Below are 56,615 nucleotides of genomic sequence, written 5' to 3' on the forward strand. Positions count from 1 at the left end.
GCACCGACGGTCACCGCCTCACCCACGAGGATCGCCTGGACCGGGCACGCTGCAGCGGCCTGGCGCACACGCTCCAGCTGCTCGTCCGGGACTTCCTGGCGGTACAGCAGCGCTTCCTCGCCATGCAGCTCGAACATCTCCGGTGCGAGAAACACACACTGCGCATACGCCTGGCAGCGGGTGAGGTCCACGACGGTCCGCATCCCAAGCCTCTCCCTCCGTCGCCTCGAGCCCTCTGTCTCTTTTTAGGCTCCGGAACGCGCCAGGTGCTCGCCCGGCTACTCCGTCGGGGCCAGATCCAGCGGGCAAGGGTGTTCGAGAACGCGCAGGTGGGCCGGAATGGGGCTGCGGTCATCGTCTCGCCTGCTGCTGCCGTAACTACACCGCGTCAACTGCGCACGCCAGGATCAGAAACAACTTCTTTGCGGGTCGAGGCAGACATCGTGGGCATGGGCGTCGGGTTTGGCATATCCGTCGCGGCCCAGCCCAAAGTCATCCGATCGCGAGCTGTCCGCCGCGTGCCTCGAGAACCGCGCCGGTGATGTAGCTGGCGCGGGACGAAACAAGGAACAGAACCGCTTCCGCGATTTCTTCAGGGTCGGCGACCCGCCCCAGTACGGTGGTTCGCCCGATCGCCTGGAGGGTTTCACCTCCCATCTCCTCCGTCCCGCGGGTATGGACAGGGCCCGGAGCCACGGCGTTCACGCGGACGCCCTGGGCGCCGAACTCGTCAGCCCATACTCGTGTGAGAAGTTCGAGTGCAGCTTTGGAGGCCCCGTAAGCACCCGATTCCCGCACCGGCGTGGTAGCCGCCGCTGTACTCACATTCACGATGACGCCACGCCCCCGCGCAGCCATTCCCGGGGCGAGGGCACCGACCAGGAGCATCGGCGCGCGTGAGTTGACGGCCATCTGAGTGTCGAACATCTCGGCGGTGGTGTCCGGCGTACTGGCGAACCGGTAGATACCGGCGTTGTTGATCAGAACGTCCACCTCGCCTGCTTCAGTGGCAAGACGCAGGACATCTTCAGCGCTACTCAGATCCGCAGCAACGAACCGAGCCTTCCCGCCTGCGGCAGCGATCTCTTTGACGGTCTCAGCACCCCGCTGCTCGTCCCGCCCGTGGACGATGACCGAGGCCCCCGACGCTGCCAGGCGCAGGGCCACGGCCCGGCCGATGCCGGCGGTAGCGCCGGTGACAAGAGCGGTGGATCCGTCCAGTTCTGCAGCCATGAAAAGCTCCTCCAAGCCGGGAGGAACGACATGCTGTCGGTTGTTCCTCGTGTAACTGATGATCCTGATGGTTCATGCCATGGCGACGACGGACCCACGCCGGACCGATCGTTGATCATGGTCCGGCCCGGGGCCGTGGCCCACGCGGTCTTGGGAGGCCGGCGAGCTCGCCTTCGCTGATCACGTCCGCGGGCGACTGGAACGCGCCGTACTGCTGCCGGGGGGAAAGGCGCCACCCCCGCTGTCCGGCGTGCCAATGCCCCGGCCCTGACGGTGGCGCAGAGTTCCGGGTACCCCCGGCCGGCGAGCGTGACGGCCCCGCTCGGGCGCCTGGCGCGGCTGCTCGACATCCCGCCGGAACTCGCCCATAGCAGTACCGGCATACGGCTGTCGCGCGACGGCCATGGGGCCGGGCGGCGTGTGTGCGCACCAGGCACTCGGCGCGGCTGCGAGCCTCGCTTCACGTCCGGCAGACGTCGGCGGTGCATCGGGCACGTGTCCCGTGACCGTGGGGCTTCAGCTAGCCAGTGGTAAGTGGAGGAGGAGTGCGCTGTGTGCAGCGGCCAGGGGGTGTCGGTGGTGGGGGTGCCGGTCCGGATGAAGCCGAGCCAGGCGGTGCACACACGGCGGCCGAGGGACTCGATGTCCGACGGGCGGGCGCCGGCGAGCATGGGGGCGTCGGCCCAGTCGACGTCGGTGCCGAAGAGGAAGCGCAGTTCGATGCAGTGGGCGGCGCCGAAGACGGAGTCGGGGGCGGCGTCGAACCGGGAGGCCCATACGCGGCCGCCCTCACTGAGCTGGACGGCCGGCTTACGGGAGGGACGGGCGAACTCCCTTGCGGCGAGTTCCACGCCGTCAGCAGCGAGCGCGGAGCCCGGGACGGGGACCTCGCGCACCCGGCGCGGCACCGGGTTCATGGCGTGGAAGGCGACCGTCTCCCGTTCGGTGATGCCGATGGTGACGTCCGGGCCGGGTGCCCGGCGGGTGACGACGTCGGTCCAGGCTGCGCGGTCCGGGAGCGGGCCTACGCCCGCGACCGGCACGAACGGTGGACGGAGTTGAGCCCGAGCCTGCCGGCGGCCTCCCGGGCGACGGCGCTCTGGGCGCCCAGGATGTCCGACACCGGGGCGTCGCGCGGATTCGTGCCGAGCCGGGAGAGGAAACGCTCGGCGGCGCGCTTGGCGTGGTCGGCCTCGCCGAGGCTCAGCCCTGCCGGGGTGCTGTTCACGATGGCACCGTGGAACGGGCCCTCGGCCTCTGGGATGCCCAGCAGGCACCACACGCTGTGGGCGCTCGCGGGCCGGCCGACCAGGGTGACATGGCCGGTGTGCCCCGCCGAACGAGGCGGTGCCGTCCCGCACCCACCGCAGCGCCGCCAGCTGGTCGGAGACGCCGAGGTTGGCTTCGGGGATCCCCGGGGAGCGCAGACAGCCGAAGCTCGGAGCCGGTAGTCGATCGAGACGACGATCATGTGACATGGGCGGGCCCGCGCTCAGCGCCCTGGGGCGACCGGGTGGGTCCGACCGCGACAGTCATTCAGTCAGTGCGTCGCGGTGACTGGAAGCCAGGACTTCCTGCGGGCAGACGTCCGGCCTGCCGGCCAGCAGCTGCGGGCCCTCGGCGCGGAGGACGGCCGCCCTCTGAGCGTGGCCCGAGCCAGTGGTACCCGATGTACCGGGACCACTGGCTTCTCGGCCCTACCATGTCCATGGTTGTAGCGTGGCGGTGCGGTCAGAGCCGACCTGCCACGAAGTCGGCCACCTGGGTGCCGAGTTGCTGGCCCGCGCGGTTGTCGAGGGAGGTGTGCTGGCCGGACCAGATCCGGCTGAGCCACGCTTCGGTGGCGGCGTCCTGGAAGCCGGTGAAGGTTCGAGTGACGCCCTTCGAGGTCACCGCGAGATGATGCCGCGCCCCGTAGAGTCCGGCGAGCGTCGTTGCCGCAGCCTGGCTGAGAGCGCCGTGAGCGCCGGGATAGGACGGATCCGGTGCGGTCGGCAGCAGAGGGGTCCAGCTGGGATCGCCGACGATGCTCGGGTTGTAGTGCGTACCGCCGAGCCGGATGGCGGTCACGGGCCGCCAGAGGTGGTAGACATACTTGGCGTCGTACATCGCGATCGCGGTGTCGGCGAGGGACAGGTCGAGCCGGGCGAAGACCTTCACCGCCTTCTCCAGGCTCGCGTTCTGGGAGGTGACAAGGTTCTGCGCGATCTGGTTCCAGACGTTCCAGACGGGTGCCGCCGCCCAGAACTTCGCCGCTGCCGTCTGATCGGGGGTGCGGGTGGTGCTGGTCTTGCTTCCCAGGCTCTTTACCTCGTTCAAGGCGGTGGCGTACGCGGCGCCGCTCACAGCGGGCGGCGGTGCCGGGCGGAACTGGCGTCCGCTCGTCAGCACGAACGGCTTGAGCGAGCCCCAGTCGGTGAACACCGGTGTCGGGAAGTTGGGCGGGGTGGGCCGGTAGTCACCGGCCTTGTCGCCGGGGCGGAACCGCGGTGGCCTGGCTGAGGACCCGTCGTCGGACCGCAGGCTGATCAGTCGGCGGGCGACCTCGGCTCCCACACCAATGCCCGCCCGTTTGCCCGGGCCGCTCGGAATCGCGGACAGCTGGCTGCTCAGCCGCTGGTCCACGCCTGCGCGCTTGGCCGGGTACAAAGCGACCAGCACATCATGGGCTGCCTGGTCCGCTGCGGCATCCGCACGAGCGCCTCCTGGCGCCGTCACCGAGAACACGTAGGCGGGCCCGGCCCGCGTGATCGATACCACGGCGTCGTACTCGGCGGCCTGGAGGAGCGCGAAGCTGCGCGTGGGCTGGACGGTGGACGGCTGCGCCTTCGGATCGCTCAGGATGGTGATGAGCTCACGGTTCCACTCCACGACCGACATCCCCGACCCCGTCGCGGCCGTGCGCAGGGCCGGCGAGTGAGCGGTGGTGGACCCGAAGGCCGGGCCGGCGAATCCGGCTGCCAGCGCGGCTCCGGCGAGTATGGCGAGTGTCTTCTGCTTTCCACCCATGTTCTTTGACTCCTTGTCGCTGGTGGCGGGCTGTGACAACTGGCGGTCATGCGCGTGGCTCATCTGTGTCGGCCACGCGAGCGTGATGGTGTCGGGGTGGTGCGGGCCGGCGGCCAGGTCGAGATGGCGGCGGTCGTGGAGGACGAGTTGCTCGGCGGGTTCCGCGGCAGCTGCGACGGGGCCGGGGTCGTCCAGGGCCCTCCGGCCCATGAGGGCCTTCCGGCGTAGCAGCCAGGCGCGTTCGGCTCCGGGGGCCAGCACTTGGTGCATCTCGCGGCGCAGATCTGGCGCATGCGTATATGCCTCGTGCGGGGGCGGGGCGTCGATGCCCTTGCCGCTGTTCGGGGTGACGTCCACGCTCACACCTCCGCCGGTACGCAGGGGCCGGCGCCGCAGCGTTGACACAGCACCGTGTCGTGGTGGGGGCCGCAGCGATCGAGTGCCGATGGGTGGGCCGCGGACCGCAGGGGCACCTGGGCCGGGCCCGGGCAGCCGTCGATGGGACACGGCTTGTGGGTCGCGAAGGACCACTCGGCGGGGGTGTCGGGTGGCCCTTCGCCGCGGTCGCCCCCGGGGGCCCGTCGCTGTGCTGCAGTGCCGGCCCCGGCAGGGGGTCGCAGCTCGTGCGGAGCGTCCGGCCCGGTCATGGCGAGCACCTCAGGCAGGCGCGGACTTCGCGGCCGCTGCGTGTCTGGCGAATCTCGGTCGACTGGGCAAGGGACTGGACGATGCCGGTGCCACGGCCGTGTTCGTCGGAGGCGATGCCGGCGCGATGACGCTCCACGGCCGCGCCGGAGTCGGTGACCACGATGTGCAGAGTTTCGTGGTCGAGGGCGAGCAGCAGGGTCATGCGCTCATGGCCGTACTGGGCAGCGTTGGCAGCGAGTTCGTCGACGATGAGAATGGCGGAGTCCCGCTCACCCACGGGAACACTCCAGGTCTCCAGCAAATCGGCTGCGAAGTGACGAGCGGCGGAGACGTGCGCCTCCTGCGCGGGCAGGGTGAGCAGTGCCTGGCGGCGGCAGGGCCGGCCGAGCGGTGAAGTCGGGCTGGGGGAATCGGTCACGAACATGGTCTTCTGACTCTTCTGTCGATGTGCGGAGACCGGAACGGGTGGCCGCAAACAAATCGGGGGTGGTCGTTAGGCCGGATCCTGATCCTGCGTGGGCGCGCTCAATCAGTTCCACGGACGACATATGTCGGACGGTTCGAGCTATTTGCCTCTTTCGTTCTGATTCTTGCCAGTCATGTCAATGTCGGCGCCTCTCCGGGCTCAGCTGCCTCTGTCCAGAGCACGCTGTCGCGCGGCCGGACTGGGCACCGGCAGCTCGGCCCCCTCGCCCGTTGTCTTCCGGACGACCCCGTGGAAGCGTCACGCCGTAGACCGGGACGGACGTCCGTGCCTGCGTTTCGGCTGGATCGCGGTCCTCCGCGTGCAGGCGTGACGGATCCTCTTCTCCGGGTTGTACGGACTTCGGCACAAGAAGAGTCGTGCGCGTCCCGTCGGCCCGCTCATGCATGAAGTCAGCTGCGGACTGGGCCGGTTCGACGGAGCGGGGGCGAGAGTGACCAGGGCCCGGAAACCGTCGGCGCGTCGCGAGAGGGGCCAGGGTGTCGGTTTTCGCCTCCTCCGGCGGAAGCGAAGATGTATGCCGCCGCCTCCCTTTCGCACGGCCGTGCCCGACCGTGTGCGCGGCCGGCACCCAAGGGGCCCGGCGCGGGATGGCCGTCCTGCCCCTGCGGAGGTCGCGTGACGGAAGCAGGCCAGAGCCCCACGACACCTCTTCCATGACCATCAGCTGGACGTCCTGTGCGCGCCCCTTTAGCTCGGTCCACCGGTCTTGAGGCGGCCCGGTGCTTGTCGAATGATCGGGGTCCCTCGCCGCGGAGCGCCCGGCCTTTCGAAGGCGACGTCGTCTCGGCCTCTTGTGCCACCAATCCTCACGCCCTGCTGCTGCCGTCATGCCACTGGGCGACAGGCCGCCCAGTGACATGACCGCCATGGTCTGGCCTCACGCTCGTATGGTGACCAGCTTCTGACCGTTGCCTGCGAGGATCTCGAAGTGCTCGATGGCTCCCGGAGCCATGGCGACCGCTCCTGGGATCGTGGTGCCGGGAGGGTACTCGCCTGCCCGCCAGGTAGCGCCGTCCGTCCTGGCCCCGCCGGGCCCGACCGCCTGCAGCCGACAGGTGATTCCGGCGGGTGCCCCTCCTGCGGAGATCTGCAGGACACTGCCCCAGGCAGAGGGCGAGACCTTCACCGAGGCGGAGACGCCGGTGGTGGGATCGCTCCCGGAGAAGGTGCGCCAGACAGTCGGCGCGGTCGGCCCGGGCGGCCTCGCCTGACTGCCCACGGACCCGATGGCCGCCAGCCATGTGCCACCGGCCGCTGCCGCGATGAACGTCAGCGAGACTGCAGCACCGGCCAGTTGCAGACGCCAAGACCTGCGGCGCCTGGCCGCAGCCTGCTGGAGCAGCCTCTCCAGCACACCCCCCTCTGGGGTCTTCGACACCGCGGGCGCGGCGGGCCGTTCGGGCAGCGGGGCCTGCGCACTTTCCGCTGCCCGTGCCATCAGCCGGTCGGTCAGGTCCGTTTCGGCCGCCGGCACCGTCTGGCCCGAGGCTTCGGCTTCGGTCACCGTCGCCAGCAACGCAGGCAATCCCGCCAGCTGGGCATGCTCGGCCCGGCATTCGGTGCATGCCGCGAGGTGGATGCGCACCTGTTCCATTTCCGCAGAGGGCAGCGTGCCCAGGACGTATCCTCCCAGCGCCAGCCGGAGGGCGTCGTGCTCCGCACTCATGGTCGCCGCCTCCTGCCCGCCACGGTCATGGCTCGATCCCCCGTTCCTGCAGCGCCAGCCGCAGGGCGTGCAGGGCGTAGTACGTCCGCGACTTCACTGTGCCCAGCGGGATGCCCAGCACCTGTGCGGCCTCCGCCATGGTCCGGCCCCGGTAGTAGGTCTCCAGCAGGACGGCGCGGTGGTCCAGCGACAGTGACCGGACGGCTTCGGCAACCGCCCAGCTCTGGAGAGCCTGCTCGATCTCGTCCTTGCCCGGCTTCTGCTCGGCGACTCGCTCCAGCACATCGCCGCCGGCCTCGGCCGGCCTGGACTGCCGGGCCCGGTGGGCATCGATGACCAGGTGTCGAGCGACCGTACACAGCCATGCCCGGGCCGGGCCGCGTGCGGGGTCGAACGCGGCGGGATGCTGCCACGCTCGCAGCAGTGTCTCCTGTACCACGTCCTCTGCCCATTGCCAGTCTCCTGAGGTCAGTCGCAGCACGTAGTGGAACAGGGCTCCTGCGTGCTCCGCGTACAGAGCGCGCAGCAGTTCCTCATCTGCGGTCGAGAGGGTCCCTCTATCAGAGACACGGTGCGCGGAGCGATCCGGATCGGTCCTTGAACCACGCTTTCGGGAACTCCAGGGCATAAGGCGATCATCAGGCATATGCGCTGCTTTGTCCTGTACGAGCAGCTCCGTGCCGGTCACGCGCTGTGGGTGCTGCAGGTGGTACGCCCTCGCGGCGTTATGACCTCGCCATGATCAAGCATGCGCGGGTCCGGGCCCGGCTGAACTGCAGCGATCGCATGAAGTCCCATAAAAGGTGCGTATCCATCGAACCGCAGGAGCCACGCCGTCCGTGGAGGCGGACAAGAACCGGCTTACGCGCAACTCCTCATCGCTTCCCCTACGGCAAGGGATGGAACAGGGGTGACCGAAATGCACCACGCGACGCACGCGCTATCGCCACCGGCCCCGCTCCCCTGCCCTCGTGCATCGGAGCCGCTGCCACTCTGCAGCCCCGGCCGATGTCCAGCACACACCACGTCGATAGCGCTACGCACAGTGATCGGCGGCTGTGCGGCGACCAGGGCAGAGCCCCATCAGGGCCAGTGTGCGCATCACCCTTCACCCTTATGGGCGACGCCGACCTGCCCCGAGTCGCTCGCGGCTGCCTGCTCGGGGGAACTGCCGCGTGCCGCCTTCATCTTCGTGGCGTGCCAGGGCGGATGCGCAGCGCGGAGCGCCTCGGGGCGGGCAGTCGGCACGGGGCAGCACCCAGGCTCGCCAGCTGAGTTCATGAGGGGCGCGTGCCCATGAACGCGGCATCCACCACATCCCTGCGGTTGCGTGCGCCCGAGCCGGCGCAGTTCCCGTCTCCGCCTGATCAGTGAGGAACGGACACCATGTACGTGAACCGTCGCCCACCAACTCGGCGATCCCGTGCTGCGGCCGGGCTGGCCGTCGCCACCATCGCCACTGCCGGTGCACTGGGGCTCCTCAGCTCATGCGGCCAGTCGTCGCATTCCTCGTCCGCCGGGGCCGTCGCCATCACACCCGGTCCGGGTCAGCACCAGGCGGCCGGAATGCCCGGGGCCACGGGGCCGGGGAAAACGGCGAACGCCGCTCCCGGCGCCTCCCCGATGCCCAGCATGAGCATGCCCATGAGTACCTCGAGCGCGGGCGCGGCGGCCGCGCCGGTGACCGGGAATGCCGTCGCGATCAAGAACTTCGCATTCTCCCCGACCACGCTGAAGGTCAGAGCGGGCACGACGGTGACATGGACGAACCAGGACACCGACGCCCACACCGTCACCAGCGCCGCATCGGGCGGTCCCCTGCACTCGGCCGCCCTGGCCACCCACGCCACCTACAGCTACACGTTCACCAAGCCCGGCACCTACGCCTACCTCTGCACCATCCATCCGTTCATGACCGCCACCGTGGAGGTGACCCGATGACCGGCTACGACGACCGTCACGACGGAACACCGGCCGACGACGCCGGCCAGCCTGAAACCGAACACGGTATGACTCGGCGTCAACTCATAAGGCACGCCGGATGGTTCGGTGGCGCGGTGGTGCTGACCGTGGCCAGCGGAGAGGTGATCAGCCACATCGCGGACGCCCGCGACACCAACGCCGGGGCCGCCGCCGGGGCCGTCGCAGCGGGAACCGGCGCGCTGCGGTTCGTGCAGGTCTCCGACAGCCATATCGGGTTCCAGGGCCCGGCGAACATGGACGTGGCCGGCTCGTTCACCGAAGCGATCAACCAGGTCAACTCACTCGGATTCAGGCCGGACTTCGTCATGCACAGCGGCGACCTGACCCATCTGTCCACGGCCGGGCAGTTCGACCAGGTCAAGCAGATGATGACCGGAATGAAGACAGACCGCGTCTTCACCGTTCCGGGCGAGCACGACTCCATCGGCGATGCGGGCCGCGCCTACCGGCGGACCTTCGGCATGGGCACGCTCGGCGACGGCTGGTACAGCTTCGACACCCACGGCGTGCACTTCATCGCCCTGGTCAACACCCTGAGCCTGGAGAAACTCGGGCACCTCGGCAACGCGCAGATCGACTTCGTACGCAAGGACCTGGCGGGACTGTCACCGGACACCCCCGTCGTGGTCTTCAGCCACATCCCGCTGTTCGCCATGTACCCGAAGTGGGGCTGGAGCACCGACGACGCCCTCAAGGTCATCGCCCTCCTGCGCCGCTTCTCCTCCGTCACCTGTCTCAACGGGCACGTCCACCAGCTGTTCACCAAGACGGAGGGCAACATCACCTTCCACTCCGCCACCACCACCGCCTACCCGCTGCCCAAGCCGGGCCGGGCCCCCGCCCCCACGCCCCAGGTCGTCCCCGCCCGGCAGCTCAAGGACGCACTCGGCATCCGCAGCGTCGGCTACCGCCAAGGCGACCGCGAACTGGCCGTCAAGGACCAGAGGCTGGCATGAGCACTCAAAGATTCCTCGTTCCCACCCTGCGGGCGGCGACCGCCGCAACGCTCGCCGCGGGCGGATACATCCACGCCCAGCTCTACATCGACGGGTACCGCTTCGTCCACATCATTGGCCCCCTGTTCCTGCTCCAGGCCAGCGCGTCCTTCGCCCTCGCCGCCCTGCTGCTGATCGGGACACCGCCCCTGCTGCTGAGGATCTCCGAGGCGGGCGTCGCACTCGGCGCCCTCGGCGGCTTCACCGCTTCGCGCACCGTAGGCGTGTTCGGATTCACCGAGCGCGGTCTGCAACCGGCACCACAAGCCGTCCTCAGCCTCCTCGCCGAGACCGGCACGCTGCTGCTCCTCGCCGTCTGGCAAGTGAGCGCGACCAGACAACGCCGCGCTGCCCGACGGCCCGTCAGTACACCCATCCGGAACCGAGCCATCACCCGCACACCACCCAACTGAACCACCACCACGACGGGTCACGTCCGCTGGAGTGGTGTGTTGACGGCCACTCGGTGAACTCGTTTCGAGGCTGTGCGGTCCTACCTTGTTCGTGGGTTGGAGGGGCCATCGTAAGGTCCAGAGAATCAGGAGCTGCGACTGCCTTCGAGTGGATCGCTGAGTAGGACCCCGCCGGCGAGGTCGTCCGGGAGAACAGCGCATCGAGCGACCGGAGGAACTGGTGGTCCAGATCTGGGCGGGTACGGACATCGGCAAGACCCATCACCCTTGCGTGGTTCGGAACGCGGAGGGCGAACGACTGCTGTTGCGGCGTGTCCTGAACGACGAGCCGGAGCCGATGGCCCTGTTCGCCGACGTACTTGCCCTCGATGTGGATGTGGTCTTGGCGGTCGACGTCGCCGATGGCATGGCCGCCTTGTGGATCAGCGTGCTGCTCAACAACGGCCAGCGCCTCGTCTACGTGCCCGGCCTGGCCGTCAACCGGGCCTCGGCCGGCTACCGGGGCATGGGCAAGACCGACGCCAAGGACGCCACCGTCATCGCCGATCAGACATACGCCCGGATGCGTCGCGACCTGACGGTCCTGCGGTCGGACGACGAACAAGCCATCGAGGGCGAAGGCGGTGGCTCGATGTCAGTCCCGCTTCATCAGCGCGCGCAGTCCCCCGGTGTCGACGAGGTGGGCACGGGCGGGGAACACCTTGTCCAGCAGGATGCGGTGGACGTCTTGGTCGCGGTCGGCGACGCCGTCGGTCAGGACGTACACGCGGTAGTCGCGGTCGGCGGCGTCGATAAGTGTGGACAGGACGACGCCGCTGGTGCTGATGCCGGCCAGGATCAGCGTGTCGATGCCGCGGGAGGAGAGCTGTTCATAGAGATCGGTGGTGGAGCCGGCCCCGTAGCGGATCTTGCGGACGACGATGTCGCCGTCCTCGGGGGTCAGGCGGTCGTGGATCCGGGTGATGTCGTCCTCGTGATGCATACCGCGGGCCGCGGCTACCGCGCTGAACGACTTGTTAGTTTCGGGAATCGCCGCCCAGTCCTCCTCGGTGAAGGCGACGCGGACGTGACCGACGGTGCCGCCCGCGGCGCGGAAGTCGGCGATTGCATCTGCGACCCGGTCGACGAGCGCGTCAGCGTCGGGAGCGAGAGGAACGATGCCGTTCTGAAAGTCCATGGCCAGCAGGGCTGTCCGCTTGGCTACCGGGGCGGGGAGGATGGGGGTGGTCATGTGCGTTGCTCCTTGCGGATGTTGAGCCGGGGTTCGGGAAGGGGCGTGTCGGTCAGGATGTCGTGACGCGGCGCATGAGGCGGCGGTCGAGCATGATCAGGAGGAGGACGGCGACACCCGCCACCACCAGGACGAGGCCGAGGGAATGCAGACCCTGGTCACTTGCGCCGTCGCGGAAGACGATGCCGCCGATCACGGACGACGTGATGGTGCCGAGGTAGCCGAAGGTGCGGAACAGGCCGGAGGCGGTGCCGATCTGGTCGGCGGGCGCCGCTTGATAGAGCGCTGTCTGGTTGCCGACGGTCGTGGTCGCGCTGGTGACGCCGAAGACGAGCGAGACCAGCACAAGCGCGATGACCGGGCTGCCGGAGTCGAGGAGCATGATGCCGGCCGATCCGAGCAGCATGCTCAGTGCGGAGGCGATCACCGGTCCACGGACCAGGTTGCGGCGGGCGAGTGGCCGGGAGAGCAGGGCGGAAACGGCTCCCATCGGCAGCAGCATCAGGCCCGTCTCCAGGGTGGACAGACCGTAGGCGGCTTCCATCCACTGGGTCAGGCCGAACATCATGGAGTAGACGCCGAGCAGAGTGAGGGCCTGGCGCAGGTAGGTGCGGGCCAGGGCGCCGTTGGAGGCCAGGCCCCGCAGGTCAAAGAAGGGCGCAGAGCGGCGCAACTCCCACCAGGCGGTGAAGGCCGCGGCCACGAGGAAGACAATCAGAGCAGCCCACGTCACGTGCGGCAGGGGCATCAGGAAGACGACCAGAGAAGTCATCGTGGTGGCGAAGCCGATGATGCCGAACAGGTCGATTCGCGCGGCGATCTGACGCAATCCCCTCTGCGCGGCCTCGCGCTGCGGGTCCTTGGGCAGCCGCAGTGCCATCACCAAGGCGATCAGCGTGACCGGGATGTTGATCAGGAAGGCCCAGCGCCAGCCGGCCGCTCCCACGAGGAGTCCGCCGATGGGCGGACCGATCGCTGCGGTGGCCATGCCGGCGATGGCGAGCCCGCCGAGCACCCCGCCCGGTGGCTGGTCCAGTCCGGCCTGTTCGGCGCGGCGCCGGATCATGACCATGGCGCAGGGAAACGCGGCCGATGTGCCCAGCCCGATCAGCACGCGGGCGACCGTGAGCATCGCCAGATTCTGGCCCAGACTGCCGATGACACCGCCGAGCAGCACGAGCACGATCCCGGCGAGGAAGACACGCCGGGCGCCGAGGACCTCGGCGAGCTTGCCGGCTGTCGGTTGGGCAACAGCGCTGGCGAGGTAGAGGGAGGAGACCAGTACGGCCGTGGCGCCCACCGCCACGTTCAGCTCGGTCGCGATGGGGACCAGCGCTGTCGCGATGATGGAGCTGTTGATCGGGTTGAGACTGGCACCCACGTACAGCGGCGTGGTGAAGGTCCAGGTGAAGGGATTGCGGATGGCACCGGCCGATATCGAGTCGACCTCGGCAGTGCCGGTTCTCATATGGCGGCCTCGTTCAAGTCGGCGTCGGCGAGCCGCTCGAGCAGCTCGATCGCCTTGTCCATGTCCTTGCGTTCGTGCGGAGCGACGACCTGGTCGATGGCGCGTGCCAGATAGGCGGCGCGCCCCGTGAGCAGCTTGTCGATCAGCTCCGTCGCGGAGTCGTCGGCGCTCATCAGCCTTTTGCGGCCGTCCTTCGGGTCCGCCTCGCTATGCACCAGGCCCGCGGCCTTCAGTACGGCGAGGCTTTGGGCGATGGCCTGCCCGCTGACGTGTTCGATCGACGAGAGTCGGGCGGCGGTGACGGGGCCCTCGCGGACCACGCTCGCCAGCACGCCGAGCTGTGTGGCGCTCAGCCCGGTCGCATGCTGGCCCGACTCCGTACGCATCCGCGCACGAAGCCGCTTGATCGCGTCGTGCAGGCGCTGTGCGGTCGCGGTCGACTCCTGCGACTCGGGGTTCTTGTTCATACCTCCACCGTAAAACTACCCAAGTAACTTGTCAAAGTTACTTGGGTAGTTTTATGTGCTGCTTCGATTGCCACAAGGCAGGAGGTCGTTCACCTGCCAGCCGCACGACCGAGGAGGGGCACCAGGCGGGGCTCCGTGGCGGCTCTCGTAGGCATCCACCGAGGGGGAGCGACTCCACTCGCCATGCACCGGATCGACATCGATGTCCGCCTCGGCTGGCCACCGGTGGCCAGCCTCCCTGTTCGCCGGGGCGCCAGGCGCCGAGGCGTCCGCTTCGGAGGGTCCGCAGCTGCCCGTCTGCTGCATGGCGCTGATGTCGTACCCGGTGAGCAGCGCGGTGAGGATGCCAGTCAGACGGGGTTCGACGTCGACGATGAAGTGGGACAGTTGCGTGCCTGGCCATGGCTCCCAGCGCAGGTGGAGACGTGGAGACGGGGCGTCCGGCTGGCGTGACACGGCCGCGACGCCGTTACCCGGCTTCCCGAGGTCGCCCACACCCAGCATGTCGCCAACGTGGCCAACGTCAGCAGCTACGTCACCATAGAGACGCTCCCCGCCGGAATCCCGTGATCCTGCGGCAGACGTGATCAGAAGGAGTGTTCATGCCCCACAGCGTTGCCGACCTGATGCGCCGCAACCTCCTCGATGTGTTCAACGAGCCGGATCCGGAGCGGCGCAGCGCGGCCATCGCCCAGACCTACGCCGAGGACGTCGTGTGGCACGAACCCGACCGTGTCGTCCACGGCCGCGCGGCCCTCGCCGAGCGTGCGACGGAGCTGCGTGCGCAGGCCCCGGACTGGACCTTCCGCACCGATGGCCCCGTCTCCGTCACCGACGACCTCGGCCACCTGGGCTTCCGGTACGGTCCGGCCGACCAACCGCCCGTGGTCACCGGGATGGACATCGCCCACTGCAAGGACGGTGTCATCATCGAGCTGTACACCCTTGTCACCGGATCCCCTCAGCCCTCCTGAGTGCGCCTGTCAGTCCTGGGAGCACGGCGCCATCATCAGGGGGACGGGCACGGAAGTCGTCCGGCCGGTGGGCTCCAGCTCGCCCGTCCCGGGGTCGACGGCGAACTGGGCGATGTTGTCGGCCGTGCTGTTGTTGACGTAGAGCGATCGTCCGCCGGGGTCGATGACGAAGTTGGTCGGGCCGCTCACGCTCTGGCCGGTGTGACCGACGACGGAGAGCGTCCCGGTGGGCCGGTCGATCCGGTAGCCGGTGATGGTCTGTGAGCCGCGGTTGGAGGCGTAGAGGAAGTCACCCGACGGGTGGACGGCGATCTCGGCGCCGCCGGGCGGGCCCGGGTAGCCGGGTGGTGCGGTCGCGACGGTCTGCAGGATCTCCTGGACCGTCCCCGTCATGGCGTCGTCGGCGAACACCGTGATGGTCGCGTCGAGTTCGCCGATCACGTACAGAGTGCTGCCGTCGTCGGTGAAGGCGAGGTGGCGGGGTCCGGTCCCGGGCGGCAGGGGCGCCCGGCTGACCGGTGCGAGGCGGCCGTCCGTGAGCCGGAGGATCCGTACCTGGTCGATGCCGAGATCGGCGGTGGCGAGGAACCGGCCGCCCGGGTCGAAGACGACGGCGTGCGTATGCGCCGAGTCCTGGCGTGGGTGCGGCCCCCTGCCGGTGTTCTGCAGCGTGCCGCTCACGGGACCGAGCCGCCCGTCCTCACCGACGGGGAGCACGAGGTACGCGCCGCCTTAGTAGTTCGCCACCACCACATGGCGTCCGTCCGGAGCGACCGCGAGATGGGCGCAGCCGCTGTCGTGCAGCGACACCCGGTTGAGGAAGTCCAGGGTGCCGGTGCCCGGATCGATGGCGAAGGCGTCCACCGCGCCGACGCGTCCCGTCTCGCCGTCCTCCAGCGAGTAACCGGCATTCAGGAAGCGACGGGACGGGGCGACCGCGATCCAGACCGGGCTCGCGCCGGCGACCTGCTGCACCGGTGTCAGCGCGCCGGTGGACGCATCGACCCGGTACACAGACCGATCCCGTCCGGGACGCCTTCGGCGGAACTGTTCGCGTACGAGGCGACATACGCGTACGCCGTGGATGTGCGGGCCACGTCACTCGGCCGCCTTGACGGGGGTCGGCATCAGCGCGTCCCACAGCGCGGTGGCCTGGCCGCGATTGCGGGCGCTGAGCTCTTCCAAGTACCAGTTCTGGCCGAGGAGTTGCATCATGCGCGGGATGGCCTCGCCGTCGGGGCCGCTGTAGTAGTGGACCTTCTTGGTGTCGCCGTCGGTGACTGTCCGGAACATCACCTCGGCGGTGAGGGCCGGGTCCGAGCGGACGAGGTTGAGCGAGGCGAAGGGGTTCCAGGAGTCGGTGTAGTCCTCGGGAACGTTCTCGGCGCGGTCGACCTTGCTGAAGATCTTGGTCTCGTGGCTGCCGGGGTGCAGCGCCTTGACCTGCATGCCGAATTCGGCGAGTTCGGCGTGCAGGCCCTCGGTGAGGGTGGCGACGGCGGCCCTGGACGCCTCGTCGACCGAGGTGTACGGGAATCCGGCGTCGGCGCTGATGGAGCTGACGTTGGCGATGACGCCCGAGCGCTGTTTGCGGAAGATCGGGACGACCGTCTTGTTCAGGGCGATCAGGCCGAAGACGTTGGTCCACCAGCACCTTCTCCAGGTGCGGAAACACCATTCCGTTCCTCACACACTGCGGACGATGGCACCGCCGTGACGATCTGTCACCTCGTCACGAAAATCTTACGAGACCCGATTCAAGTGGCCGTCGCTGTGGTTACGCAGAGTAGTCGGGGGTCCATTCGCGTCGAGATCCCGGTGCTGGCGTAACGCAGCGGGGGCAAGTCTCATCCCGAGTGGGGGCTCTCAGCGAGCTGCGATGCCCTGGCCTTGGTAGATCTCGTCGTAGTAGTGGATCACCAGCGGGCGGGTGAGCATGGCCTCGAAGGTAGCGGTGAAGCCGTGCTCCGTGCGCCAGGTGAGGTAGTCGGTGTAGTTGTGTGCCTCGGTCCATTGGGTCAGGCCGGTCACGTGGTCGGGGTCGTTCTGGTCGCGCAGGATGCGGATGTCTTCGCAGCCCTTGTGTTCAAGGCTCTCGCCCAGGATGTCCAACAGCAGCTTCGCGACGTCGTCGCCGCGGCCGGTTTGGGCGAACAGCTCGGCGGTGACCAGTGTGCTCATGGGATGTTCCTTCCACGAATGGCGACGGACTCGGCCCGGTACCGGCGAGCGCGCGGCCCGAGCACCGCGCGCAAGCGGGGGCAGCCAGGTCAGCCATCGCCGGGGAGCCGGCCTCAGTAGGGAGAGGGCTGGTTGTGCACGATGACCAGTGAGGTGATCTTGCCGTCGGTGACCGTGAGGTAGTTGGTGAGCACCAGTTCGTCGGGCAGGTTCGCCTTGTCGTACTCGCCGTCGTAGCGCGCCCGCACGACCATCAGGTTGCCGTGACGCGCGAACTCCGTGACCTTCATCGTGACCTTGTCACCGACGATCTCGCGGTCCAGCCAGGCTCGGATCGAGGCGGGATCGGCGAACTCGCGGCTCGCGTCGTTGACCACGGCGTCGTCGGCGAAGGTCGCCAGGACGGCGTCCATGTCGAAGGCGTTGAGGGCCTCGATATAGGCGGCGACAACATCGGGCAGAGCTGTGGCCTGGGTATTGGTGTTCATGGGAAGTCTCCTCATAAGGGCCTCGGCGCCGTGCGGCGCCCACCGCCGACCCTGGGCCCTACCTGCACGGGAGGGTCAACCGGAGATCGTCCGCTGGACCCTCCAGTTGGGGGAGGGTTGACACTGGTGCCATGCACACGGGCATGACGGTCGGCGAGTTCTCCCGCGCGACCCATCTGAGCGTCAAGACGCTGCGGCACTACCACGACGTCGCGCTGCTCACGCCGGCCGATGTGGACCCGGTAACCGGCTATCGGCACTACTCCCCGGACCAGGTGCCCACCGCTCAGGTGATCGTGCGCCTGCGGAACCTGGACATGCCGGTGGCGGACGTGAAGGCGGTGCTGGCCGCCGAGGACGTGAGCACCCGTAACCAGCTGATCGCCGCGCATCTCGCGCGCCTGGAGAACCGGCTCGCGCAGGCGCAGAGCGCCGTCGAGTCGCTGCGCGACCTACTGGCGCGGCCCGTGCACGGGTCGACCATCGAGTACCGCACGGTCCGTGAGCAGGCGGCCATCGGGATCCGCGAGGTCGTCGACCGCCAGGACCTCGCGGGCTGGTGGCAGGGGGCGCTGGGTGAGCTGCACGGCTTCACCACCGCCCGCGGGCTGCGCACCACCGGCCCGATGGGCGGTCTCTTCGCGAATGAGCTGCTTGAGGACGAGCACGGGGAGGCGCTGGTGTTCATCCCGTTCGACGGTGAGGTTCGCTCGGTCGGCCGGATCGGCGCCGTGGTCGTGCCCGGCGCGGAACTCGCGGTCGCGGTTCACCGCGGGACTCTGCAGACCATAGATCTCACCTACGGCGACCTGGGCACCCATGCCGCGCGCCACGAGATCAGTGTTGACGGCCCGCTGCGCGAGTTCTATCTGCGCAGCCCCCTCGATGTGACCAGCGAGGACGAGTTGGTCACCGAGGTCGGCTGGCCCATCTTCCGCGCGAGCAGCTAGCCGGGCCGTTCGGACGGTACCGACACGGCGTCCTGCTCGCCGGGGACGTCGCCGCGGTCGTGGCGGAGATCCTGGCCGATCCGTCCGGGCACACCGGCCGCGTCCATGAGCTGACCGGCCCCCGCTCGGAGGACATCTCCGCCATGGCTGGGCCAGCCGGTCAGTTACACCGACGTCGGCCTACAGGAATGGATCGACGACGACCTCAGACCGCTGGGGCTGCCCGGCACCGATCGCTACCAGTGGGACGGCACCGACACCACAGCGCGACGCCAGCACACTCCGGCGCGGTAGCGGACCGTGACCGGCAGCTTCGGGCACGTTTGCCTCCCGTTGCTACTCACCAGCGGTCCTGGGTTCGCTGATACGGCGGGCGGCCTCAACGACCGCCGCGCGGTGCAGGGCCAGCCGCTGCGCCGACCAGGACTGGCCGGCCTCCTTGGGGTCGACGCCCTCGGCCGCCCAGAACCACGCCTGGGCGGCGGCGAGAACCATGGTCAGGAGATCGGCAGGTTCCATCTCCCGGGCGAGGTCACCACGCTGCTGCGCGTCGGCCACTTCGGCCGTTTTGTGACCGAAGGCCTCGGCCTCGGGTCCGGTGGCGCTGGGGCGCTCCAGCAGTTTCCATAGTCGCAGGCGCATCAGATCCGGCCGTGCGACGAGGTGGTCGAAGATGGCGCCGGCGTATCCGGGCAGGTCCTCGACGCTGAACGGCACAGACTCGGCACCCGCGGTCAGCGCACGCCGCAAGACCTCGTCGAACAGCTGCTCCTTGTTACCGAAATAGACGTAGATCAGCCGCTTGTTCACCCCCGCGGTCTCGGCAATGCGGTCCACTCGGGCACCGGCGATGCCGTACGCGGCGAATTCGGTGAAGGCAGCGTCGAGCAGCCGGGCCTTTGTGGCGCTGGAGTCCCGTGACATGCCCGCCACATTAGCAAGTAACTATCTAGTTATTGACACGCGCGGGTCGCAGGTCTACGGTCGCGTATCTATCCAGTTAGTTACCTCTCGACAGAACGGGAACCCTCATGGAACACCGCGCACTGGGCAGCCAGAGTCTGATCGTCGGCGCGCAAGGCCTCGGCTGCATGGGCATGAGCGCCTTCTACGGCGCCACCGATGAGACCGAGTCGCTGGCCACCATCGACCGCGCGCTGGAACTCGGTGTCACCCTGCTGGACACCGCCGAGAGCTACGGCCCCTTCATCAATGAGCAGCTGCTCGGCAAGGCGCTGGCGGGGCGGCGGGATGTCGCGGTGATCGCCACCAAGACCGGCGTGGAGATCACCGACGACGGCAGCGTGCTCGGCCTCAACGGAAGGCCCGAGTACGTCCGGCGGGCCCTCGAACGCTCGCTGCGGCACCTGGGCACTGACCACATCGACCTTTACTACCTGCACCGCATCGACCCCAAGGTGCCGATCGAGGAAACCGTCGGCGCCCTGGCCGAGCTGGTCGCCGAGGGCAAGGTGCGGCACATCGGGCTGTGCGAGGCCTCGGCGCAGACCATCCGGCGGGCTCACGCCGTGCACCCGCTCGCCGCCGTCCAGACCGAGTACTCACTCTTCGAGCGGGGCATCGAACAGGACGGGGTACGCGACACGCTGCGGGAGCTGGGGATCGGCCTGGTCGCCTACTCCCCGCTGGGGCGCGGCTTCCTGTCCGGCGCGATCACCAGCCCCGACGACTTCGCCGAGGACGACTGGCGCCGTACAGACCCCCGGTTCCAGGGCGAGAACTTCGCCCGCAACCTGGACGTCGTCCGCGAGGTCCGCCGCATCGCGTCCGACAAGAACGTCACGCCTTCGCAGCTGGCGCTCGCCTGGGTCCAGCACCAGGGCGCCGTGGCCATCCCCGGCACCAAGCGCCGCCGCTACCTCGAGGAGAACGTCGCCGCGACCGAGGTGACTCTGACGTCCGACGACATCGCTGCGATCGAGGCCGTCGCCCCGCACGGCGTCGTCACCGGCGACCGCTACGCACCCGAGCTGATGGGAACGCTCAACGGCTGACAGCCGACCGGCCCGTCACAAGATTCATTGCGAGGCCACGACCCCCCTGGCCCCCGATACAGAGCGCCAGGCCCCCCACGTCTTAAGCAGCTTCCGTGCCACCAGCCGGTCATACGGTCCCGGATCAGCGTGGACTCCCATCGGCCGGTCTTCCGTCTTCCCGGTGACCCGGCCAGACCCCGTCCCGGTGGTCCGGCATCGCCTTTCGACCAACCCCCATTGCCGAGGCCCCCGAACGCAGTCGGCGACCTTGCCGCACGCGTTGAGGCCCTCGGTGTTCTCAGATCAGGAGACTCGACTCATGTCAGCGCCCCAGACACCCCCCACGTTCGGGGCAAGCACAACCGCCGCCGACGTGATCGACGGCGTCGACCTTCACGGCCGCCGGGCCGTGGTGACCGGAGCCAGTTCCGGAATCGGCGTGGAGACTGCTCGGGCGCTCGCAGCGGCAGGCGCCGACGTCACCTTGGCAGTGCGTGACACTGACGCGGGAGCGCGCGTGGTGGCACGCCTGGAGGCTGAACTGCCCCCAAAATCCGGGAAGTTGACCCTGGGGCTACTCGACCTGGCCGACCGCTCGACGGTCGCGGCGTTCGTGTCCGCCTGGACGGGACCGCTGCACATCCTGGTGGGCAATGCCGGAGTGATGGCCCTGCCGGAACTCACCCACACCCCTGACGGCTGAACGACGGCCAGTCGTCGCGGCCTCAGGTCCTCGCCTGTGAGCGCCCGCGCCACCACGCTCAACGACGTTTCTCTCGTCATTAATTCGTCCGCTCCGGACAGTATGGGTTCAGGCAGTCGCCGGCCCAATCCCTAGGCGGGCGAGGACTCGGCGCGCTGCCTGCTCTCCCGAGGTGAGGCCGCCGATGGTGGTGGAGTGGCCGAAGAGGTCAGCCCCCGCCAGCCGTACTCGGTCGGCTTGTTGGTGTGTGGTCGCTTCCAGCCGGGCGAGCAGATTCGGGTCCTGCGGCGGGCGGATGAGGACGCTGGGCCAGATGCGGTCCACGTGGGTGGCGATGGCTGCCGTCTCCAGTTCCGGAAGGAGGCCGGCCTTGCGGACGGCCGCTGTGACTCGCTGGCTGATGATGCCGTCCTCGTGGTGCCACCAGTCCTGGGAAGTCGTGTCCCGCAGATAGGCGGTGACCATTCCCCGTCCGTCGCCGACTCGGTGGGGGGAGAGGTTGTGCTGCAGGATCAGCGCGGCGACCTGGGGGAGGTCGTGTCTGCTGGCGTACAGGACGACGGCGGTTTCGCTGGTGGGCCTGTCAAGGCAGAACGTGACCTGTAGCAGGTGTGCGTACCGGGCACGGGCGAAGTACTCCTGCTGGTCCTGGCGGAGCTGGGGCCACAGGGCGGGAAGCCGATCGGGCGGGACGGCGATTACGGCGGCGTCCGCCCGTTCCTCGTGGTCGCCGTCGCAGGGCGAGGTCCAGGTGACGGTGACGTGGTCTTTCGTTTCCTCCACCGAGGTGACGTGTGCGTGATGGGTGACGGGCAGTTTCTGGGCCAGGGCGCGCGGGACGAAGCCGGTACCGGTGGGGGCGGTGAAGAGTCCGTTGCTCGCGGCGAAGAACGCCAGCATGAGGAGGGGGGTCGTCGCGGCGGTCTGGACGGGGTCGCTGAGGGTCATTGTGGCGTTCAGCGGGTCCAGGATGTGGCTCATCGCCGTGCCGGGGAAGCGGCGTCGGTGGGCATATGCCTCGGTCGACTCGTGCTGGGCGGGTGTGATCGCGGAAGTGGCTGAGGAGCCGATGCCCCGGTGCAGTTTCCGCACGTCGTGCAGCAGCCGGAGCCGGTGGTGAAGGGGCACGGTGGACAGCAGGCCGCCGCTGAGGAGTCTGGGCAGGTTGCCGGTCCGGCCGCGGTGGGTCCGGTCGTTGTGCAGGACGGCGACCTCGTCGGCGGCGGGTGTGACGAGGTGGCTCGCTCCGGCCTCGTCGATGAGGTTCAGCATGCGCCGGTAGCGGCGAGCGAGCAGGGGGGCGCCGAGGTCGATGTGGAAGCCGTCGCGGGCCACGGTCGCCATCCGGCCACCGAGGCGTTCCGGTGGCTGGGATTCCAGGACCCTGACGCGGCATCCCGCCTGCTGGAGGCGGAACGCCGCGGTGAGGCCGGCGATGCCGGCGCCGACGACAACGACGTAGGGGTGGTTGGTCCCCATCGGGTCAGTCCGTGGGCTTGCGCGCGGACCAGTACCCGATGATGAACTTTCCCGCACGGCCTGCCCGAGCGGTGGACAGGCAGTGCTGGTACATGAGTTCCTTGCCCGCGGGGCGGGGCTCGGTGAGGGTCGCAGCCGCCTGTTCGAAGATCTGCCAGTTGGGCCCCATGTCGCCGTGTGCCGCCAGGTCGCAGTAGTCGTCGATCAGGAACCCGGCCCGGGTCAGGCCCGACACCATCTGGCACAGGGACAGCACGTCGGGCAGAGCGGACGAGACGCACACCGGCTCGATCCATTCCTGGTATTCGGGCCCGGTCAGGCCGTCGGCGCACAGCCAGTCGGCGCCCACGAACACCCCTCCGGGTTTGAGGACCCGGGCGATCTCGGCGTAGACGGTGTCCTTGTCCGGTGCGTGGCAGATGGCGTCGAACGAGAAGGCCACGTCGAAGGTGCCGTCCTCGAAGGGGAGGGCCATCATGTCGGCGTTGAGGAACCCGGTCAGGTTCCGCAGGCCCTGTGCTGCCGCCCGCTTCTCGGCAGTCTCCAATTGCCACGGAACGATGTTGATGCCCGTGACATGGGCGCCGCTGTACCCAGCGATCGTCAGTGCGGGACCGCCCACCCCACACCCCACGTCCAGCGCCCGCATGCCGGCCCGCAGTCCTGCCACGCGCGCCAGCCGGCGTTCCTGCGCCGTGAGGGCCTCCGAGAGGCTCTGCCCTTCCTGGAACGGGGGGAGGTGGAAGGAATCGGCCCAGTGACCGCGGTAGGCGTCCGTCGCGTGGGTGTAGAAGGCGGGCAGCATCGCCGCGTAGCGTTCACGCCGCAGGGAGGGGTCTTCCAGTACGCGGGTGAACTCACTCGCGGACAGCATTCGCGTCACTTGGCATCCCCTGCGGCCAGCAGGCTTCCTTCGGCTTGGGTGTGGGTGTACCGGTAGAGCGGATCCTCATTGACCTGCGCCCACATCTCGGTCACGTCCTCGGGACGTGCCACATGCAGCGCGGTGGACCGGTTGTAGCGGGCAGTGCCGTACGAGCTCATCACGATTCCGGTCACGTACCGCATGAGGTACTCCTTCTCCCGGTCCGGCAGGTCTTCGGCGTCCTGGACACGCAGGAGTATCTCGGTGTACGCCGCGAGTGACGCGGTGACCTGCTGGTGCTGGGTGCCCGGCAGATAGTTGAGGGTGTGTCCGAGCTCGTCCTCGCAGGCGTGACGCAAGGCTCCGTGCACGTCGAAGGCGAGGACGGCCGCTTCGATCGTCTCGTCGATCCAGTGGACGGGAACGCGGCGCAGATCGATTCCCGCCGCCATCGCGCAGGTCAGCAGACCCCCGAAGTACCAGCCCTCACGCAGCCTCCAGCGCAGGTATTCACGGTAGTCGTCCTGGTTGGCCTTGAGGCGAGCCGCGGACTCGGCGAGCGTCCGCTCGACACGGTTCTCGCAGAGCTGTTCGATCTGGTGATGCAGGGCGGCGACCATCAGACCGGCCGTCCAGGGGTCCACCCCCCGGGAGGCCCGGCGGGCCCACTCACGCACCGGGACACCCCTGAAGTTACGGTCCAGAAGATCACCGCTGGTGAAATCCCGCATCTTGGTGCCGGCGCTGTCAAGGACCGCCGACATGGCACCGAACGCGATGATCGCCTCGCGGTCCCTTTCCGGCGGGCTGGTCGGGGCGATGAAGGCAAGGAGGACGTACGCCATCTCCAATGCCTCCCTGTCGACTTGCTCGCTCACCCAGGGCTCGTCATCAGCCACCCCGACCCAGCAACGCCGGTCCATCCGCTCCCGGGCCGCAGCCCGGCGACCCGGACCGAGAAGGTCCTCCCAAGTCGATCCAGGACAGGCCAAATCCTCTGAGGGAAGCCCGGCATGACCAGCCATACCCTCACACCTCCTTGAGACCAGAGAACTCAGCAGGCCAACAGGCCCCGCAGGCATACCAGCCGCCGATGGCTACCCACGTCGAACCCGCCCACTCCTCGCCCGCCAGATTCCGGTCTGTGATCCGATGGGTTCTGGCCTGCCGCGATGCGGGCGGCAGCGTTCGGGTCTGCTGCAACGTGCTGACATGCACGGGGACGACTTGGGGCACGCGGGGTTGGAAGACCAACACGTACCCAAGTCGTCCGTCCGTACCGCCGGCGGAACCCGCGCCACGACGCCGAGAGCCTGAGGCAGTCCACGTCTCACGTCATGCGTGAGCGAAGAGCCCCGACCGGAGCTCTTCGCCTATGCGGCTGTTCTCGGTGCCGCGCGGGTCCCCGGAACCGACCAGAGAACAAGGCCGCGAGAGCCCTCCCCGGTGTCGAAGGCCCCACCACCGGAGAGACGGCCGATTGTGCTTGGGGACACGGCCAGACTCCGGGACGCAGCGGCTACTGAGACTCGAGCCAGCTGCGGTAGTAGGCGACGCTGCTGACGAGGGCGGGTGAGTCGGCCAGGCCGCAGCCACGGTCCCCGGAGATGATGCCGACAACCTGGCCGTCGAGGATCGCGGGTCCGCCGGCATCACCCTCGCAGACGGCCTTACTGCCGTCGGCGGTGCCGGAGCAGAACCGGCCGACAGGGTTGAAGGGGGCACCGGGCGCGGCGTAGGCGGCCTTGCAGGCGTCGCTCGATGTCACCGGCAGCTGGGTAGTCAGCAGGTCGGTGGGCAGGGCCGTGCTGTCCTGCCCGGTACGGCCCCAGCCGGTGACGCTGACGGGCGCTGCGGGAGCCGGGTCGCTGGTAGCCAGTTTCGCGAACTGGACTCCATTGCCTTCCGAGGCCGCAGTGCTGAGGGTGATGACCGCGACATCGCCCAGGAGGCTGACAGGGTCGTATCCGGAGAAGATGCTGATCTTGCTGACCCCGCTACTTCCGGGGAGCCAGTCACGATTCACCCCGCCCCAATTTACCTGCATCTTGCTGGCCGTCTGTCCGTCCACGCAGTGGGCCGCCGTCAACACCTTGTTTGCACTGCGCAGGATGCCGCCGCAGACGTGGCTGAGACTGCCGGTCCAGCTCTGCGTCCGGACACTGACCATGTACGGCGCGGTGTTCATGGTCGCGGGCTCGCCGCCCATGATGGCTCGAGCAGGCGCGGTGCTCGCCATGGCCAGCCCCATGACCGCCAGAGCAGAAACGAGTGTCCTACGCAGCACTGCAACTCCCCAATGAGCGGTGGATCGCGAGGGCCGGGCGGAACCTTGTCCCGGCACCGCCGTAAACGATCACTGCGCTTCGAGGTCACTGTGAGGCAATGCGTGAAGCGCCGCCGCTGCGCTTCCGGCAGGCTGGAGAACGCAGGCGCCGGGGCGCAGCCCGGCGCCTGCCGCAGTTCTGCCGTCCACAACAACGGGGCCGGGAACCACCTGCACCCCACTGCCAGTCGAACTGGACGGACGACCGGCACAACCAAACGCTTTGAGCAGTCACCCGCAATCTGACGCTGCAACCAGCCTGGTGGTCAGGGCTCTTGCGGGACGTCGTCGTGGTCGGTGATGCCGCCGGCAGGACGCCAGGACTCGTGCGAGATCTCGCGGCAGATCAGTCCGTCCCGCAGCTGGAAGGCACCCAGCTTGCGCACGGACAGCTTCGTGCCGACGGGAAAGTCCAGACCGGGGATCAAGTCTCCGGTGATCGTGACGGACAGGAGTTTGTCGTTGAAGACCCATTCTTCCGTGGCGGTCTGCCGCAGGAGGGTGGTGGAGTGGATGTCCAAGCACCCGAACAGATCCCGGTAGTTTTCTGCGATCCGTTGCTTTCCGCGCAGGACCACGCCACGAGAGGGGGCTTCCCACACCACGTCGTCGGTGTACAGAGCGAGCGCGGCATCGATGTCTCGGGCTTCACGGTCAAGGTGGGCGGCCACGACCTCGAGGTTCTTGCGGATGGCGTCCTCGCGATTCACCGTCGTGCGTGCGGTCATCTTGCCTCCGGTTCGCTCGATGGAACGGCGAGGCGGCTACGGCCTCCTCGCCGGGAACGAAGCATGAGCTCGCTACCACCGTAGGACTACCGTGTCAGGGCTTCTGAGCACCGAACCGGCCAACGGCTCCCATCTCCGGGGCTGCCGCCGGAGGTCAAAGACAACCTGAAAGGCACTGGTGCCGCCTCACCGGGAAGATGACAAGACGGGCGGCGCCGGGGGCTCCGGCTTCGGGGACCATGTGGTCGTCGCCTCGGGGGTTGCACAAACGGCTGGGCGGAGCGGCAGTCGATCCGGCCACCCGTCTCGCCAACCGACGCAGGCGAGAGAAGACCCGCTCGCCCTACTCGGTCCTCCTGCCAGCACTGGCCCACCAAGCCGACAAACTGCTGACAGCAGCCCCTTATCCAGGGTGAATCGCCGTTGTGGCAGGTCAGAGCTTGATGGCCGTGTCAGGCAAGTTGCTCGATGTTGGGTAGTGCGGCGAGCCGCCGACAGGGATCAGGCCGTCGAGGAGGTCGACGACGAACCGGGACGCGGGACATGGCTTCGAACTCGTCTCGTGAGTCGTCGTTCAGCACCGTGTGCGTTTCAGGTCACGGATGCTCAGCGATGGCTGGGCCTGCCGGTCAGTCGATGCCTTCGATGATGCGGAAGTCGCGCTCGACGCCGTCGGGGAGGGCCACCAGTGCCTTCTGGTATGCCTCGCTCTCGTATGCGGCGACGGCCTGTTCAAAGCTGTCGAACTCGATCAGAACGACGCGTTGTGTGATTCCGGCCTCGTGGGCGACGACTCGACCGCCACGGGACAGGGTGCGCCCGCCCCCAGCCTGGACAGCCGGACGGGCCAGCTTGTCGTAGGCGGTCAGCCTCTCAGGGTCGGAAATGGCGGGGTAGACACTGACCCAGTAGCCCTTAGCCATGGAGACCTCCTCTGTTCGGCCGGACACGTCTGACTTCGCATTGACACTCAGATCGATCGATCCCGGCATGCGCAGGTTAGGGCTTGATGTGCGGTCGGGGGAAAGACCGGTACGGGATAGCCTCAGAACGGATCGTTATCAATCGGCAGGGAGGGCACGTGGCGCCGGATACGGTGAGCCTGCGGTACTTCCTGGTGCTGGCGCAGGAGTTGAACTTCACCCGCGCGGCCGCACGGATCGGAATCGCACAGCCCGCACTCAGCGCCCGGATGCGCCGATTGGAGGCGGAACTCGGTACGGCCCTGCTGGTCCGCAACACGCGTAGCGTCGTATTGACCACGGCCGGTGCGGCCTTGGCGGAGTCCGCGCCGCCCGCACTGGCGGCGCTGGACCGGGCGTGGGACACCGCCCGGAGCGCGGCGGCCGGTGAACTGGGCACGCTGCGCATCGGATACAGCCTCAGCGCCGGGACCGAGACGGTACCGGCCTTGGTGGACAGGCTGATTCGCGGCAACAGCGGACTCAAGGTCGGCGCGGTCCCGATGGCGACACCGGAGATCACCCCCGCGGTCGCCGACGGCCGCATCGATGCCGGGATCACCCGCGGTGAACAACCGGGCCGTGGCGTGCGCCGGTTCGTGCTGCGGCGCGCGCGCATCGGGGTCCAGCTGGCGCAGCACCATCCGCTGGCCGAACACCCGGAGATCGAGATCGCGGCCGCGGCCGCGTATCCGCTGCGACTCCCGGACCGTGCGGCCAACCCCGTGATCCACGATCAGCTGTCCGCACTGTTCCGAGACACCCGACCACACCCCCGATTCCACACGCCCGCAGTCTCTTTCGACATGTCTCAGCGCGACCTGCGCGACGGGGTCATCCTCGCCCCGGCCGGAGAAGCCGCGGCCACGGCACAACCGGCCGGCCTCACCTGGCGACCGCTGCGGGGCGCGCCCAGCCTGACGTTCCACCTGGTCCTCCCACACGAGCAGTCGCCTCTAAACCGCCGCATCCGTGCCGTCGCCGAAACCCTGGCGCACGAGCTGCACTGGCTGCCGGACTGACGCGCAAGAGGTCAAGCGAGACGGACGTCTGCGGTGGCGAGGCCGAAGACCCTGCGCCCGGCGGACTTCGCGGTGATGCCGACGATGGCGGTCTCGCTGAATGTCCGACACGACCTCGCTACGCCGGGGGATCAGCATCCGAAGGCCTGAGCACGAACGCGCCTTCGAGGTACCTGCCGAACGGCTGTACCAAGCACTCCAACGGACCCGAGCCTTGGCCGAGTTCGGACCGCAGGCAGGCATGGTCGGTGTCGGTGAGCGCCATGATGCGGAGGGCGCGTCCGCGGGCTTCGTCTGGCGCGGTGCGCGAGGTGGCCTCGGGGCGGCGGTGGGCGCGGGCTGCGGTGCCCACGCGTCAGGATGTGTGATCTGTTCGGCGATCTCCGGGTCCGTAACCTCCGTGCCGGACTGGAGCAGCATCGTCTCGTGCGTCTTCGGATTGGTGACGAACTGAACACAAGCCGTTCTGATCTTCGAGCGACGACGGACGCCGGGGCCTGTGCCGCCGGCCCCGGCCGTTGGCCATGCGTCGTTTCCCGCAGGTGGAGACCCGCCTATGGTGCGGCAAAGCGACGTCAGGAGATGCACGGCATGAAGCTGGTGTGGCGATGATCGGTGGTGTCTCTCCGTACGCTGGAAGACTTCTCGGACCACTGGCGGAGTCTGACAGGCCGAGCCGGGGACTGGCCCCTACTGCAGCGGTTGGCCTGCCGGGCCGCTGTCCCACGGCTCGATCCCAGCCCCCCCGACCAGCAGGCTGGCCAGCGCAGGACTCGTCAGATGCCTTCGGCATCGCGGTCGGCCATCACGACACCGGTGGTGTCCAACTTGCGTTTCCTCACGTCCTGGACGGTGAGGCCGACTGTGCAGGCGGCGAGCCAGACTCGGATCGCCACGCCGTCCGCACACCGAAATGCGCCGCGCGTCTCGCCGGGGCCAGCCATGCCACACCGGGCGCGCCCACGAGCGAGGATCCGCGCGACAGGGCCCCGGCGTCCGGCCGGGAGGACGCACATCGCCTCCCGGCCGCAGGGCTGTCCCGGCGGCGGGCCCGTCATGCCACCGGGCCTTCACCGGCCGTTCAACACTCCGGCTCCGGGTCCACCTCACCGAAAGCGCGGCGGGCGGCGCGGCGCCACCGGCCGGCGGGGAGCGCGGGTCGCAGTGCGGCGTAGGCGCTGCAGTACTTGGTGAAGACGGCGGGGCGTATCCCGTGGGCGTGCAACAGGCGGTCCGCCTCGGTGAGATGCCCGGTGGTCTTGGTCTCGACGAGAACGAGGTCGTCCGTGCAGCGCACGGTGCGTCCCGTGCGCATGTCGTCGCAGACCAGTGCCGCGTCGCAGGTGATGCGCTCGCCGTCGGCCACGAAGGTGGCGCGAGTGTAGTCGGTGCACAGGGACGGTTCGAGGGCTGTCGGGGCGCCGATGCCGTACGCGGTGCGCAGGGTGTCGGCGAGGAACCCCAGGCAGTCGAAGTCGAGCGGGGTGGCCGCTCCGGTCAACGGACGGCGGCGTTTGACGGTGTCGCCGCGCGGCCCCTTGAGCTTGATCTCGAACTGCCGCTCACCCGTGTCCGTGTAGACCCGTTCCCGGATCTTGAAGCGGAGCCGGCGGCCCTGCCGGTGGTCGTGGAAGGAGCGGAGCTCGGGGGTGTCGTAGTAGACGGAGTGGTAGCGGAAGGCACGCCGGCCGTCTATGGCGAGGGCGCGGAAGGGGCTGCCGGGCCGGTGCGGGTCGGTGAGCCGGCCGACGATGCGCAGGAAGGTGTCCGCGGGCACCAGGTAGCTGTGGTCGAAACGCGCGAGGAGAGCGGCCCGTTCGTTGAGTTCGTCGAGCGAGATCGGGCCGGCGCCGTGGGCGGCGTCGCCGATGGCGCGGATCGCAGCGGCGGCGCGGACCGATGCGGTGGTCATGCGCTCTCCCAGGTGGGTGTGGTCCGGTGGGCGGGTCCGGCGGGCACGGGGCCCCGGCCGGCCGGGGCCGCTGTGCTCTCGCGGTAGCGGACGTCGACGACGGTGAGGTCCCGGACGAAGTCGACTTCCATGACCGTCCAGTGGAGGGGCTCACCCAGGCGCCGTGCGAGGTCGGCGCGGAGCGCGGCCGGGTCCTCGTGGACGGTGTCGAGAGTGACGACGGCGCGCCGGGTGCCGGCCAGGAGGCGGGGGCTGTCGGCCGCCCAGACGATGAGGAGCAGGGTGGCGCACAGCCCGCCGGTGAGCGCGAACGGCAGCCTCGGCAGTCCGCAGAGCAGGCCGAGGACAAGGGTGGTGAAGTAGTAGGCGACTTCTTCGTGCTGCACGGCGTCGGAGCGGAGTCGCACGATCGAGAGCACGCCGAAGAGGCCGAAGCCCAGGGCCGCCCCGCCGCTGCGCACCTCGGCGAGGGCGGTGACGACGGTGAAGAGGCCCGTGTTCAGGGCGAGATAGGCCGGCACGAGGTCGCGCCGACGGTGGCGCGGATAGTAGATGGCGAAGGTCAGCACGCCGACGGCGGCGAGGTCGAGCCCGATGTGGGCAGCGAGATGCCGTAACGACTCCATGACTGCACTCCCTGCAAGTACCGAGGCCGGAGGGCCCCGAAGAACCGGAACGAGAGACAGACGGTAGGTGAACGCGTGGCGAACATGTATTCGCTTGTGGAGAAACGATGCGCCTCCTTGATGGCCTCCGGCCCCAACTGACCGGAAGCGCACACCTCCTGTCGCGTTCGCCCCTCTTGCCGACCGCCTTCGACGCTCCACTGCCGGGCAGGGGAAGCCAAGGAAGGTGCAGTGTCTCGCCGCCGGACTCGCAACGCCGGACTCGCAACCCGCAGCCCCTCACGCGCCGCATGGCCCGTCGGCCGGCGGCCGGGGAATCAGCGTCAGCGGCTGCGCGGAAAGCCTCAGTGGTCCCTGGCCGGAACGACGGCACGCCCGGCGGACAGCCGGCGATGGGCTCCACCGTGTTCGCCGGCGGCACCGGAGGCGACGTCGCGGCCGCGACGTCGGCCGACCCAGGCCGTTCTCGAGGTGTCCGTCGCCTCTTGCTCTACGGCGCTACGGTGTCTCCCCGCGCCGGGGCGACGAGGGGCCTGCCGAGCCGTAGGTTCCGGCGCCCGGCTCGTCCGCTGAATTCCGTCGCCGTCGACGGCGCCACGTCGAGCCTCCAGAAAACAGCCTCCGGCAAGCCCAGTACATGCGTCACCGAGGCCCGGACCACCTCGGGCTCGACCACGGCGATCGTACGGCCCTCCGTGTGCTGCGCGGACGCCAGCCAGCGCCCGACCCGCTCGCACACGTCCCGCACCGACTCGCCGCCGTGTGCCGCCCAGCAGGGGTCGGTGAGCCAGTGCCCCCCGCCTCCGGCTCGGCCGCTCCCACCTCGTCGAGGGTGCGCCCTCGCCAGCGGCTCACATCCAGGCCGCCCGGCTCCGGTGTCTCCACGCCGTCGAAGCCGAGCGCGGCCGCCGTCTTCCGGCAGCGCACACTCGGGGACGCGACTGCACGCGCGGGCGTGGCCGGCGATCCGGCGGCCTCACGGGCGCGCGCCGCACCGATGTCGTCGATCGGGTCGCCGTCGTAGAAGCGGGTCTGACGCAGCGACGGGCTCGTGGCGGGCGAGACGAGCGCCCGCGCGCGCTGAAGGCCTACGCCGGATCAGCCCCATCGGATCGTGTCCCGCCTCGTGGTGTAAGCGACCTTGCTCGACGCGTTCCGGAAGGCCGCGCGCTGGCCACCCCGCGGGCACACCGCTCCCGCTTTGCGCCCGGCTGACCTGCCGCAGCACCACGGGCGGCCGCGAGCCGGGTCGATGCAGCGGTGACCTGGGCATTCTGGCCAGTTGATCGGCTACACCACTTGGCGGGACGCCATCCCCCATCACTCGATCCTCCGGACGCAAGACCACCGTCCTGGCCAGACACATCAAGAACCAGCGTCTCGCCTCAGCCGGCTACATCTGGGCCTTCGCCGCTCTCACTGCATCCCCCGGAGCACGAGCCCGCTACGACCGCCGCCGCGCAGGCGAGGAAGGGCACGTCGCAGCCCGGCGCAACCTCTTCGACCGCCTACTCGGCTGCCTGCACCACTGTCTCGCCCACCGCATCCACTACGACGAGCAGACCGCCTTCCCTGACACCGCTTGACTGATCAACCGCATTGGATGTCCGTCTCCGCACGGGCGGCACTGTTCGCCGTTCCGCTCCCGACTGAGGTGGTCCATACACCTCGCCCACGCCGCACTCGCTCACAGGTCCGAGCCGGGCTCCGGTGTCCTGGCCGTCCTGATCGCGGCCTCGACGCGGACCGGTCGGCCGTGGCCCGTACCTCGTGCACCCGGACGGCCCAGGCTCCCTGAGCGGCGGCGATCGCGGATGCGGCGACGGTGGCCGCGTCCCGGGCGCGGGCGGTCGGGGATCGCCGGTCGCCGGGTCCGTCGGCAGCGTGCCCAGGAACCGCTTGCGGGAGGCCGCGGCCAGGAGCGGACGGCCCAGCCGTCGCCAGGCGTCGAGCCCGGCCGGCAGAACCCGGTCGTCCGCCCGGGTTCTCGTGACGATGCCCAGTCCGGGGTCGTTGATCATGTGACTCGGAGCAGGGGGCTTCAGCCGCCCGCAGGGTTGGGCGACGCGCTGATCTGCTTGGCGTAGGTCTGGGTGTACTTCGGGATCAGCGTCTCGATCCGGTTGACGTAGTTCTGCGTCTCGGGGATCTGTGGGATGCCCTGGGCCTTGAGTACCGCGTTGGGGCCGGCGTTGTAAGCGGCGAGTGCGAGCTGGGTGGGGTCGCCGGGGACGCCCTTGACCTCCTTGAACAGGTGGCACATGTAGGCGCCCTGGGCCGGGATGGCGTCTTGTGGGTTCCACACGTCGGCCCGGCCGTCGCCGGTGTAGTCCTTGCCCCACTCCGCCCAGGTCGAGGATTCGAACTGCGCGATGCCCTGGGCTTTGCCGGAGTCCGCCTTCGGATTCCAGTGGCTCTCCGCGTCGAGTTGCGCGGCCAGCATCGGAACGCTCAGCTCCGGGCAGGTCTTGGTGGCTGACTGAACGGTCGCCAGATACTGGCCGGGAATGGTGGGCAGTGCGGGTGGTCGGGTCAGCCACCAGACGGCACCGAGGGCAGCGGCGATGACGAGTACGGCTGCGAGGGCCAGACCCAGCAGACACCCTCGGCGGCCGGAGCGCCTGGTTTCTGTATCCGCCGGAGAAAATCGGTACGTCGTGGCGGGCGACGACACCCCCCAGTCGAGATGCGCGGGCCGCTGACCTTGCCGCCACACCTCGCCGCTGTCGGTCGCTCCGGCTTGCTGCTCTTGCACGTGCCCAGTCCGTCCGGTCGGTCATCGGGTGCTCTGTCGATGTCGGGTAGGACGCAGAGGGCGTCACGTCAGTTGCAAGATCACGCAAACGAGCAGGTGCGTGGGGGGATTGTCACACGAGGGAACCCGCCTCGGCCGCCCGCCGCGATACCTGTACCAGCGCCGCAGATCTGAGGGCTCCGGCCCGGACGGCCCTCAAGACACCTTCAGCGGACGCTGTCCGGATTGCCTGTGTGACGTGAGGCTGCGCAGAGGTGCTTCACCGGCTTGCCGGGCCAGGCGCCGCCCGGCCGGACAGCAGCAGCGAGACACACACGCTGCAGGACAGCACCCGTTCCCGGCCCTGGCAACGCCCGCGGATGCGGTGAGGAGGCCGTGGCCTGGCGGCAGGCGCACTCCGGGCGATCGGGAGGCGCTGATGCGGAAACCTTCGAAGACGAGCACGACACGCGCCGGGGGATGAGCGCCCCATTCTTCCTGAGCGTCGGCCTCTGCCTGCTTGCCGGGTCGCCGGGTGTCGAGCCTGGGCACCCAGGCCGAGGGCCGCGTCGTCCTCGGAGTGCCGAGCGCCCTGGCGGATATTCGGCCCCTGCGCCGTAGACCCGGGCCGCCTCGCACACCACGTCTGTATGCAGGCCACCGACGAGTGGACGCCGGGGCACGAAGGAGGTCCACCGGGGCACCCCCTGTCTACGGGGTACCCCCGTGTACCTGCTGTGCGGGAAGGGGCCGTCTCCAAGCGGTCGTACCGGGTGTGAAGTAACGTGCCCCGCGACATGCTCGAACGCAGCGGGGCGGAGATGAAGCGCGGCCACGAACGCGCTGGTGGCGCCATGATCGGGCACGGCCTGCATGGGCGTGGGGTGATTCGCACCAGGAGGGCCGTCGCCACCACGTCTCTCGCCGTTGGCGGACTGGTTGTGTCGCTCAACTTCGGCGGCCTGCTGGGCAGCCCGCACACCCACGATTCGGTGACGTCCCGGGTGGTCGCCGGCATCAGCGCGTGCGTTTTCCTGGTGGGCGCGCTGATCGCGGTGCGTGGGGCCACGGACGATCTGGTGAAGCTTCTGACCGGGCGGATCAGCGACAGCCGGTCGGCCGCGCTGCGGGTCATCTGCCTGCTTTTCGGCTATGCCCTGGTCATCCTCGGCGCCCTCAGCCTGATCCGAGTGCCGTGGGAAAAGCTCCTGCTGGGCGGCGCGCTGACCGGAGTGATCCTCGGGATCGCCGCGCAGCCGGTCCTCGGCCATATCTGCGCCGGTCTGGTACTGCTCGTCTCGCACCCCTTCGCGATCGGTGAGCGGATCAGCGTTCGGTCCGGACCCCTCGGAGGCCGGAGGACGCGCTCTCGTCGTGGTTCGAAGGGGGCTGGAACGAGAGCGGCGCAGACGACCGTGTCCGGCAGGTCGCGGCCGCCGACGACAGCGCGCAAACCCCGGGTTCGGCGGCGGCGTTGCTGCTCGCAGACGTGCACCGCCTGCTCGGTTCCTGAGGTGCCACGCCGGGTGCGCCGGCCCGCACCGAGCCGCCCAGCAGGGCGACGAACGTGCGCAGGTGCTCGCCGGCGTGGACGGGCAGGAAGTGTCAGGGAAGCAGGTGGCCAGTGACTTGGTCACCAGTGCCGGACCGAACCGCAGCGCTTCCAGGTCGTCCACGGCCTCGAAGTCCCCGTCGGCCACGGCCTCGAAGGCCCGCACGAACTGCCCGCGCAGCTCCTCCCACGCTTCCTGCGGCTCCATCCCGCGGAGCGGAGCCGCCGCCCGCCACCCGCCACTCGCCGGAGTTGTGGTGGTACATCATGTGTCTCGCGGCGCTGCCGCCCTTGGTGCTGCCGAGGTTCGGGGTGCCGAACTCCATCAGGCGGCAGTACGTCGGCCCGCTCCCGGAGGGCGCGGTCTGCCCCAGGGCGTAGCGCGCAAGCGGCAGCGTTCCCCACTTCTCCATGGGGAACTGCGACAGCACCTGCTTGCGCTCGTCCTCCGCGGCTGTCCCGGTCGCAGCCACGGCACTTCGATCGAATGCCGCTGCTGCCGTGCGCAAGTCCACCTGGCTCGTCATGAAGGTCATGATGCCGGTTCATCCGCCTTCCGCGTGCTTGTCTCCGGTAGCCCGGGGGCCAGTTGGGAAGGCGCCCGCGCTCGCGGGGAAGGCCGGGTCGGAGCCCGTCCCCGCCCGACCCGGCCGTCCCCTGGGTTCCAGTTCACGCGCGCCGGGTGCCCTGGCGGGCAGCAGTGCCTCGCGAGCCCGGGAGCCGAGGGCAGGCAGCCGGCCGGTCGCCCGGTCGAGGCGGAAGGCGCGGGCCCCGATCCCGCGCCGCGGAGTCCAGTGCCGGACATGTCGCGGTGGGCGCCGCCCGACGAGGGTGAACGGGGGCGTAATCCGGCCGAGCCGGAGCGTTCAGGTGGGCAGCTGCGGGGAGCGGAGTACGAGCAGGGTGATCTCGCTGGGGGCGAAGACGCGGAACGGCGGGCCCCAGAAGCCGGTGCCGCGGCTGGTGTAGAGGAGGGTACGGGTGCCGTGCCGGCTGAGGCCGGCGAGGACGGGCTGGTCGATGCGGACCAGGTGGTGGAAGGGCCAGATCTGGCCGCCGTGGGTGTGGCCGGAGAGCTGGAGGTCGATGCCGGCGGCTGCCGCCCGGTCGACGAACGTGGGCTGGTGTGCCAGGAGCAGAACGGGCAGGCCGGGAGCGGCGCCGTTCAGGGCTCCGGCGAGGTGGGCGCGGTGGCCTGCCAGGCCGGAGGACTCGGCGGTGACGTCGTCCACGCCGGCGACCACGAGGGCGTCGCCTCCGCGTTCGAGCAGCAGATGGCGGTTGCGCAGCGGCTCCCAGCCCAGTTCGTCCATCAGGTCGACCCAGCCCTGGGCCTCGCTGTAGTACTCATGGTTGCCGGTGACGTACACCCGGGCCCGGGTGGCCCGCACGGTACCGAGTGGGGCGGCCTGGGCGCGACGGCGTTCGGCCGTGCCGTCCGCGATGTCGCCGGTGTGGCAGACCAGGTCGGCTTCCAGGGTGTTCACCGTCTCGCACACCCGTGCCGACCAGCGGGCGCGATCGAGCGGGCCGTAGTGGGTGTCGGTGATGAGGACGACGCGGAGGCCGTCCAACCCGGCGCCCAGCCGCGGGAGTTGCACGTCGAGTCGGCGTACGCGGGGTACGCGGCGGGCCTCGGCGTACCCCCAGGCGAGCAGTACGGCGGTGACGCCGAGGACGGCCCACGTGACGACGCGGGCCCGGTCCTGACTTCCACCGACGCCGGCCACGGTCAGGGCGAGCCGCAGCAGGACGCCGAGCAGAACGGACCAGGTGAACAGGATCCAGCTGGTGCCCAGCAGGGTGTCACCGACGATCGCGGCCCGGTCCTGCTGGCGCCGGCCGTGGCCGCGCACCATCGCGAGCGGCATACATATGAGGCCGAGGGCGAACAGGGCGGTGCCGGCCAGTGTGGCGGGCAGCGGCCAGTGCTGGCCGCCGTACAGGAGCACCCAGCAGGGCACGGCCCACAGCAGGACGGGCGCGATCAGGGGGATGTAGCGCATCAGGCGGCGCAGTCGGCTCTGCCGCCGCGCTCGCGCTTCACCGTCGGCGGGTCGGATGTTGCTGGTGGCGGTCACGCGTACCCTCCCTGACCAGGCTGCCGTCTCGCGCACTGTATCCGGTCGCCCTCGGGCCGGCCGGACCGGCGTTCATGGGCGCGGCCCCTGGGGGGGAAGAGTTCTTCGCGGGACGGCACGACTCCGTCGCACACACCTCCCTTGACATGAGCCGCGATCAGGGCGCTACCGCCCCGGCTCGGTGCTGCCGCCGGTGAAGCGCGTTGCGGGCGGGAGGAGGGCCTGAGGGCGTGCAGATCCGTCACTCGCCGTCTTGATCTCGTGTTGGCCGGGGCCGGAAGCGAGGTCCTCGGCGACGAACCCCTCGCCACCGTCACTCTCGACAGGCTCCCGCACCCCTGCGAAGTGATCTCCGACAACGGCCCCGGCCACCGGCGCGAGAGCGAACCGGCTCAAGGCCGGCGAGCGCGCGCGAGATCGAAGTCGCCTGACATCTCTGCGCGTTCATTCGTACGTGACTGGAGTGCGAGCGCGAGGCCGCAGGCACCGTGCGGCGGCACAACGGGCAGGTGTTCACCACGCCGCAGGACAGGCCGATCGCCCCGGCCGGCCTCACCCGGACCCTCACCACGCGGTGATCAGTCCGCCGTGGCCGACTCCACCGCCGACACCACATCGGCCCGGCTCGGCGCCCCGGACGCGCGGCGTACGACGCGGCCGGTGCGGTCGAGGACGAGCACGGTCGGCGTGCGCATCACCTCGACGCGGCGGACCAGGTCGAGCCGCGCCTCGGCGTCGATCTCCACATGCCGTACGCCGGGTGTTTCGGCGGCGACGCCGGCCAGCAGCCGCCGGGTGCCGGGGCAGGTCGCGCAGAGGGCTGTCGAGAACTGCACCAGCGTCGCCCGCTCGCCGAGGGCCGCACCCAGTTCACCGGAGGACAGCCGTAGTGCGTCGCCCTGTCCACCGCCGCGCAGCCGGCCGTCGCGACGGGCGCGGAGCAGCCCGAAGGCGGTCGCGGCCGTCAGCACGACGGCGGCCACGATCAGCCCGGCCGGATGGCTCACTGCCGCCTCACCCGTGGCCCAGCCGGGCCCGGCTGCGGACCGCGAGCAGGTAGAGCTCGCAGCCCAGGCAGTAGCCGAAGGCCGCGTTCAGGAAGGCCGCGGCGAGCGCCGCCGCACTCGCGGCGATGCCGAGCCAGGTGACACCGGACAGATAGCCTGCCGCCCCGATTACCGCGAAGCCCAGGCCGACCGCCTGTGCGAACCGCGGAGGCCGCTCGTCCTCCAGTTCCTGGGGCGGCCCGAGACGGTGACGTACCAGCCGGCGGTAGAGCCATCCGTACGGGGACCAGCGCAGTCCCCAAGCGGCTCCGACGGCGAAGACGACGGCCTGTGCCGCGAGCAGTACGCCACTGCCGGTGACCAGGACCAGAAGCAGAACGAGGGTCGTGAGCACGGCGGCGAAGCGTGGCCCACGCGGGTCGACGCGGACAGGTACACCGGGGGTGCGGTCGGGCATGACGGACTCCGGGACGGTGCGGACGGACGGTGGCGAAGCGGGCGCGCGGTCAGCGACACGCGGCGGACCACACCCGACCGAAGTCGATGTGTGCCCTGATCACCAGGAACGTCGCGGAGAGCATGCCGCCATTGCAGCAGCCGCCCCCACGGTCGTCAATCACCGCCCACCTGCCGGACACACGGGCCGGCCAAGCAGGGGCGAGCAGCATCGGACCTGAGAGCACCAGGGACAGCTGGACTCGTCCGGGACCGTGGAACGTCAATTCCCCATGCACCACGATCACGGCCATGCACGGCGGCGGGATCGAGGCCGGCACCTCAGAACTCTGCCTGGCCATCGCGGGCTACCACCCCGCCACCCTCGAACCCGCCACGGAAACCCGCGGACCCGTCCACGACTACTGGATGTTCGAAGGGCAGCGCTCCGCCGACAACCGCGAGCTGCACGTCACCGCCAGACACTGCGACGACCACGTGGCCCTGTCCATGGCCGCGTCCAGCCTCAACGTCCTGAGCCTGCACGGCTGCACCGCCGCCCAGGCAGGCGCTCCTGCCGGCAGGCCGGGAGCCGTCGTCGTCGGCGGGCGCAGCACCGCCTTCCAGCGCCGTCTCACCGAAGAGCTCACCAAGGCGGGGTTCCGCACCGTCGACGGCGCCAAGCTGCCCGACCTCAACGGCGACCACGTCAGCAACCTCTGCGACCGCACCGTGCTCGGTGAGGGGGGGACAGCTGGAACTCACCACGGCACTGCGCGACAGCATGTTCGCCGTCAACACCCGCCCGGGCCGCCCCAAGAGTACGAACGACACGTCCTGGGCCTTCGTCAACGCCTGCCGCGCAGCCGTCGCGCGCCTTGAGGCCATGCCGCAGCAGGCCATCCTGTAGGAGGCCGCTCACCACGGCGAGTGGTTCAGCGCCGCGGCATGGTGTTGACGTAGGGCGTACCGCTGCCGTAGAAGCCGTCCACGGCCTTCTGAACCTCCGGCAGCGGTACGGCCCGGTCGGGCTGGTGGTAGAGCCAGTTGACCCGCATGTCCCAGTCACGTGCCCCCTTGAAGGGGAGGTCGACCAGCCATGCGCTGAAGTGGACGCCCAGGTGCTCGCGCGGGAGGAACGTCCTGTCGCTGGTGAACACCACGCGGCCGTCCACGGAGTAGGTCACCTTGCCGTCCATGGCGGTGATCATCAGGGTGTGCCAGCCCCGCAGGTCCAGTGTCTCGAAGTGGGTGTCGTGGTCGCCCCAGTCGTCCGCGCGTGGCTGTCCGCATGTGGCGGTCCGTGGGGGATGTCACCGGCCGCGATCCGCCGGGAGCCGCACCGACGGTGGAACGAGGGCTGCCACGACAGCTCCACCACGGGCTGCGCGAGCAGGGCTTCAACGGCGACATCCCGTGCGTCCGCTGCTCCGCCGCTCCGCCCGAACGCCGCCGCATCATGCGCTGGATCGTGCCGAAGTGCCAACGGCCGCCCCACGGCCGATCTTGCGGCAGGGCGGCCCGGGCCTCGGAGGGCTGGTGGTTCGGCAGGCGCAGGTCGGACCGTTACTCGTAGCGGTACTTCAGCGAGTCCGCCTCAGCCTGCTCGATGTCGGCGATCGTCAGCTCCGGCATCCGCAGCTGTGCCAGCGTCACCTCGGCCGAGGTCGGCTGCGCGTCCGCCGGCAGCCACTGCTCCGGCTTCCAGGCCGCGCTGCGCAGGAGCGACTTGGGGCAGTGCGGGTAGACCTCCTCGATCCCCAGCACGAGTGCGCTGGCCGGTGGTTTGCCCACGGCGGTCAGCTGCGACAGCAGCTCCGGGCGGGTGGAGACGCAGGCCCGGCCGTTCACCCTGAGCGTCGTGGTGCGCCCCGGGATGACGAACAGCAGCCCGGCCCGTCCGGTGGCGACGACGTTCTGCAGGGTGTCCAGACGCTTGTTGCCGGTCGCGTCCGGTATCGCCACCGTCTGTGCGTCCAGGACGGCGACGAACCCGGCGGGACCGCCGCGCGGGGACACGTCACAGTTGCCCTCGGCGTCGGCGCTGGCGATGAGGACCAGCGATGAACAGCCGATCAACCGCCGGGTCTGCTCGGTGAGTTCGGTCATCTGCTTGCGCACGGCTGCGCCGCTGGGAGCTTCGTAGACCCGGCGCAGCGCCTCCTGGTCGCGCACGGCATCGAGGTGGAGCATGTCGAAGGCACTGCCGGTAAGGGGTGACGTCATGCCTGCGACCCTAGTGGGCCGCCCTGCGATCGATCGTGGGCGGTGAGTGCGGGGACATGCACACGGCCTCGCGAGCCGTCCGGCGTGTGAGGATCAGACAGGCGGGTGGCGATGTCCCGTCTCCGCGCCCGGCTCCGTCGGCGGGGCATCGCTCATACGATGCCCGGGCGAGCCGTCCGGCCGGGCCCGCGACCGCCCGCGCAGTGGCATCGCCGTCCGCCACGGGACGACCGCCGCGTCCTGCCAGGCAGCCGTCACCTCCGCATCCCTGCCGATGCGGGCGTGACATGGGACGGCAACTCCTGGGCCGCAGGGGCCGAGGCGACTGCGTCCGGCAGCTGCGGAGGAGAGCCCTGGGTCCACACCACCCGCAGCGTCCAGGTGGAGATCCGTCCGCCGTCCTGACCAGTTCGGTGTCCCCGTGCCCGGCGGCGACGAACACACCGCCTGAGCCGTCTGCCAGGACGTGGGTGCTCGACCGGGCGCCCGGGCGCAACGGGCCGTGGCCCGGGCACCGTCGATCTCCCTCAACTCCCCGTGGCCGCGGAGGGCGTTGCGCTCGCAGTCGTGCGCGTCCGGACGTGATCGCCGGGGCAGTTCCTACTCCCATTCCCATGCGATGCCGAGGACGCCCGGCCGTATCTGCTGCTCCACGAGGTGGACGGAGCCATGGGCGTTCAGGGTCAGATCGGCGACCGCCTCGCGAGGGGCGGTCGCGGAGGGACGGGAGAAGCGGCGGCAGTGGACGGGCAGGGCGGTGCGGTCGAAGCCGACCTGGAGGACGTACTGGCCGCCGCCGTAGGTGAAGCCGCGAACGTACTCATGGCTGGGCGCGCCGGTTCCGTCCTCGAAGCGGTACCCGAGGACGGCGGTCTCGCCGGTTCTCAACCGCCCGTCGAAGAGCAGCTCCACGACGATCACCCCGGAAGCACCGTGCCGCCGGATCCGCCCGACCCGGCAGTTGCCGAGACCTCGTACCCGTACGCGCTCCGTGTCGCACCCCGGGTCGCCGTGATGGATGGCGACATAGCGGTCGACGCCGTCGCGGTGGGCCCGTACGACGTGGTGGGAGTCGCGGGCGGTGAGCTCTCGATGGGCACCGATGTGCACGTGCTCGTAGTGGATGACGGTGTGCAGCCCGCCGTCCGCCGGTGCCGCCAGACCCGCCAGCAGCGACTCGACAGCGGCGGCCGGTTCGAGCAGGGTGCGATACGGGCGGGCCGGGGGACGGCCGCCGTTGTCGCGTGGGCCTATCAGACGGGTGAGGGCCTGCGGCGGAAGGTCCAGGACCTCCTCCAGCGCGGTGACGGCACGAAGCGACTCGGGCCGCTCGGGCCGCCGTACCCCGCGCTGCCAGTAACTGAGGCTGGTCACACCGACACGTACACCGCGCTGGGCGAGCCGGTGCTGCACGCGATGCAGCGCCAGCCCGCGCGCCGCGAGCGCGGCCCGCAAGGCGGCGGAGAACGGGCCGGTGCGCAGGACTTCGGCGAGTTCGGCCTCGGGGGAGGGGCGGCGGGAGGCGCCGGGGGCCGGGGCGCCCGGCGTCGGGGCGGCGGGGCGTGGGGTGGTGCGGTGGCGATCGGTGTTGTGTGCTGTCACTTGGGCCTCTCCCCTCCCCCCACCCCCCTCGGATCGTTGACCTATGAACGTTCACTTCCCCGTCCCGGCACGGGGCGTGACGTCCGCTGCCACCTGCCGGTACCTGCTGTGGCGTTCACAACCGTACGGGTGGTGTTCACTTCGCCGCCAGCCCTGTGGATAACCTCATTGACCGAGACCCGACAAGAGATCGATGCTGCTGTCGCAGCGTCCGGACGCGCTCCTCCACCCCCACCCTTCCTGGGAGGAACGCCATGTCCATCATCACCCGGGGCCGTGGACGCCCGGCGTCGACGGCCTTCGCGGCCGTCGCCTGCCTGGCGGCCGCCGTCGTGCCCACGGCAACCGCTCACGCCGCTCCGTATCCCACTTCGCACTCCGCCCCGCTCGCGGCTCTGCACTCCTCTCCGCTCGCCACCCCTCGGGCCGCGGCTCTCCCCGCCGTTCCCGCCGCCAAGCGGCTCGACATCACCATGCAGGCCCAGCAGAACAGCAACTGGTGCTGGGCGGCGAGCGGCGACACCATCGCCGCGTGGTTCGGGCGCAACTACACCCAGAACCAGTTCTGCGACGCCGCCTTCAACCGGCCCCAGGGCAGCACCTGCGGCAACTGGCAGGCTGCGTTGGACGACGTGCAGAACGCCCTCGACTGGATGGGCATCAACCCGGGCAGGTACGTGAGCGGCTACCTGCGCTACGGCACCGTGCAGACGGAGATCGGCGCCGACCGCCCCGTCGAGACACGCATCGAGTGGAACTCCGGGGGCGGGCACATGCATGTGCTGTACGGCTACGACACCTCCGCCAACCAGGTCTACTGGGGCGACCCGTGGCCCTCCAACTACCGCTACAACTGGGGGGACTACGACTACTACGTGAGCAACAGCACGTTCACCTGGACCCACTCGCTCTACGGGATCGGAGCGTGACCGCGATGCCTCCGATCCGCACGTCACCGACCCGGACGTCACCGCCGCCCCCCAGGTCATCGACGCACCGCACGCCGCACCGGCACGCGCCCGCCGGCCGCAAGCCCGTCCGCATGCGCACGGCGGTCATGGCGCTCGCCGTCACCGCGGCCCTCGGCGTTCTCGCCCCCGCCACCGCCCACGCGGCGACCGCCGCCGGCCTCCCCGCGCCCTTCACCGCCGCCGACACCGCCCAGGCACGTGAAGCGGCGTCGGCCCCGGCCACCCTCCGCACCCTCTCGCGCTTCTTCGCCCGCGACGGATCGATCGCACAGAACGCGGCCCGGCCGCGCCTCGTCGGGCCCTCGGTGACCGTCTCCTTCCTCGACCCGGGGTTCGTCGCCGGGCGCCCCGGCGCCCCCGTGGCCGACCGGCAGTTCGTCGCGAGCAAGGCGGTCTCCTCGGACGGCCAGGTCGCCTCGGTGTGGACCGCGCGGACGGCGAAGGGCTGGAAGGTCGTCGACATCGCGACCGGCGGCGACGAGACCGACTATGCCGCCGAGGCGCACGGTCTCGGAACCGTCTTCAAGGAACCGCAGATCGACGCCTGGTACGTGGTGCGCGGCGGCCGTGTGCTGCCGCTCGACCCCGACGCACGGCGTGCCGTCGGCGACGGCGGCGTGACCCTGGCCGCCTACCAGCACCTGGTCCACGCGAAATACGGCGACAAGCTCCCGGGATCCGCCTACGACCGGGCGGGCAAGGGCGGCGGTTACGGCGGTACGGCCGCGCCCCCGCGCGCGTCCGCAGCCCCCACGACGATCCCCGGCGCAGTCGTCACCGCGTCCGCCGCCACCGCGGCTGCCGCCGCCCTGCTCGGCACCTGCCTCGGCGTCCGCCGCCTGCGCCGCTCGCGCCGCGTCGGCTGAGCGCCCTTCCAGGCCCGGATCCCCGGAATTCCGGTCCCGCACCCCCGTGTCGCAGGCTCACCCCCGGTCCGGCGCACGGGGGTGAGCCGCTGCCGGCCCACCGGACCTCGCGCCCATCGGCACCGGCGTGCACGCTCGCCACGAACTGGCCATGTCCCCAGGGCACGTGGTTCAGGACGGTCCGTCCGGGCAGCGGTCGCCGGGGCCGGCGGTCGGTCGGGGCGGCTCCCGCAGGGTGAACGCCGCCTCCGTCGTGCGGCACAGTGCCTGTACGGCGTGGCGCAGTGAGCGCCAGGAGGCAAGGCCGAGGAGAGCGCCGGTCGGGGCGGCGGGCCACCACCAGGCGCCGAGGACCGTGAACGCCGTGCTCCAGGCGAGGGCCTCGCAGGCCGCGTCGTAGGCGTCGCGGGCCTCGGCCAGTGCGGCGCGGGGCGAGTCGGCGGCCCCGAGCAGGAGTGCGGTCCAGCCGTGGACGACGTCGCCGCCCGTCTCCCTGATGTGTGCCTCGGCGAGGCGGAACCGGTCGCCCGACCAGGTCGGTGACCCGGGCCGCCCGGATGCTCTGGCGCGGGCGGCGCGCGCGTCGAGGAGGTCGGCGCGCAGGGCGTGGCCCGCACCGCGTGCCCGGACGGAGTCCTCGGCCAGGCTGTCCGGCTCCGCCCAGTGCCGTATCCGCCACGCCGTCACCCGCCGGGACACCGGCATCAGCCACCACGGCCAGGCCCCGGACGCCAGCGCGCCGATCGCGGCCGCGGCATAGGGCACCGCGAACGCGGCCCCCACCACCGGCACCGCGAAGAGCACGAGGGAGGCGACGGCGTCCGCGGACAGGCCGCCGCCGGTGTGCAGCGTGCCGGCGATCCCCCGGCGGGCGAGGGCGACGTCGTCCCAGTGCGTGTGGCCCAGTTCCCCGCCGCCGACGACGGCGACCAGGACGAACAGCGCGGCGGGCAGCAGTCGTCGGAGGAACCAGCCGTCGGGTACGCGTTTCTGCAGCTCGATGAGGAGCCCCATCCGTCGTCAGCCGCCCACCAGGCGCATCGGCTCGCCGCCGCTCAGCGCGCAGACCGGCGTCGCGGTGGGGGACGTGCCCCGGAGCTCGACCCTGGCACAGCGGCCGGTGGGGCAGACCCAGCCCGACGACTGCGGTGTGGGGGCGCCGGGCCAGTCGCCCACGCCCATGGTGGCGGCCAGTCCGAGCCCGTTCGGGACGCCGGCCGACTCCACCGCGTCGTGCAGGGCGCGTACGGCGTCCCGCCACTCGGCCCCCGCCGGGTCCGCGTCCCGTACGACCGGGAAGGCCGACTCCCAGACCGCGGAGGAGATCAGCGGACGCAGTTCCCCGACATTGCGGCACAGGTATTCCACGGCGTCCTCGTACAGCCTGTGCGCCTTCGCCCCGTCCCCCACGGCCGCCTCCTCCAACATCCCTGGAACCGCTTCCCCCTGACAGTCGGTCAGACTAATGTAAGAGCGGTGTCCGAGCTTCGGGAACGAGTGGTCGCACGTCTCGTCGCGGCTCAGAACGCCCGTGATCCCGCGCCCCTGCGCGATCCGGACGCGGTGGCCGACGCGCTGTCCCTGCTGCGGGAGGCCGCGCCCCGGCCCGGGACCCCGGTCGACCTCGGCGCGCTCGCCGACGTGTTCTGGACCTTCTGGTTCCGCCACCAGGGCGCCGAGGACCCCGACGCGGAGCAGAACCTGACCCTCGTGTTCGGCACCTTCGGCTACCTGTGCCCGCGTGTCCCCGACGGCATCCGGCTGCCCGAGGCACTGACGGAGGGCTTCGATGCCGCCGATCCGTCCCACGAGGCGCGGTTCGCGCATCTGATGAGCGCGGCGTACATGAACGCCGCCGTCGAGGGGCCGCCGCAGGCGAGAACCGCCGCCCTGGAGTCCGCGCGCGCCTGGTCGGACACCTCGTTGGAGCACGTACAGGCCGAGGACCACACGGGATTCGTGATGCTGGCCGTCCACGCCCACGACGTCCACATCACCCGCTTCCAGACGGCGGCGGACCCGGACGGGCTGGCCGCCGCGGCCCGGTACGGGCAGGCGGTGTGCACGCGGCTCGCCGCCGCGGAGCCGGGCCTGTTCGACGCCGAAGGGGCGCGGGCCGTCGCCGCGGCCACCCTGCGCACGGTGGTGGACGCCGCACGGCTGCTCGGCACGCCCCGGCTCGCCCTGGTCGAACGGCTGGTCGCGGCGGCGCCCGACGGGGCGGTCACCCCGGAGACCGCCGACGGCCTGCGCTTCCTGCGCATGCTCGACGCCCAGCCCGTCGGCTGGCCCGGCGAACGCGACCTGGTCGTCGGCGCCGCCGTCGCGGACGCGGGCATCGCCGAGCACGACGCGGGCCGCATCGCCTGCGCCGTACGACGGCTGCGTACGGCTCTTGCGGCCACCCCCGCCGGGCATCCCGCGCATCCCCGGGCGACCACCGCGCTCGGCCAGGCGCTCGCGGCCCTCGGGGCGGAGCGCGAGGACGAGGAGACGGTCGCGGAGGCCCTGGAACTGCTGGACTCGGTCGGGGCGTTGAGCGGCGTACAGCGTGACATGCTGACGGCCTACCGGGAGTTGCAGGAGGCGGGCCGGAGCGAGGACCCGGAGGACCTGAAGCGGGTCGGACCGCTCCTCGGGCGCCTCGTCGAACGGGTCCGGGAGAGTGCCGCACAGGCGGGCGGCGCCCCCGACATCGACCTCGAACTCATCCGCCTGGCCGCCGGATTCGAGCCCGACGACACCTCCGACGAACGGATCGAGCGCTACCGCACCGCCGTCGCCGCCCTCCCCGCCGACCGGCCGCACCGCCACGCCTACGTCGCCGTACTGGCCGCGCTCACCGGGCTGCGCGCCGAGGCCCTGCGCGATGCCGCGCCCGCCCGGGCCGGGCTGCTCGCGGCGGAGTGCCGGGAACTGACCGAGGAGGCGGTGGCGGGTGCCCCGGCCGGGTCCCCGGTCTCGGACCTGCTGCGGCGGGGCCTGTTCGCGGTGGCGCTGCCCGTCGCCCTCGTCTCGGCCGGCACCGGGGACGAGCCGGACGACGCCATGCGCGGCCGGGTGGCGCAGCTGACCCGGATGGCCGAGGTCCGCCTGTCGGGCCGTGCGAGCCTCGACACCGACATCGAGATCATCCGGGAGGTCATGGCGGACACGGGGGAGGACGACGGCGCCGTCCGGCCCTACCTCTCCGCCGCACTCGGTGCCGCCCTGTCCTCCCGGTCCGCCACCCGCCCCGACCTCACGGAGCTCGAAGAGGTCGTCAGCCTGCTGCGCGACGCCCGCGCGAACGCGCCCGACCTTCCGGGCGAGTTCAGCCGGATACTCGCGAACGCGCTCACGGCCGTGTCCCTCGGCCGTTTCGACGCGGAGGGCGCACGCGAGGCCGCGGCCCTGCTCGCCTCGGCGCCGGGCCTGCCCGACATGCCGGCGGACGAGGAGCCCCGGCCCGGCGATCCGGTGCTGTCCGAGACCGACAAGGAGCTCCTGGCCTGCCGCACCCAGCTGCACAACGCCCTCCAGAACTACCTGTTCGGCCATGAACCGGCCCAGCTGGACCGGGCCCGGCGGATCGCCCACCGCATGCGCGACATCACCCGCGCCGAGCCCGCCGTGCCCGCCGGGGACGACCGGCCCTGGTACGACCTGATGGGCGACGTCTACGTCGACCTGGTCGAGACCGTGGGACCGGGCGGCGGCCCGCGCCGGGACCTCAGCGACGCCGTGGTCGACCAGTGCCGGGCGACCTTCGCCCGGTGCGCCCCCGGACACCGGCTGCGGACGATGACCGCGATGACGCTCGTCCGGGCACTCGCACAGCGCGCCATCGCGCTGCGGGCCACCGAACCGGAGCGGACACAGGTCCTGCTGGCCGAGGCGGAGGAACTGTGCCGCGTCGTGACGGACGAGTCGCCGCAGGGCTCCCCGGTGGACGCGGGCGCCGCGATGCGGAGCGTTCTCGACGTCATCCGCCGGGGCCGCCTGCCGAAGGTGACGACCTCCACGCCCGCCTCCACGTCCACGTCCACCGCCACGGGCACTCCCCGTCCCGGCACCCCGGAGGACTTCCTCTCCGCCCTCATGAAGCCCCTCCAGGACCGGCTCTCCGGTGTCGTGGACCCCGAGGCGTGGCAGGACACCGCGATCCCGGTGTGGATGCGGGCCCACGGCGAGATCGGCGCGGCGGCCGGTGCGCTCGGCCGGGACCAGCCCCGCGTCGACCTCGCCCTGGCCCATCTCGAAGCCGGCATCGAGGCCATGGCGGCCGTCACCGACCGGGGCAGCGACCAGGCGTCCGCCGAGCACGGTCTGTCGACCTTCGAGGGGGACATCCGGTCGGTCACCGAGCTGGTTCTCGCCCACCTCGTCGGCCAGGCGCTCGTCGCCCGGCTCCCCGCTCAGGTGAAGGCCCTGGAAGAGAGCGTGCGCGCGGTCAAGGCGGGGCGCACGCCGCTCGTACCCGCCCCCCTCGAACGCAGGGCCGAAGGCCCGGACGTCGACCGTGCCGCGGAACTGCTGGAGCGCGGCCGGGGTCTGCTGCTGGCCCGGCGGATCGAGGCCCGCGCGGACATCGGCGGCCTGCGCTCCGCGCACCCCGAACTGGCCGGCGAGTTCGAGCGGCTGACGGACCAGCTCGACGCGCAGCCCGAGACGGCCGCCGCCGGCGATGCCGAGTGGGCCCGGCTGGCAGGTCTGCGCGCCTCCCGCGAACTCGACGACCTCGTACGGCACATCCGCACGCAGCCCGGCTTCGAGGGCTTTCTACGGCCCCTGGCCGCCGAGGAGTTGAGGGCGCTCGCCGCCGACGGTCCGGTCGTCCTCCTCAACCACGCCAGGCGCTACTGCCACGCCCTCGTCGTCACGCACCGGTCGATCACCGCCCTGCACCTCGAAGCCGAGGCCGACGAGATCACCGCCGCGGCACGCACGCTGCGGGACGCCGTGGACGCCATCAACGCGCAGGGCACCTCCCGTCCGTCCCCGCTCCAGCTCGTCGCCGCGGGCAACGCGGTCCGTGAGACGCTCGCGTGGACCTGGCACACGATCGTGCGTCCGGTGCTGGAGCTGGTCGGCGCGGCAGCACCCGTCCCCGACGACGCCGACCGGCCGCGCATCTGGTGGGTCCCCACCGGCCCCTTCAGCGCCCTGCCGCTGCACGCGGCGCAGTGCACGGCCACCGACTGCGCACTCGAAGGCTGTGGCGCCGCGCTCGACGCCGTGGTGTCGTCGTACGTACCGGGGCTGCAGACCCTGGCCTACGCCCGTGCCCGTGCCCGGCAGCGTGATACGGCCGATCACGGCAGCGCCCTGCTGGTCGCCGCGCCCGAGGACGATCTCCCCGGCGTCGCCGCGGCCACCGCCCACGCCGCCGAACTCCTCGGCGCCGGCGTGCCGTTGATCGGTCCGGCCGCCACCCGGGAGGCCGTGCTGGCCGCGCTGCACGACGCCTCGTGGGCACATTTCGGCTGCCACGCGGCCACCGACCCGACGGAACCCTCCGGCGCCCTGCTGCACCTGCCCAGCGGCGAGCCGGTCTCGGTCCTGGAGATCTGCCGGGCCCGCCCGCGCGCGGCGCAGCTCGCCTTCCTGGCGGCCTGCGGCACCGCACGCACCGCCGAACGCCTCACGGACGAGGCCATCCACATCACGAGCTCCTTCCTGCTGGCCGGCTTCCCGGCCGCCGTCGGCACCCTGTGGAAGATCGACAGCACCCACGCCGACCGGATGACCCGCGACTTCTACCGCCGCACGACGTCCCCCGACACCCCCGGCCCCGCCCACGCCCTCCACGCCACGGTCCGCCACCTGCGCCGCAGCATCCCCGACCGCCCGCACATCTGGGCGGCGTACGTCCACGCGGGGACGTAGGCCAGCCGGCCACCACGTGACACCGGGAGGACGCCTGCCGGGAACCTTCACCGTGTCTCCTCCGTTCGCCCTCGACTCCACGGGCATAGTGGGGTGGCGCTCAGCAGACGGCCTGTGTCGACACGGCCGAGCACATACACGTACCAACGGGGGTTGTCGCACCATGCGTTCCATATCTGTGTCCTTCGCGCGCCGGCGCGGACGGCAGCGCACCGCTCTGGCCGCCACCGGGCTCGCCGCCGCCCTGGCGCTCACCGCGACCGCCTGCGGCGGCTCGGGTGCGCACACGGCGAACAGCGCTTCCGGCGCCGGTGCCTCCCAGCCGGCCGACAGCGCCGACGGCACGGCGCAGGTTCCGGCCGACCTCGCGAACAGGCTCAAGGCGCACGGGATCGACGTCTCCCGGTGGGAGCACGGCGGCTGGAAGAACTGGGACAGGTCCACGTGGCTCAAGGACGCCAAGGACTTCGTCAACCCGGTGATCAAGGGGCTGTGGAAGCCGCAGCGGATGCAGTCGGCGCAGGCGGCCGACAAGACGGTCTCCACCAAGGACGCCTCCGCCGGCCAGGGCCTGAGCGATCCGGCCCCGCAGCCCGTGCAGGCCGTGGCCGAGAAGACGCCCTACCACGCGTACTCCGCCCCCGTCGGCAAGGTGTTCTTCGACTCCCCCCGGGGCCCGATGGTCTGTTCCGGCACCGTCATCAAGGACGTCAACCACCCCGGCAAGTCCAACCTGGTGTGGACCGCGGGCCACTGTGTGCACGCGGGGCGCGACGGCGGCTGGTACCGCAACATCGCCTTCGTGCCGTCGTACAACGACGACGGCGACTCCGCGGCGCAGATGCGCACCGCCGGCGCCGCCGAGGCCGCCCCGTACGGCACCTGGTGGGCGGACTGGGTCTCGACCTCGAACGAATGGATCCAGCGGGGCTCCGAGGTGGGCAACGACGGATCCCCGTACGACTATTCCATCCTGCACGTGAGGCCGGAGAACGGCAGCGGCAAGTCGCTGGAGGAGACCGTCGGCGCGGCGCTCGACGTGGACTTCTCCGCGCCCCCGGCGAACCGGATCGCCGAGATGGGCGCCTGGGGGTACCCGGCCGCGCCGCCGTACGACGGCCTGAAGATGTTCAAGTGCCTCGACCGGCCCGGCCGGCTCTCCATGGGCCCGGCGCTGCCGGACATGTACCGCATCGGCTGCACCATGACCGGCGGTTCGTCGGGCGGGGGCTGGTTCCGGGTGGTGAACGGCAGGACCGTGCTGGTGTCGAACACCTCGATCGGCCCGGCGGACCACTCCTGGCTCGCGGGCCCGCCGCTGGGCCAGGAGGCGAAGGCGGTGTACGAGAGCATGAGCCGGAAGTACGGCGGGCAGTGACGCGAGCGTGACGAGGGGCCGCCTCCGCCGACCGGGGGCGGCCCTTCGCGTTGCCGCTTCCACGGCCGGGACGGTCAGCGCCCCCGGATCACAGAGATCCCACAAGAATCGCCCCTACGGTGCCCCGGCGGACGCCGGCAACGAGGGGGGAACACCATGGATCGCTCACGTCCGGTGGGCGGACGCTACCGTCTGGATGAGGTCCTGGGGCGCGGGGGGATGGCCGACGTATGGCTGGCGTACGACCTGCTGCTGTTCCGCCAGGTCGCCGTGAAGACGCTCCGGCCGCAGCTGGCCGCCGATGCCGAGCACTGGGCGCGCTTCCGCCGTGAGGTCGTCTCGGCCGCGCTGCTGGGGCACCCGTCCGTCGTCGCCGTGTACGACGCGGGCGAGGACACGGTCGACGGCCACCTCGTCCCGTACCTCGTGATGGAGTACGTCAAGGGCACCACACTGCTCCAGCTCGTGCGCGAGGCACCGGTCGTCGGACCCGAGTACGCCCTGGAACTCACCGCCGGTGTGCTGGAGGCGCTCGATCACGCCCACCGTCACGACATCGTCCACCGGGACGTCAAACCGGCGAACGTCATGCTCTCCCACGAGGGCACCGTGAAGGTGACGGATTTCGGCATCGCCCGCTCGGTTGACCGGGCGGGTACGACCCTCACCCGCACCTCGGTGGTGGTGGGCACGGCCGAGTACCTCTCACCGGAACAGGCCCGGGGCGAGCAGGTCGACTTCCGCACCGACCTGTACTCGACCGGCTGCCTGCTGTACGAACTGCTCACCCGCCGGCCCCCGTTCACCGGCGACAACCCGCTGGCCGTGGCCGTGCAGCACCTCTCGGAACCACCGGTGCCTCCCTCCGCCCACGTCCCGGGGCTGCCCGCCGCCTACGACACCCTGGTGCTGCGGGCACTGGCCAAGGACCGCGCGGACCGGTACCAGACCGCCGAGGAGATGCGCGAAGCCATCGGGGAGGTACTGGCGGGCCGTGCCACGGCGGTCACCTCGCCGCTGCCGGAGCCACGTGCGACGGACCGGCACACCCAGCCGTCGCCGCCCCCGGAATCCCGGACGGAACGCCCCGTGCGCCGACGGCGCGTCCGCCGTACGCTCTCGGCGACGGCGGTGCTGCTGGCGGCCGCCGTGTGCACCTACCTGATCGCCGGATCGGATGCCCCTGCTGGTCCCCGGGTCGCGGCGCCCTCGCTGATCGGCGAGACGATGAACGAGGCCCGATCGAGCGCCCAGGCAGCCGGCGCACGCGTCCAGCCCGTCCGGCACCGGGTCTGCCCCCACCCCGGCACGCCCGTCGGCCGGGTGTGCGAGCAGACACCCGCGCCCGGCACCCGGGTCCCACGCCACGCCGTCCTGCGGGTCACCCTGTCTCCCGGGACACCGTCGGCCGCGTATCACCGGCCCGAGTCCGCCGATGGTCAAGAGTCCGCCATGGGACGACAACGGCTGAGAGGGCGGGAGTCGTCCGCCGTACTGAGGGAGGAAGCAGACGGCGACTCCCGACGAAGGGCAACTCCGTGATCCCGCAACGCATCGTCCTCGCCTCGGCCGTGGGGCTCGTGTCCGCGTTCCTGCTGGCGGCATGCGGCTCTTCGGACCACGACGCCTCCGGCACGAACGCCGGCGCCGCCGCCGTCGCCCCGGCCTCGTCGGATCCCGCGGCCTCCGCACCGACCGCCTCCGCACCCGCGGACGCCGGCGACTCCGGCGGCGGGCACAAGGCCACGACCACCCTGCTGATGGCCAAGGCGGTGAAGGGGATGGGCACCGTGGTCACCGACGACAAGGGGATGACGCTCTACCGCTACGACAGGGACCAGGCGACGCCCTCGAAATGGACGTGTGCCGGGGCGTGTACGAAGACGTGGATGCCCGTCATGGTGCAGGGCTCCGTCCGGACCATGGGCGTGGAGAAGAGCCTGCTCGGCACGGTGCACCGCAACGGCATGAAACAGGTCACGCTCGCCGGATGGCCGCTGTACCGGTACCTGGGCGACAGCTCGGCCGGGCAGATGAACGGCCAGCGCATGGGCGGGCAGTGGTACGCCGTCACCCCGACCGGCCACAAGTCCGCCGTGACGGGCTGAGAGCAGTTGACCGATTTCCGCGCGGTACCTGTACGAGGGCACGTGCGGGGCCTGGACGGTCTGCGCGGTCTGGCGGCCCTGTACGTGGTCCTGTTCCACTGCTGGTTGTACGCGTTCCCGGGCTACCCGCGCAGTGCGGCGCCCTGGTGGCTGGACGGACTGATGTTCGGGCGCCTTGCCGTCGTCTTCTTTCTGGTGCTGTCGGGCTTCTCCCTGGCGCTGTCCGCGGCGCAGCACGGCTGGCGGTCGGGCGGTGTCACCCGGTTCCTGCGCCGGCGTGCCTGGCGCATCCTGCCTCCGTACTGGGCGGCGCTGGCGATGAGCCTGGTCATTTCGTGGCTCGTGGTGCCGGCTTCGCACGCTGGTCCGCCTACCGGTGCGTCCCTTCTCGTGTACGGCATCGTCGCTCAGGACATGGTCACCGCGCCCACGCCGAACGGTGCGTTCTGGTCGATCGCGGTGGAGGCCGAGCTCTATCTCCTCTTTCCGTTTCTGCTGCTGGTCCGGCGGCGCTGGGGTGCGACGGTCCTGGTCGCGTGTGTGGCGCTGCCGGTGATCGCCCGCGGGCTGACGGCGAGCGGCGCATCCCCCGTGGAGGGCGACAACTGGCTCGCTCCGGACCTCGTTCCCGTGTTCGTCGCAGGAGTCGTGGGCGCGGGAGTCGCCGTGGCGTCGGACAGAGTGCGACGCCTGCCGTGGGGTCTCTTCGCCGTCCTGGCCGCCCTGCCCGTGCTGGCTCTCGGCCTCGTCCAGGGTTCCGTGTGGACGGTGAACCACTACTTCTGGGTGGATCTCGCCGTCTGCCCCGCCATGACCATGCTGCTCGCCGCGGTCGCCACCGGCAGACCCGCCTTCCTCGTACGGCTCCTGACGGCACGACCCGTTCGCGGGCTCGGTGAGTTCTCCTACAGTCTCTACCTGATCCACCTTCCGATCGTCCTGATCGTCATTCGCCGGGCAGCCCCGCATGTCGTGTCGCCCCGACTTCCCGTGTTCGGGTTCACTCTGCTCCTCGGCCTGCCGGCCGCGATATTCGGGGCGTGGGTCTTTTCCCGGATGTTCGAGATGCCGTTCAAGCGCAACAGATCCTGGACATCATTGACCGCACCGCGCGGAAGGCAGCGGGCCCGGCCGTCGTGGGCCCGTGCTGTCAGGTGACCGTCACGGTGACGTCGTAGCGTCCCTGGCCCGGCGGGCAGCGCATGGCCTCGCCGCACGCGGCGCGCCGGGCGGTGATGTGGGCCGTGCCGGGCCGCAGGGCGGTGAAGCGCGCGGAGGACGTGCCGCAGCCGCGGCCGGGCGGGCAGGTGGCGGAGACCGAGGTCCCGCCGCCGGCGGGGGTGAGCACGCGCGGGTCCGAGCCGACGGGCGTCGACCAGTAGGCGCCGTGCAGGCGCACCACGACGAGCGTGCCGGGGGACACCCGGACCGTGGTGCCGCGTGCGCGTTCGTCGAGGACGGCCGGCCCGGTGGCGGACGCGGACGGCGAGGAGGACGCGGGAGTGCGCGACGGCGGGGGAGACGGCGATCCGGCGGGGCCGGACGAACAGCCGCCCAGGGCGCCGGCCGCCGCCGCTGCGGCCACGACGGCGAGCCCGGCGTGCAGTGCGCGCAGGGCGGGGCTCGTGCGGGATGGCGATGGAGACACGGGTCCTCCGGTGGATGCCGTCCGGCGTGGGCGCTCGGACGGGCGTGGGGGCGGGCCGTCGGCCCGCCCCCACCGTGCGGTGCGAGGTCAGGAGACGGTTACGTCGTCGTAGTAGGTGTAGGTGGCGTCACCCGCGTAGTCGTCGTCCTTGTTGGTGAGGGTGAGCGTGTAGGTGTGGCCCGCGGTCACCGTGCCGGAGACCTGCTTCCAGCCTGCACCCTGGGTGCAGGTCTTGCCGAGCAGCGTCGTGCTGGTGCCCGCCGTGGTGTCCTGGAGGGTGGCCGTCGCCCAGTCGTAGCTCACGGTGTCCGGGCAGGTGACGTTGTACCAGAAGGAGACCTTGCTGCTGCCGGACGGGGCGGTGAAGGACTGGGAGACCGACGAGGTGTTCGTCGGGTTGGTGGAGCCGAGCATCGCACCGTAGGTGCCGCTGTGCGCCGCCGAGGTGGTGGCGGAGGTGCTGCCGCTGGTCGTCCAGCTCGACAGGCTGCCGGTCTCGAAGGTGCCGTTGGTGAGGGCGCCGCCGGTGCCGCCACCGCCGCCGCCTCCGACGATCGGGTGGGAGATGGCGCAGTTGTTGGTGTCGTTGGACCAGCTCGCCTGCTCGGCGAAGGTACCCGTGCCCATCGCGACGTTGGCCGCCCCGCCCGCGCTGCCCGGCGAGATCCAGGCGCATTCGTCGGAGTTCTCCTGGCCGTTGTACGAGCTGCCCGTCTGGTTGGTCCAGCCGCCGGCCGGGTTCTGGTCGGACATCATCTCGTGCCATTCATGGCCGAGCGTCATGGTCCAGCCGTCGAGCGTGCCGGGCGAGTTGACGAATCCGACGCCGCAGCCGGAGCCGGAGTCCATGTTGTACGGCTGGTTGCTGAACGCGATGTCCCCGTAGGAGGAGGACACCGGCCCGCCGGTGAGCGTGCTGTCGCCGTTGTAGTCGTGCCAGGCGCAGTACTGGCCCTGGTAGTTGTCCGGGTTGGTGTTGTGCGGCGAGAGGACGACGTAGTAGGCGTCCCGGTTGGACGCGGCGGTGGTGTTGCCGAAGTGTCCGGCCGCCTTGACGGCCTCGGCGCCGAGCTGGTGCCCGGTCGCGGCGCTGGGCGACGCCGCCGAGTTGTCGTACCACACGCCGGCCAGCACGCCGCCGCTCTGGTACGGGATGAAGTTCGCGTTGGACGGGCAACTCGTGGCGCCCGCCGAGACGTTCGGGCCGTCGCACCACTGGGTCAGGTCCGCGGACCACAGCTCGTTCCCGGTGCCGATGCCCTTGAACATCTCCTGGGTGACCGGGGCCGCGCCGTCCGGGTCTCCGGAGAACGTGGCGTCGCCGTT

Annotated in this window: 50 protein-coding genes and 7 pseudogenes (3 of these 57 running past the window's edge); 20 read left to right on the forward strand and 37 right to left on the reverse strand. The window is 70.6% G+C overall.

The genetic code is table 11. The features are described from left to right. Positions 1-4 carry the start of an NAD(P)/FAD-dependent oxidoreductase gene (locus BIV25_RS33850; RefSeq protein ID WP_071376319.1) on the reverse strand. It extends 1,379 nt beyond the left edge of the window, so the window shows 4 of its 1,383 coding nt (coding positions 1-4); the start codon lies at positions 2-4; its stop codon lies beyond the left edge, outside the window. After that, a protein-coding gene (locus BIV25_RS33855; protein WP_071376320.1) for a ferredoxin crosses the window boundary here: on the reverse strand, positions 1-203 show its 5' portion. 13 nt of this gene lie to the left of the window's left edge; only the first 203 of its 216 coding nucleotides appear in the window; its start codon is at positions 201-203; the stop codon falls past the left edge of the window. Before BIV25_RS33855 ends, BIV25_RS33850 begins: the two co-directional genes overlap by 17 nt. A 289-nt stretch (positions 204-492) precedes the next feature. Then, positions 493-1,233: an SDR family NAD(P)-dependent oxidoreductase gene (locus tag BIV25_RS33860; protein ID WP_071376375.1), complete on the reverse strand. Its 741-nt coding sequence runs from the start codon at positions 1,231-1,233 to the stop codon at positions 493-495. Positions 1,234-2,257: 1,024 nt separating this feature from the next. Further along, complete coding sequence (locus BIV25_RS51530; protein WP_177235508.1) at positions 2,258-2,461, reverse strand: hypothetical protein; 204 nt, start codon at positions 2,459-2,461, stop codon at positions 2,258-2,260. Positions 2,462-2,964: 503 nt separating this feature from the next. Then, positions 2,965-4,599: a vanadium-dependent haloperoxidase gene (locus tag BIV25_RS33870; protein ID WP_256256554.1), complete on the reverse strand. Its 1,635-nt coding sequence runs from the start codon at positions 4,597-4,599 to the stop codon at positions 2,965-2,967. Between the two features lie 286 nt (positions 4,600-4,885). After that, positions 4,886-5,308 (reverse strand): ATP-binding protein, encoded by a 423-nt coding sequence (locus BIV25_RS33875; RefSeq protein ID WP_256256555.1) that lies wholly within the window; start codon positions 5,306-5,308, stop codon positions 4,886-4,888. 946 nt (positions 5,309-6,254) lie between these two features. Continuing rightward, on the reverse strand, positions 6,255-7,043 hold the full coding sequence (locus tag BIV25_RS33880; protein WP_071376322.1) for an anti-sigma factor: 789 nt from the start codon (positions 7,041-7,043) through the stop codon (positions 6,255-6,257). A 25-nt stretch (positions 7,044-7,068) separates the two neighbouring features. Continuing rightward, the gene (locus BIV25_RS33885; RefSeq protein WP_079177049.1) at positions 7,069-7,671 is read right to left on the reverse strand and encodes a sigma-70 family RNA polymerase sigma factor; all 603 of its coding nucleotides are present in this window, start codon (positions 7,669-7,671) and stop codon (positions 7,069-7,071) included. Positions 7,672-8,687: 1,016 nt separating this feature from the next. Here BIV25_RS33885 and BIV25_RS33890 point away from each other — a divergent pair. The 4 genes and pseudogenes from BIV25_RS33890 to BIV25_RS48050 all read left to right on the forward strand — a co-directional run. After that, positions 8,688-8,984: a plastocyanin/azurin family copper-binding protein gene (locus BIV25_RS33890; RefSeq protein ID WP_071376323.1), complete on the forward strand. Its 297-nt coding sequence runs from the start codon at positions 8,688-8,690 to the stop codon at positions 8,982-8,984. Then, positions 8,981-9,982: a metallophosphoesterase gene (locus tag BIV25_RS33895; protein WP_071376324.1), complete on the forward strand. Its 1,002-nt coding sequence runs from the start codon at positions 8,981-8,983 to the stop codon at positions 9,980-9,982. Before BIV25_RS33890 ends, BIV25_RS33895 begins: the two co-directional genes overlap by 4 nt. Beyond that, the gene (locus BIV25_RS33900) at positions 9,979-10,434 is read left to right on the forward strand and encodes a hypothetical protein (protein ID WP_071376325.1); all 456 of its coding nucleotides are present in this window, start codon (positions 9,979-9,981) and stop codon (positions 10,432-10,434) included. The genes BIV25_RS33895 and BIV25_RS33900 overlap by 4 nt, the downstream gene beginning before the upstream one ends. Before the next feature lie 271 nt (positions 10,435-10,705). After that, positions 10,706-10,984, forward strand: a pseudogene (locus BIV25_RS48050) (transposase); the annotation flags it as partial. 84 nt (positions 10,985-11,068) lie between these two features. Here the strand turns inward: BIV25_RS48050 and BIV25_RS33905 are convergent. The 3 genes from BIV25_RS33905 to BIV25_RS33915 are packed head-to-tail and all read right to left on the reverse strand — an operon-like array spanning position 11,069 to position 13,600. Further along, positions 11,069-11,665, reverse strand: coding sequence for a cysteine hydrolase family protein (locus BIV25_RS33905; RefSeq protein WP_071376326.1), 597 nt, complete (start codon positions 11,663-11,665; stop codon positions 11,069-11,071). Between the two features lie 52 nt (positions 11,666-11,717). After that, entirely contained in the window at positions 11,718-13,133 is a 1,416-nt protein-coding gene (locus tag BIV25_RS33910; RefSeq protein ID WP_071376327.1) for an MFS transporter, read from the reverse strand. After that, positions 13,130-13,600, reverse strand: a complete 471-nt coding sequence (locus tag BIV25_RS33915; protein ID WP_071376328.1) for a MarR family winged helix-turn-helix transcriptional regulator — start codon at positions 13,598-13,600, stop codon at positions 13,130-13,132. The genes BIV25_RS33910 and BIV25_RS33915 overlap by 4 nt, the downstream gene beginning before the upstream one ends. 602 nt (positions 13,601-14,202) lie before the next feature. On the opposite strand from BIV25_RS33915, the gene BIV25_RS33920 reads away from it, so the two are divergent. Continuing rightward, positions 14,203-14,574: a nuclear transport factor 2 family protein gene (locus tag BIV25_RS33920; RefSeq protein ID WP_071376329.1), complete on the forward strand. Its 372-nt coding sequence runs from the start codon at positions 14,203-14,205 to the stop codon at positions 14,572-14,574. Between the two features lie 9 nt (positions 14,575-14,583). Here the strand turns inward: BIV25_RS33920 and BIV25_RS33925 are convergent. The 4 genes and pseudogenes from BIV25_RS33925 to BIV25_RS33950 all read right to left on the reverse strand — a co-directional run bounded on the left by BIV25_RS33925 (position 14,584) and on the right by BIV25_RS33950 (position 17,243). Then, positions 14,584-15,588: pseudogene (locus BIV25_RS33925) on the reverse strand (lactonase family protein). An 84-nt stretch (positions 15,589-15,672) separates the two neighbouring features. Beyond that, positions 15,673-16,233 (reverse strand): annotated as a pseudogene (locus tag BIV25_RS33935) (SDR family NAD(P)-dependent oxidoreductase); the annotation flags it as partial. A 207-nt stretch (positions 16,234-16,440) separates the two neighbouring features. Then, positions 16,441-16,755: a putative quinol monooxygenase gene (locus BIV25_RS33945; protein ID WP_071376334.1), complete on the reverse strand. Its 315-nt coding sequence runs from the start codon at positions 16,753-16,755 to the stop codon at positions 16,441-16,443. 113 nt (positions 16,756-16,868) lie between these two features. Next, entirely contained in the window at positions 16,869-17,243 is a 375-nt protein-coding gene (locus BIV25_RS33950; protein WP_071376335.1) for a nuclear transport factor 2 family protein, read from the reverse strand. Between the two features lie 131 nt (positions 17,244-17,374). Here BIV25_RS33950 and BIV25_RS33955 point away from each other — a divergent pair, with 131 nt between their 5' ends. After that, positions 17,375-18,193, forward strand: a complete 819-nt coding sequence (locus BIV25_RS33955) for a MerR family transcriptional regulator (protein ID WP_071376336.1) — start codon at positions 17,375-17,377, stop codon at positions 18,191-18,193. Positions 18,194-18,529: 336 nt separating this feature from the next. Here the strand turns inward: BIV25_RS33955 and BIV25_RS33960 are convergent, their stop codons facing one another. Next, a complete protein-coding gene (locus tag BIV25_RS33960; RefSeq protein WP_071376337.1) occupies positions 18,530-19,117 on the reverse strand; it encodes a TetR/AcrR family transcriptional regulator in 588 nt (195 codons plus the stop codon). Positions 19,118-19,224: 107 nt separating this feature from the next. On the opposite strand from BIV25_RS33960, the gene BIV25_RS33965 reads away from it, so the two are divergent. Together BIV25_RS33965 and BIV25_RS33970 are read left to right on the forward strand one after the other, a co-directional pair. Beyond that, the gene (locus BIV25_RS33965) at positions 19,225-20,208 is read left to right on the forward strand and encodes an aldo/keto reductase (RefSeq protein ID WP_071376338.1); all 984 of its coding nucleotides are present in this window, start codon (positions 19,225-19,227) and stop codon (positions 20,206-20,208) included. Positions 20,209-20,509: 301 nt separating this feature from the next. Then, a pseudogene (locus tag BIV25_RS33970) lies at positions 20,510-20,869 on the forward strand (SDR family NAD(P)-dependent oxidoreductase); the annotation flags it as partial. A 132-nt stretch (positions 20,870-21,001) separates the two neighbouring features. Here the strand turns inward: BIV25_RS33970 and BIV25_RS33975 are convergent. The 6 genes from BIV25_RS33975 to BIV25_RS34000 form a co-directional block, all read right to left on the reverse strand. Beyond that, entirely contained in the window at positions 21,002-22,372 is a 1,371-nt protein-coding gene (locus BIV25_RS33975; protein ID WP_071376340.1) for an NAD(P)/FAD-dependent oxidoreductase, read from the reverse strand. Between the two features lie 4 nt (positions 22,373-22,376). Next, positions 22,377-23,246 (reverse strand): cyclopropane-fatty-acyl-phospholipid synthase family protein, encoded by an 870-nt coding sequence (locus BIV25_RS33980; protein WP_071376341.1) that lies wholly within the window; start codon positions 23,244-23,246, stop codon positions 22,377-22,379. A gap of 5 nt (positions 23,247-23,251) precedes the next feature. Then, positions 23,252-24,115 (reverse strand): hypothetical protein, encoded by an 864-nt coding sequence (locus tag BIV25_RS33985; RefSeq protein WP_143076739.1) that lies wholly within the window; start codon positions 24,113-24,115, stop codon positions 23,252-23,254. Between the two features lie 641 nt (positions 24,116-24,756). Beyond that, positions 24,757-25,488: a serine protease gene (locus tag BIV25_RS33990; protein ID WP_079177052.1), complete on the reverse strand. Its 732-nt coding sequence runs from the start codon at positions 25,486-25,488 to the stop codon at positions 24,757-24,759. Between the two features lie 341 nt (positions 25,489-25,829). Then, positions 25,830-26,291 (reverse strand): nuclear transport factor 2 family protein, encoded by a 462-nt coding sequence (locus tag BIV25_RS33995; RefSeq protein WP_071376344.1) that lies wholly within the window; start codon positions 26,289-26,291, stop codon positions 25,830-25,832. A gap of 629 nt (positions 26,292-26,920) precedes the next feature. After that, on the reverse strand, positions 26,921-27,214 hold the full coding sequence (locus BIV25_RS34000) for a DUF1330 domain-containing protein (RefSeq protein ID WP_071376345.1): 294 nt from the start codon (positions 27,212-27,214) through the stop codon (positions 26,921-26,923). Between the two features lie 158 nt (positions 27,215-27,372). Here BIV25_RS34000 and BIV25_RS34005 point away from each other — a divergent pair, with 158 nt between their 5' ends. Next, entirely contained in the window at positions 27,373-28,275 is a 903-nt protein-coding gene (locus BIV25_RS34005; RefSeq protein ID WP_071376346.1) for a LysR family transcriptional regulator, read from the forward strand. A 1,081-nt stretch (positions 28,276-29,356) separates the two neighbouring features. On the opposite strand, the gene BIV25_RS34015 is transcribed toward BIV25_RS34005, so the two are convergent. The 3 genes and pseudogenes from BIV25_RS34015 to BIV25_RS34025 form a co-directional block, all read right to left on the reverse strand. Beyond that, positions 29,357-30,187, reverse strand: coding sequence for a polyphosphate polymerase domain-containing protein (locus BIV25_RS34015; RefSeq protein WP_071376348.1), 831 nt, complete (start codon positions 30,185-30,187; stop codon positions 29,357-29,359). Beyond that, positions 30,184-30,813: a DUF4956 domain-containing protein gene (locus BIV25_RS34020; protein WP_071376349.1), complete on the reverse strand. Its 630-nt coding sequence runs from the start codon at positions 30,811-30,813 to the stop codon at positions 30,184-30,186. Before BIV25_RS34020 ends, BIV25_RS34015 begins: the two co-directional genes overlap by 4 nt. 490 nt (positions 30,814-31,303) lie before the next feature. Continuing rightward, positions 31,304-31,854, reverse strand: a pseudogene (locus BIV25_RS34025) (histidine phosphatase family protein). A 272-nt stretch (positions 31,855-32,126) separates the two neighbouring features. Here BIV25_RS34025 and BIV25_RS53465 point away from each other — a divergent pair. Then, positions 32,127-32,399, forward strand: a pseudogene (locus tag BIV25_RS53465) (IS110 family transposase); the annotation flags it as partial. Between the two features lie 163 nt (positions 32,400-32,562). Here BIV25_RS53465 and BIV25_RS54665 read toward each other — a convergent pair. Next, positions 32,563-32,846 (reverse strand): annotated as a pseudogene (locus BIV25_RS54665) (dihydropteroate synthase); the annotation flags it as partial. An 8-nt stretch (positions 32,847-32,854) separates the two neighbouring features. Next, positions 32,855-33,568: a lytic transglycosylase domain-containing protein gene (locus BIV25_RS34030; RefSeq protein WP_256256570.1), complete on the reverse strand. Its 714-nt coding sequence runs from the start codon at positions 33,566-33,568 to the stop codon at positions 32,855-32,857. Positions 33,569-34,344: 776 nt separating this feature from the next. On the opposite strand from BIV25_RS34030, the gene BIV25_RS51540 reads away from it, so the two are divergent. Beyond that, positions 34,345-35,175, forward strand: a complete 831-nt coding sequence (locus tag BIV25_RS51540; protein WP_177235509.1) for a mechanosensitive ion channel family protein — start codon at positions 34,345-34,347, stop codon at positions 35,173-35,175. A gap of 790 nt (positions 35,176-35,965) precedes the next feature. On the opposite strand, the gene BIV25_RS34035 is transcribed toward BIV25_RS51540, so the two are convergent. From BIV25_RS34035 to BIV25_RS34045, 3 genes are all read right to left on the reverse strand, one after another. Further along, positions 35,966-37,180, reverse strand: a complete 1,215-nt coding sequence (locus BIV25_RS34035) for a metallophosphoesterase (RefSeq protein WP_071376351.1) — start codon at positions 37,178-37,180, stop codon at positions 35,966-35,968. 578 nt (positions 37,181-37,758) lie between these two features. Then, positions 37,759-38,187: a thioredoxin family protein gene (locus BIV25_RS34040; protein WP_071376352.1), complete on the reverse strand. Its 429-nt coding sequence runs from the start codon at positions 38,185-38,187 to the stop codon at positions 37,759-37,761. A gap of 7 nt (positions 38,188-38,194) precedes the next feature. After that, the gene (locus tag BIV25_RS34045; protein WP_071376353.1) at positions 38,195-38,644 is read right to left on the reverse strand and encodes a DUF4395 domain-containing protein; all 450 of its coding nucleotides are present in this window, start codon (positions 38,642-38,644) and stop codon (positions 38,195-38,197) included. 290 nt (positions 38,645-38,934) lie between these two features. Between BIV25_RS34045 and BIV25_RS34055 the strand changes: the two genes are divergently transcribed. After that, entirely contained in the window at positions 38,935-39,504 is a 570-nt protein-coding gene (locus BIV25_RS34055; protein ID WP_071376355.1) for a poly-gamma-glutamate hydrolase family protein, read from the forward strand. A gap of 53 nt (positions 39,505-39,557) precedes the next feature. On the opposite strand, the gene BIV25_RS34060 is transcribed toward BIV25_RS34055, so the two are convergent. Further along, the gene (locus BIV25_RS34060; RefSeq protein ID WP_143076740.1) at positions 39,558-39,821 is read right to left on the reverse strand and encodes a hypothetical protein; all 264 of its coding nucleotides are present in this window, start codon (positions 39,819-39,821) and stop codon (positions 39,558-39,560) included. 104 nt (positions 39,822-39,925) lie between these two features. Here BIV25_RS34060 and BIV25_RS51545 point away from each other — a divergent pair, with 104 nt between their 5' ends. After that, a complete protein-coding gene (locus BIV25_RS51545) occupies positions 39,926-40,198 on the forward strand; it encodes a hypothetical protein (RefSeq protein WP_177235510.1) in 273 nt (90 codons plus the stop codon). Here the strand turns inward: BIV25_RS51545 and BIV25_RS34065 are convergent. After that, positions 40,189-40,848, reverse strand: coding sequence for an MSMEG_1061 family FMN-dependent PPOX-type flavoprotein (locus BIV25_RS34065; RefSeq protein WP_071376357.1), 660 nt, complete (start codon positions 40,846-40,848; stop codon positions 40,189-40,191). The genes BIV25_RS51545 and BIV25_RS34065 overlap by 10 nt on opposite strands. 600 nt (positions 40,849-41,448) lie before the next feature. Then, positions 41,449-42,330 carry a hypothetical protein gene (locus tag BIV25_RS34070; RefSeq protein WP_071376379.1) on the reverse strand — a complete coding sequence of 294 codons (882 nt, stop codon included), beginning with the start codon at positions 42,328-42,330 and terminating at the stop codon, positions 41,449-41,451. Between the two features lie 374 nt (positions 42,331-42,704). Here BIV25_RS34070 and BIV25_RS34075 point away from each other — a divergent pair, with 374 nt between their 5' ends. Then, positions 42,705-43,379 (forward strand): papain-like cysteine protease family protein, encoded by a 675-nt coding sequence (locus BIV25_RS34075; RefSeq protein ID WP_071376358.1) that lies wholly within the window; start codon positions 42,705-42,707, stop codon positions 43,377-43,379. A gap of 113 nt (positions 43,380-43,492) precedes the next feature. Next, a complete protein-coding gene (locus tag BIV25_RS34080; RefSeq protein WP_071376359.1) occupies positions 43,493-44,287 on the forward strand; it encodes a hypothetical protein in 795 nt (264 codons plus the stop codon). Between the two features lie 171 nt (positions 44,288-44,458). On the opposite strand, the gene BIV25_RS34085 is transcribed toward BIV25_RS34080, so the two are convergent. Together BIV25_RS34085 and BIV25_RS34090 are read right to left on the reverse strand one after the other, a co-directional pair. Next, positions 44,459-45,301: a hypothetical protein gene (locus BIV25_RS34085; RefSeq protein WP_071376360.1), complete on the reverse strand. Its 843-nt coding sequence runs from the start codon at positions 45,299-45,301 to the stop codon at positions 44,459-44,461. Between the two features lie 6 nt (positions 45,302-45,307). Then, positions 45,308-45,697 (reverse strand): hypothetical protein, encoded by a 390-nt coding sequence (locus BIV25_RS34090; RefSeq protein WP_143076741.1) that lies wholly within the window; start codon positions 45,695-45,697, stop codon positions 45,308-45,310. A 66-nt stretch (positions 45,698-45,763) separates the two neighbouring features. Between BIV25_RS34090 and BIV25_RS34095 the strand changes: the two genes are divergently transcribed. From BIV25_RS34095 to BIV25_RS34115, 5 genes are all read left to right on the forward strand, one after another. After that, a complete protein-coding gene (locus BIV25_RS34095; RefSeq protein ID WP_143076742.1) occupies positions 45,764-50,155 on the forward strand; it encodes a CHAT domain-containing protein in 4,392 nt (1,463 codons plus the stop codon). Between the two features lie 163 nt (positions 50,156-50,318). Beyond that, positions 50,319-51,533: a serine protease gene (locus BIV25_RS34100; RefSeq protein ID WP_071376363.1), complete on the forward strand. Its 1,215-nt coding sequence runs from the start codon at positions 50,319-50,321 to the stop codon at positions 51,531-51,533. Positions 51,534-51,689: 156 nt separating this feature from the next. Beyond that, entirely contained in the window at positions 51,690-53,075 is a 1,386-nt protein-coding gene (locus BIV25_RS34105; protein WP_079177053.1) for a protein kinase, read from the forward strand. Beyond that, on the forward strand, positions 53,072-53,641 hold the full coding sequence (locus BIV25_RS34110) for a hypothetical protein (protein ID WP_071376365.1): 570 nt from the start codon (positions 53,072-53,074) through the stop codon (positions 53,639-53,641). Before BIV25_RS34105 ends, BIV25_RS34110 begins: the two co-directional genes overlap by 4 nt. Positions 53,642-53,683: 42 nt before the next feature. Next, positions 53,684-54,799, forward strand: coding sequence for an acyltransferase (locus BIV25_RS34115; RefSeq protein WP_256256578.1), 1,116 nt, complete (start codon positions 53,684-53,686; stop codon positions 54,797-54,799). On the opposite strand, the gene BIV25_RS34120 is transcribed toward BIV25_RS34115, so the two are convergent. Then, a complete protein-coding gene (locus tag BIV25_RS34120; RefSeq protein WP_071376366.1) occupies positions 54,792-55,289 on the reverse strand; it encodes a hypothetical protein in 498 nt (165 codons plus the stop codon). The genes BIV25_RS34115 and BIV25_RS34120 overlap by 8 nt on opposite strands. Positions 55,290-55,376: 87 nt before the next feature. Next, a protein-coding gene (locus BIV25_RS51550; protein WP_071376367.1) for a hypothetical protein crosses the window boundary here: on the reverse strand, positions 55,377-56,615 show its 3' portion. Its footprint extends 375 nt past the window's final position; only the last 1,239 of its 1,614 coding nucleotides appear in the window; its start codon lies off the right edge, out of view; the stop codon is at positions 55,377-55,379.

The organism is Streptomyces sp. MUSC 14 (genome assembly GCF_001866675.1).
Classification (GTDB): Bacteria; Actinomycetota; Actinomycetes; order Streptomycetales; family Streptomycetaceae; genus Streptomyces.

Bases quoted from the DNA above. Each gene is read 5' to 3' on its own strand.
- BIV25_RS33990 (WP_079177052.1), bottom strand. From the start codon at position 25,488: ATGGGGCTGGCCATGGCGAGCACCGCGCCTGCTCGAGCCATCATGGGC.
- BIV25_RS33900 (WP_071376325.1), top strand. From the start codon at position 9,979: ATGAGCACTCAAAGATTCCTCGTTCCCACCCTGCGGGCGGCGACCGCC.
- BIV25_RS34015 (WP_071376348.1), bottom strand. From the start codon at position 30,187: ATGACCACCGCATCGGTCCGCGCCGCCGCTGCGATCCGCGCCATCGGC.
- BIV25_RS33995 (WP_071376344.1), bottom strand. From the start codon at position 26,291: ATGACCGCACGCACGACGGTGAATCGCGAGGACGCCATCCGCAAGAAC.
- BIV25_RS51540 (WP_177235509.1), top strand. From the start codon at position 34,345: ATGCTCGAACGCAGCGGGGCGGAGATGAAGCGCGGCCACGAACGCGCT.
- BIV25_RS33960 (WP_071376337.1), bottom strand. From the start codon at position 19,117: ATGTCACGGGACTCCAGCGCCACAAAGGCCCGGCTGCTCGACGCTGCC.
- BIV25_RS33950 (WP_071376335.1), bottom strand. From the start codon at position 17,243: ATGAACACCAATACCCAGGCCACAGCTCTGCCCGATGTTGTCGCCGCC.
- BIV25_RS34105 (WP_079177053.1), top strand. From the start codon at position 51,690: ATGGATCGCTCACGTCCGGTGGGCGGACGCTACCGTCTGGATGAGGTC.
- BIV25_RS34000 (WP_071376345.1), bottom strand. From the start codon at position 27,214: ATGGCTAAGGGCTACTGGGTCAGTGTCTACCCCGCCATTTCCGACCCT.
- BIV25_RS34100 (WP_071376363.1), top strand. From the start codon at position 50,319: ATGCGTTCCATATCTGTGTCCTTCGCGCGCCGGCGCGGACGGCAGCGC.
- BIV25_RS33905 (WP_071376326.1), bottom strand. From the start codon at position 11,665: ATGACCACCCCCATCCTCCCCGCCCCGGTAGCCAAGCGGACAGCCCTG.
- BIV25_RS33880 (WP_071376322.1), bottom strand. From the start codon at position 7,043: ATGAGTGCGGAGCACGACGCCCTCCGGCTGGCGCTGGGAGGATACGTC.
- BIV25_RS34045 (WP_071376353.1), bottom strand. From the start codon at position 38,644: ATGCCCGACCGCACCCCCGGTGTACCTGTCCGCGTCGACCCGCGTGGG.
- BIV25_RS33955 (WP_071376336.1), top strand. From the start codon at position 17,375: ATGCACACGGGCATGACGGTCGGCGAGTTCTCCCGCGCGACCCATCTG.
- BIV25_RS34075 (WP_071376358.1), top strand. From the start codon at position 42,705: ATGTCCATCATCACCCGGGGCCGTGGACGCCCGGCGTCGACGGCCTTC.
- BIV25_RS33895 (WP_071376324.1), top strand. From the start codon at position 8,981: ATGACCGGCTACGACGACCGTCACGACGGAACACCGGCCGACGACGCC.
- BIV25_RS33890 (WP_071376323.1), top strand. From the start codon at position 8,688: ATGAGTACCTCGAGCGCGGGCGCGGCGGCCGCGCCGGTGACCGGGAAT.
- BIV25_RS33965 (WP_071376338.1), top strand. From the start codon at position 19,225: ATGGAACACCGCGCACTGGGCAGCCAGAGTCTGATCGTCGGCGCGCAA.
- BIV25_RS34020 (WP_071376349.1), bottom strand. From the start codon at position 30,813: ATGGAGTCGTTACGGCATCTCGCTGCCCACATCGGGCTCGACCTCGCC.
- BIV25_RS34085 (WP_071376360.1), bottom strand. From the start codon at position 45,301: ATGGGGCTCCTCATCGAGCTGCAGAAACGCGTACCCGACGGCTGGTTC.
- BIV25_RS33885 (WP_079177049.1), bottom strand. From the start codon at position 7,671: ATGCCCTGGAGTTCCCGAAAGCGTGGTTCAAGGACCGATCCGGATCGC.
- BIV25_RS33975 (WP_071376340.1), bottom strand. From the start codon at position 22,372: ATGGGGACCAACCACCCCTACGTCGTTGTCGTCGGCGCCGGCATCGCC.
- BIV25_RS33980 (WP_071376341.1), bottom strand. From the start codon at position 23,246: ATGCTGTCCGCGAGTGAGTTCACCCGCGTACTGGAAGACCCCTCCCTG.
- BIV25_RS33920 (WP_071376329.1), top strand. From the start codon at position 14,203: ATGCCCCACAGCGTTGCCGACCTGATGCGCCGCAACCTCCTCGATGTG.
- BIV25_RS34080 (WP_071376359.1), top strand. From the start codon at position 43,493: ATGCGCACGGCGGTCATGGCGCTCGCCGTCACCGCGGCCCTCGGCGTT.
- BIV25_RS34055 (WP_071376355.1), top strand. From the start codon at position 38,935: ATGCACGGCGGCGGGATCGAGGCCGGCACCTCAGAACTCTGCCTGGCC.
- BIV25_RS33860 (WP_071376375.1), bottom strand. From the start codon at position 1,233: ATGGCTGCAGAACTGGACGGATCCACCGCTCTTGTCACCGGCGCTACC.
- BIV25_RS33915 (WP_071376328.1), bottom strand. From the start codon at position 13,600: ATGAACAAGAACCCCGAGTCGCAGGAGTCGACCGCGACCGCACAGCGC.
- BIV25_RS33945 (WP_071376334.1), bottom strand. From the start codon at position 16,755: ATGAGCACACTGGTCACCGCCGAGCTGTTCGCCCAAACCGGCCGCGGC.
- BIV25_RS34065 (WP_071376357.1), bottom strand. From the start codon at position 40,848: ATGACGTCACCCCTTACCGGCAGTGCCTTCGACATGCTCCACCTCGAT.
- BIV25_RS33910 (WP_071376327.1), bottom strand. From the start codon at position 13,133: ATGAGAACCGGCACTGCCGAGGTCGACTCGATATCGGCCGGTGCCATC.
- BIV25_RS34060 (WP_143076740.1), bottom strand. From the start codon at position 39,821: ATGGACGGCAAGGTGACCTACTCCGTGGACGGCCGCGTGGTGTTCACC.